52 protein-coding genes (2 of these 52 cut by a window edge) are annotated in these 57671 nt (G+C 33.6%); 22 read left to right on the forward strand and 30 right to left on the reverse strand.

Features of this window, described 5'->3' with window-relative positions:
- On the reverse strand, window positions 1-574 hold the 5' portion of the coding sequence (locus JI750_RS10475) for an OstA-like protein (protein WP_439649349.1). It extends 1106 nt beyond the left edge of the window; the window shows 574 of its 1680 coding nt (coding positions 1-574); its start codon is at window positions 572-574; its stop codon lies off the left edge, out of view.
- Between the two features lie 284 nt (window positions 575-858).
- Here JI750_RS10475 and JI750_RS10480 point away from each other — a divergent pair, with 284 nt between their 5' ends.
- Window positions 859-2730, forward strand: a complete 1872-nt coding sequence (locus JI750_RS10480; RefSeq protein WP_202001214.1) for an alpha-amylase family protein — start codon at window positions 859-861, stop codon at window positions 2728-2730.
- 59 nt (window positions 2731-2789) lie between these two features.
- Here the strand turns inward: JI750_RS10480 and JI750_RS10485 are convergent, their stop codons facing one another.
- From JI750_RS10485 to rsfS, 8 genes are all read right to left on the reverse strand, one after another.
- On the reverse strand, window positions 2790-3848 hold the full coding sequence (locus JI750_RS10485) for a glycoside hydrolase family 130 protein (protein WP_202001217.1): 1059 nt from the start codon (window positions 3846-3848) through the stop codon (window positions 2790-2792).
- 65 nt (window positions 3849-3913) lie between these two features.
- The gene (locus JI750_RS10490) at window positions 3914-4693 is read right to left on the reverse strand and encodes a superoxide dismutase (RefSeq protein WP_202001219.1); all 780 of its coding nucleotides are present in this window, start codon (window positions 4691-4693) and stop codon (window positions 3914-3916) included.
- A gap of 7 nt (window positions 4694-4700) precedes the next feature.
- The gene (locus JI750_RS10495) at window positions 4701-4970 is read right to left on the reverse strand and encodes an acyl-CoA-binding protein (protein WP_202001220.1); all 270 of its coding nucleotides are present in this window, start codon (window positions 4968-4970) and stop codon (window positions 4701-4703) included.
- The gene (locus JI750_RS10500) at window positions 4971-5624 is read right to left on the reverse strand and encodes a phosphatidylserine decarboxylase family protein (RefSeq protein WP_198857211.1); all 654 of its coding nucleotides are present in this window, start codon (window positions 5622-5624) and stop codon (window positions 4971-4973) included.
- Window positions 5614-6504: a phosphatidate cytidylyltransferase gene (locus JI750_RS10505; RefSeq protein ID WP_202001222.1), complete on the reverse strand. Its 891-nt coding sequence runs from the start codon at window positions 6502-6504 to the stop codon at window positions 5614-5616. The genes JI750_RS10500 and JI750_RS10505 overlap by 11 nt, the downstream gene beginning before the upstream one ends.
- Window position 6505: 1 nt before the next feature.
- Window positions 6506-7111: a lactate utilization protein B/C gene (locus JI750_RS10510; RefSeq protein ID WP_202001224.1), complete on the reverse strand. Its 606-nt coding sequence runs from the start codon at window positions 7109-7111 to the stop codon at window positions 6506-6508.
- A gap of 116 nt (window positions 7112-7227) precedes the next feature.
- The gene (gene ftsH, locus JI750_RS10515) at window positions 7228-9153 is read right to left on the reverse strand and encodes an ATP-dependent zinc metalloprotease FtsH (protein WP_202001226.1); all 1926 of its coding nucleotides are present in this window, start codon (window positions 9151-9153) and stop codon (window positions 7228-7230) included.
- A 15-nt stretch (window positions 9154-9168) separates the two neighbouring features.
- A complete protein-coding gene (gene rsfS / locus JI750_RS10520) occupies window positions 9169-9540 on the reverse strand; it encodes a ribosome silencing factor (RefSeq protein ID WP_111366534.1) in 372 nt (123 codons plus the stop codon).
- A 92-nt stretch (window positions 9541-9632) separates the two neighbouring features.
- Here rsfS and JI750_RS10525 point away from each other — a divergent pair, with 92 nt between their 5' ends.
- Window positions 9633-10361, forward strand: coding sequence for a biotin--[acetyl-CoA-carboxylase] ligase (locus JI750_RS10525; protein WP_202001228.1), 729 nt, complete (start codon window positions 9633-9635; stop codon window positions 10359-10361).
- Window positions 10362-10593: 232 nt separating this feature from the next.
- On the opposite strand, the gene JI750_RS10530 is transcribed toward JI750_RS10525, so the two are convergent.
- Window positions 10594-10986, reverse strand: coding sequence for an SRPBCC family protein (locus tag JI750_RS10530; RefSeq protein ID WP_202001231.1), 393 nt, complete (start codon window positions 10984-10986; stop codon window positions 10594-10596).
- Between the two features lie 194 nt (window positions 10987-11180).
- Entirely contained in the window at window positions 11181-11828 is a 648-nt protein-coding gene (pyrE, locus tag JI750_RS10535; RefSeq protein ID WP_202001234.1) for an orotate phosphoribosyltransferase, read from the reverse strand.
- A gap of 7 nt (window positions 11829-11835) precedes the next feature.
- Between pyrE and JI750_RS10540 the strand changes: the two genes are divergently transcribed.
- Complete coding sequence (locus JI750_RS10540; RefSeq protein WP_202001237.1) at window positions 11836-12498, forward strand: NUDIX hydrolase; 663 nt, start codon at window positions 11836-11838, stop codon at window positions 12496-12498.
- 239 nt (window positions 12499-12737) lie between these two features.
- On the opposite strand, the gene JI750_RS10545 is transcribed toward JI750_RS10540, so the two are convergent.
- Both JI750_RS10545 and JI750_RS10550 read right to left on the reverse strand, forming a co-directional pair.
- Window positions 12738-12968, reverse strand: coding sequence for a DUF4287 domain-containing protein (locus tag JI750_RS10545; RefSeq protein WP_202001240.1), 231 nt, complete (start codon window positions 12966-12968; stop codon window positions 12738-12740).
- A 1111-nt stretch (window positions 12969-14079) separates the two neighbouring features.
- Window positions 14080-15807, reverse strand: a complete 1728-nt coding sequence (locus tag JI750_RS10550; RefSeq protein ID WP_202001242.1) for a M14 family metallopeptidase — start codon at window positions 15805-15807, stop codon at window positions 14080-14082.
- Between the two features lie 225 nt (window positions 15808-16032).
- On the opposite strand from JI750_RS10550, the gene JI750_RS10555 reads away from it, so the two are divergent.
- Window positions 16033-17394, forward strand: a complete 1362-nt coding sequence (locus JI750_RS10555; RefSeq protein WP_202001244.1) for a DEAD/DEAH box helicase — start codon at window positions 16033-16035, stop codon at window positions 17392-17394.
- Between the two features lie 221 nt (window positions 17395-17615).
- Window positions 17616-18059: a hypothetical protein gene (locus JI750_RS10560; RefSeq protein ID WP_202001246.1), complete on the forward strand. Its 444-nt coding sequence runs from the start codon at window positions 17616-17618 to the stop codon at window positions 18057-18059.
- Window positions 18060-18259: 200 nt separating this feature from the next.
- Here the strand turns inward: JI750_RS10560 and JI750_RS10565 are convergent, their stop codons facing one another.
- The 5 genes from JI750_RS10565 to JI750_RS10585 form a co-directional block, all read right to left on the reverse strand.
- Entirely contained in the window at window positions 18260-18838 is a 579-nt protein-coding gene (locus JI750_RS10565) for a PhnA domain-containing protein (protein ID WP_202001247.1), read from the reverse strand.
- A gap of 64 nt (window positions 18839-18902) precedes the next feature.
- A complete protein-coding gene (gene coaD, locus JI750_RS10570) occupies window positions 18903-19361 on the reverse strand; it encodes a pantetheine-phosphate adenylyltransferase (protein WP_202001250.1) in 459 nt (152 codons plus the stop codon).
- Between the two features lie 145 nt (window positions 19362-19506).
- The gene (locus JI750_RS10575; protein ID WP_202001252.1) at window positions 19507-20151 is read right to left on the reverse strand and encodes a hypothetical protein; all 645 of its coding nucleotides are present in this window, start codon (window positions 20149-20151) and stop codon (window positions 19507-19509) included.
- A 184-nt stretch (window positions 20152-20335) separates the two neighbouring features.
- Window positions 20336-21028 carry a DUF421 domain-containing protein gene (locus JI750_RS10580; RefSeq protein WP_202001255.1) on the reverse strand — a complete coding sequence of 231 codons (693 nt, stop codon included), beginning with the start codon at window positions 21026-21028 and terminating at the stop codon, window positions 20336-20338.
- A gap of 193 nt (window positions 21029-21221) precedes the next feature.
- Window positions 21222-22193, reverse strand: coding sequence for a D-alanine--D-alanine ligase (locus JI750_RS10585; RefSeq protein ID WP_202001258.1), 972 nt, complete (start codon window positions 22191-22193; stop codon window positions 21222-21224).
- Between the two features lie 319 nt (window positions 22194-22512).
- On the opposite strand from JI750_RS10585, the gene JI750_RS10590 reads away from it, so the two are divergent.
- Both JI750_RS10590 and JI750_RS10595 read left to right on the forward strand, forming a co-directional pair.
- Complete coding sequence (locus tag JI750_RS10590; protein WP_111377081.1) at window positions 22513-23133, forward strand: PASTA domain-containing protein; 621 nt, start codon at window positions 22513-22515, stop codon at window positions 23131-23133.
- The gene (locus JI750_RS10595; protein ID WP_202001261.1) at window positions 23123-24166 is read left to right on the forward strand and encodes an RluA family pseudouridine synthase; all 1044 of its coding nucleotides are present in this window, start codon (window positions 23123-23125) and stop codon (window positions 24164-24166) included. Before JI750_RS10590 ends, JI750_RS10595 begins: the two co-directional genes overlap by 11 nt.
- A 74-nt stretch (window positions 24167-24240) precedes the next feature.
- Here the strand turns inward: JI750_RS10595 and JI750_RS10600 are convergent, their stop codons facing one another.
- From JI750_RS10600 to JI750_RS10630, 7 genes are all read right to left on the reverse strand, one after another.
- Window positions 24241-24552, reverse strand: coding sequence for a hypothetical protein (locus tag JI750_RS10600; RefSeq protein ID WP_202001264.1), 312 nt, complete (start codon window positions 24550-24552; stop codon window positions 24241-24243).
- A 189-nt stretch (window positions 24553-24741) separates the two neighbouring features.
- On the reverse strand, window positions 24742-25353 hold the full coding sequence (locus tag JI750_RS10605; protein ID WP_202001267.1) for a 3-keto-alpha-glucoside-1,2-lyase-like domain-containing protein: 612 nt from the start codon (window positions 25351-25353) through the stop codon (window positions 24742-24744).
- Window positions 25354-26595, reverse strand: coding sequence for an ATP-binding cassette domain-containing protein (locus tag JI750_RS10610; RefSeq protein WP_202001281.1), 1242 nt, complete (start codon window positions 26593-26595; stop codon window positions 25354-25356). It lies immediately after the preceding gene.
- 16 nt (window positions 26596-26611) lie between these two features.
- Entirely contained in the window at window positions 26612-27457 is an 846-nt protein-coding gene (locus JI750_RS10615; RefSeq protein ID WP_202001284.1) for a sulfurtransferase, read from the reverse strand.
- A 3-nt stretch (window positions 27458-27460) separates the two neighbouring features.
- Window positions 27461-28318 (reverse strand): ThuA domain-containing protein, encoded by an 858-nt coding sequence (locus tag JI750_RS10620; protein WP_202001287.1) that lies wholly within the window; start codon window positions 28316-28318, stop codon window positions 27461-27463.
- A gap of 13 nt (window positions 28319-28331) precedes the next feature.
- Window positions 28332-28721: a DUF1398 domain-containing protein gene (locus JI750_RS10625; RefSeq protein ID WP_198856165.1), complete on the reverse strand. Its 390-nt coding sequence runs from the start codon at window positions 28719-28721 to the stop codon at window positions 28332-28334.
- 213 nt (window positions 28722-28934) lie between these two features.
- Window positions 28935-29924, reverse strand: a complete 990-nt coding sequence (locus tag JI750_RS10630) for an alpha/beta fold hydrolase (protein ID WP_202001290.1) — start codon at window positions 29922-29924, stop codon at window positions 28935-28937.
- A 280-nt stretch (window positions 29925-30204) separates the two neighbouring features.
- Here JI750_RS10630 and JI750_RS10635 point away from each other — a divergent pair, with 280 nt between their 5' ends.
- Window positions 30205-30897 (forward strand): hypothetical protein, encoded by a 693-nt coding sequence (locus JI750_RS10635; protein WP_119789992.1) that lies wholly within the window; start codon window positions 30205-30207, stop codon window positions 30895-30897.
- Window positions 30898-30991: 94 nt separating this feature from the next.
- On the opposite strand, the gene JI750_RS10640 is transcribed toward JI750_RS10635, so the two are convergent.
- From JI750_RS10640 to JI750_RS10660, 5 genes are all read right to left on the reverse strand, one after another.
- Window positions 30992-31429 carry an acyl-CoA thioesterase gene (locus tag JI750_RS10640; protein WP_111366488.1) on the reverse strand — a complete coding sequence of 146 codons (438 nt, stop codon included), beginning with the start codon at window positions 31427-31429 and terminating at the stop codon, window positions 30992-30994.
- A gap of 118 nt (window positions 31430-31547) precedes the next feature.
- Window positions 31548-32021: a DUF1203 domain-containing protein gene (locus JI750_RS10645; protein ID WP_202001293.1), complete on the reverse strand. Its 474-nt coding sequence runs from the start codon at window positions 32019-32021 to the stop codon at window positions 31548-31550.
- 78 nt (window positions 32022-32099) lie between these two features.
- Entirely contained in the window at window positions 32100-32561 is a 462-nt protein-coding gene (locus JI750_RS10650) for an SRPBCC family protein (RefSeq protein WP_202001295.1), read from the reverse strand.
- A 49-nt stretch (window positions 32562-32610) separates the two neighbouring features.
- Window positions 32611-33639, reverse strand: a complete 1029-nt coding sequence (locus tag JI750_RS10655) for a saccharopine dehydrogenase NADP-binding domain-containing protein (protein ID WP_202001296.1) — start codon at window positions 33637-33639, stop codon at window positions 32611-32613.
- Window positions 33640-33756: 117 nt separating this feature from the next.
- Window positions 33757-35040: a Na+/H+ antiporter gene (locus JI750_RS10660; protein ID WP_202001298.1), complete on the reverse strand. Its 1284-nt coding sequence runs from the start codon at window positions 35038-35040 to the stop codon at window positions 33757-33759.
- A 364-nt stretch (window positions 35041-35404) separates the two neighbouring features.
- On the opposite strand from JI750_RS10660, the gene dnaK reads away from it, so the two are divergent.
- The 14 genes from dnaK to JI750_RS10730 form a co-directional block, all read left to right on the forward strand.
- Window positions 35405-37288, forward strand: coding sequence for a molecular chaperone DnaK (dnaK, locus tag JI750_RS10665; RefSeq protein WP_111377066.1), 1884 nt, complete (start codon window positions 35405-35407; stop codon window positions 37286-37288).
- Between the two features lie 82 nt (window positions 37289-37370).
- On the forward strand, window positions 37371-38558 hold the full coding sequence (locus tag JI750_RS10670) for an AAA family ATPase (protein ID WP_202001300.1): 1188 nt from the start codon (window positions 37371-37373) through the stop codon (window positions 38556-38558).
- The gene (locus tag JI750_RS10675) at window positions 38548-38988 is read left to right on the forward strand and encodes a hypothetical protein (protein WP_202001302.1); all 441 of its coding nucleotides are present in this window, start codon (window positions 38548-38550) and stop codon (window positions 38986-38988) included. The genes JI750_RS10670 and JI750_RS10675 overlap by 11 nt, the downstream gene beginning before the upstream one ends.
- Window positions 38989-39129: 141 nt before the next feature.
- Window positions 39130-40203 carry a magnesium/cobalt transporter CorA gene (gene corA, locus JI750_RS10680; protein ID WP_202001304.1) on the forward strand — a complete coding sequence of 358 codons (1074 nt, stop codon included), beginning with the start codon at window positions 39130-39132 and terminating at the stop codon, window positions 40201-40203.
- A 65-nt stretch (window positions 40204-40268) separates the two neighbouring features.
- The gene (gene pta / locus JI750_RS10685) at window positions 40269-42362 is read left to right on the forward strand and encodes a phosphate acetyltransferase (protein ID WP_202001307.1); all 2094 of its coding nucleotides are present in this window, start codon (window positions 40269-40271) and stop codon (window positions 42360-42362) included.
- A 203-nt stretch (window positions 42363-42565) separates the two neighbouring features.
- Window positions 42566-43750, forward strand: a complete 1185-nt coding sequence (locus JI750_RS10690) for an acetate/propionate family kinase (RefSeq protein ID WP_202001310.1) — start codon at window positions 42566-42568, stop codon at window positions 43748-43750.
- A gap of 102 nt (window positions 43751-43852) precedes the next feature.
- Window positions 43853-46597 carry a helix-turn-helix and ligand-binding sensor domain-containing protein gene (locus JI750_RS10695; protein WP_202001313.1) on the forward strand — a complete coding sequence of 915 codons (2745 nt, stop codon included), beginning with the start codon at window positions 43853-43855 and terminating at the stop codon, window positions 46595-46597.
- Between the two features lie 244 nt (window positions 46598-46841).
- Window positions 46842-49850: a SusC/RagA family TonB-linked outer membrane protein gene (locus tag JI750_RS10700; RefSeq protein WP_202001316.1), complete on the forward strand. Its 3009-nt coding sequence runs from the start codon at window positions 46842-46844 to the stop codon at window positions 49848-49850.
- A 4-nt stretch (window positions 49851-49854) separates the two neighbouring features.
- Window positions 49855-51318: a RagB/SusD family nutrient uptake outer membrane protein gene (locus tag JI750_RS10705; protein WP_202001319.1), complete on the forward strand. Its 1464-nt coding sequence runs from the start codon at window positions 49855-49857 to the stop codon at window positions 51316-51318.
- A 74-nt stretch (window positions 51319-51392) separates the two neighbouring features.
- The gene (locus tag JI750_RS10710; protein ID WP_202001321.1) at window positions 51393-52766 is read left to right on the forward strand and encodes a glucoamylase family protein; all 1374 of its coding nucleotides are present in this window, start codon (window positions 51393-51395) and stop codon (window positions 52764-52766) included.
- A 6-nt stretch (window positions 52767-52772) separates the two neighbouring features.
- Entirely contained in the window at window positions 52773-53486 is a 714-nt protein-coding gene (locus tag JI750_RS10715; protein WP_202001324.1) for a carboxylesterase family protein, read from the forward strand.
- 10 nt (window positions 53487-53496) lie between these two features.
- Window positions 53497-55797: a beta-glucosidase BglX gene (gene bglX, locus JI750_RS10720; RefSeq protein WP_202001326.1), complete on the forward strand. Its 2301-nt coding sequence runs from the start codon at window positions 53497-53499 to the stop codon at window positions 55795-55797.
- A gap of 91 nt (window positions 55798-55888) precedes the next feature.
- Window positions 55889-56662 carry a glycerophosphodiester phosphodiesterase family protein gene (locus JI750_RS10725; RefSeq protein ID WP_202001329.1) on the forward strand — a complete coding sequence of 258 codons (774 nt, stop codon included), beginning with the start codon at window positions 55889-55891 and terminating at the stop codon, window positions 56660-56662.
- A 31-nt stretch (window positions 56663-56693) separates the two neighbouring features.
- Window positions 56694-57671 carry the 5' portion of a discoidin domain-containing protein gene (locus JI750_RS10730; RefSeq protein ID WP_202001331.1) on the forward strand. It continues 942 nt past the right edge of the window, so 978 of the gene's 1920 nt are visible here — the first part of the coding sequence; its start codon is at window positions 56694-56696; its stop codon lies beyond the right edge, outside the window.

A 57671-nucleotide genomic window follows, 5' to 3' on the forward strand; every position in this document is an offset into this window, starting at 1 on the left:
AATCCAAATGGTTCGATTTAATCACATATTTCGGATTCGTAATCGTAACTTCAGTCAAGAACTGAAATTTCTTTTCTTTTACATAATACCTTCCAGATTTACTCACCAAAGTATTGTCTTTGTTTACGATCGTACCTTTTGTATTATAAAATGCTTCTTGAACATTTCTGTCAAAATTAATAGTATCAGTTTGCAAAGTGGCGTCAGGAGAAGTTAAAACCGCATTTCCTGTAGCAAAAGCTTTCTTTTCATTTCCGCTATACTCCGCATATTTACTATTCAAGAATAAAGTATCTCCTTGCACTAATTGAACATTTCCGAATGCTTTTAAATAATTTTCTTTTTGAAAAAAGTAAGCTTTGTTGCAAGTTAGCACAACGCCATCATGATTTACTTTTACATTTCCAGTAAGTAAAAGCGCATCAGGTACATTAACTTGATCCACATCAGAAAAGTCGGCATTCTCGATGACAATTGTTTTCGGAGATTGAGCAGTTTTTTTTGCTTGCGCGAAAGTGAATTGAACGCTTAAAAAAGACAGACAAGTAAATATGAAAAAGAGTGATTTCTTCAACTGATTAAATTTTTGTCAAATTTATAAAAAAGGATAGAACCTGTGGCGGTTATTAGCATTAATTTATAATTAGTCATTAACAGTCCAAAGTTCAATTTAGGCATTATTTAATTTTTCAACAAAATAACAAACTCTCACGTTGTAGTAGTTGTCTTTTGAGCTGAAAACGGTGTAAATTAGATAAATCGTTTTCGAAGTTTTAAAAAATGAGCTATTTTTAGAAAATTGTTTCCATTCTTTTTAGAAATGGAACGAAAAAAACAAGATAAGAATAGCCTAAAAACATGATAAGTAAAAAAATAATTGCAGTCGGAATTACATTAACTGTACTTTTTTCAGCCTGTAAAACAAAAGATTTAAAAATGAATACTGCAAACGAAAATGCTACAACAGATAAAAAAGTTGTAGTCTATCAAGTATTTACACGCCTATTTGGAAATAAAAATACAACCAACAAACCATGGGGAACTATTGAGGAGAACGGTGTTGGAAAGTTCAATGATTTTACGGATAAAGCCCTTCATGAAATAAAAGATTTAGGGATTACTTACATTTGGTATACGGGAGTTCCGCATCATGCTTTAGTGCGTGATTATACAGCGTACGGAATTTCAAATGATGATCCAGAAGTGGTAAAAGGTCGCGCAGGTTCTCCTTATGCCGTGAAAGATTATTATAATGTAAATCCAGATTTGGCTGTAAATCCTGCAAAGCGATTAGAAGAATTTGAAGCTCTAATAAAACGTACTCATAATGCTGGTTTGAAAGTGATTATTGATATTGTCCCGAATCATATTGCCAGAAAATACGAAGGAAAATCGAATCCTGCTGGCATAAAAGATTTTGGTGCAGATGATGATGTAACGGTTGAATACAAGCGAGATAATAATTTCTATTACATTCCTCAACAGCATTTTGAGATTCCCGATGGAGATATTCCTTTAAACGGAGAAAAAAATCCAATGATTGATGGTTTTTTTGATGAAAATCCGGCAAAATGGACAGGTAACGGTTCTCGTAAAATTAAGCCAGATCAAAACGACTGGTATGAAACGGTAAAAGTAAATTACGGAGTGCGTCCAGACGGGAGTAAAGATTTTCCTGAACTTCCTGTTGGTTTTGACCAGAAATCCTATAAGGAGCATTTTGCTTTTTGGCAAGACAAAGATGTTCCTGATTCTTGGAAAAAGTTTAGAGACATCGCGTTATACTGGACAGCAAAAGGTGTTGATGGATTTCGTTACGATATGGCCGAAATGGTTCCGTATGAATTCTGGAGTTATATGAACTCTTCGATTAAAATGAAAAATCCAAATGCGTTTTTGTTGGCTGAAGTTTACAATCCGAATGAATATCGAAATTATATTCGCTTAGGAAAAATGGATTATCTGTATGATAAAGTAGAAACGTACGATAAGCTGAAAGATGTTATTCGAGGAAAATCTTCACCGGATGAATTAACAAAAATCCAAAACGGAATGGCAGATATTCAACATCATATGCTTCATTTTCTAGATAATCATGACGAACAACGTTTAGCAAGTCCAGAATTTGCAGGAACTCCAGAAAGAGGAAAGCCTTTAATGGTGGTTTCAGCAACAATTAGTACTTCGCCAACAATGATTTATTTTGGACAAGAAGTAGGAGAGGCAGGGAACGAAGATGCAGGTTTTGGAAAACGATCAAGAACCTCGATTTTTGATTATATCGGAGTTCCAAATCATCAGCGTTGGATGAATGGCGGTAAATTTGATGGAGGACAGCTTTCTGAATCTGAAAAACAGCTTCGTGATTTTTACAAACGATTATTGAATTTTACAATCAATAGTAGCGCCTTGATGGGAAGTTTTGAAGAAATTCAAACTGTAAATCGCCAAAATAATGAAAATTATGATGCTTTGCTATATTCTTACGCACGTTGGTCTGAAAACCAAAAACTAATTGTAGTGGCTAATTTCTCTTCTGAAAAAGGAAGTGAATTTGATTTAAAAGTGCCGTCGTCTCTTATGTCAAAATGGAATTTAAAAGACGGGGAATATCGTTTGAAAGATCAGTTGTATCAAGATAAAACGTTTGTATTGAAAGTGCAAAATGGGCAAGGAGAAGTTAAGATCTCAATTGAACCATCAGAATCTTTAATTTTGGAATTGAAATAATAAAAACCGAAATTATCAAATAAACTTGTTTAGGGAATGCTAAGCAAGTTTTTTTGTTTTTAGACCTTTTTCAGCAAAGAGAAAATCTCTTTTATAGAAAATGTTGCTCCGCAGACAAACTCGTCTGAAGCGCCATAATAGATCGTCAGTTTATCACCATCAGGGGCGAGGATATGTCCGTTTGTAAAAACGACATTTCCAAAGAATCCGCTTAATTCATAGTTTGTTTTTGGAAACATAATTGGAGTTTCAGTTCTTGAAATCACTTTTGTAGGATCTTCTAAATCCAATAGAAAAGCACCCAAGCAATACTGGTGAAATTCGTTGGCCCCATGGTAAATTTCGAGCCAACCCAGTTCTGTTTTTATAGGAGCAGCGCCAGCGCCAACCCTTTTACTGTCCCAGCTTTCTTTTCTGGTTTTGATAATGCATTTATGATTTCCCCAATGAATTCCGTCAGGAGAAGAGGCAATCCAAATGTAATTCCCTCCAATATCTACACTACTCGGACGATGTAAGGCATAAAATAATCCATTTATCTTTTCTTCAAAAATAGCACAGTCTTTATTGTGAGGCGGAAATATCATTCCGTGTTTTTGAAAAGTCTTCCAATCGGTTGTAGTTCGTAAGCCAACGCCTACGCCACTAGGAGAAACAGATGTAAAAGTCAGATAATATTTGCCTTCAATTAAAGAAACACGACAATCTTCAATTCCGAAAGTTTCAAGTATTCCTTCACCAACCAAATGCGGATAGTTTTCGGGCTCATAAAACCGTTTTCCATCTTCACTACACAATAAACGAATATGTGATAAAGTGGTTAAATAATCAATGCCTTGATAATTAATTACACGAGCATCTGTTGCAATGAGCTCGGGATGATTTTTTAGAATTTCAATAATTTGGATTGTTCCAGCTTCTGTTAGAATTGGAAACGAAATGCTATTTTCAATTTGTTTTGGTCTTTCGGCAACACGTACAGCCAGCCAGATTTTATTTTGAAATTGAAACACGCCAGGATTTAGGAGACAGGTAATTTCTAATCCATCTCTGCTTGGCGGTAAATCAGCTGGAGATAATAAAGGATTTTCTGTAAAACGATTGGCAATATCTTTCATGATCTTCGTTTAAGTACCTAAAAGGTATAAAAAAAAGCTGATACTTAATTGTATCAGCTTCTTTTCTATACTTTTTTAACCTTTTTGAGTGCTTCAACGTAATATTCGTTTACTTTCTCCCAGTTGATATGATTATAAAAGGCATCAATATAACTGCCTTTTCGGTTTTGATAATCTAAATAATAAGCATGTTCCCAAAGATCAATTCCCATAATTGGAGTGCCCGGAATCAAAGCGTTTTTCATCAATGGATTATCCTGATTGTCTGTTGTAGTAATTTGTAATTTACCATATCGATCCACAACCAGCCAAACCCATCCAGAACCAAACTGCTTTTCTGACTGCGCTTTAAATTGATTCGTCAAATTATTGAAAGAACCAAATTCTTTATTAATAGAACCTGCAAGCGTATCTTTTGGCGTCTGTTCTTTTGGAGTTAGAATATTAAAATACAAAGTGTGGTTGTAATATCCACCCGCATTCTGGCGAAGTTTTAAATTAGTAAGAGGCATTTTTTTTAAAATGTCTTCAATAGGCATATTTTCAAACTCAGTCGAAACAATTTCTTTATTAAAAGCATTTGTGTATGACAGATAATGCTTAGAATAGTGTGTTTCTAAAGTCAAAGTTCTAATGTCGGGAGCAAGACCGTCATAATTAAATGGCAGTTTTGTCATTTCAAAAGAACCAGGATCGGCTTTAACATCATTTGGCGAACCAATAGTAATTTTCTCTTCTTTTGTTGGAAGAGGAACCTCAACTACTTCAACCAGCTTGTCTTCTTTACAGGAAAATAATAGTAAAAATGAAGTTAAAGTGCTGAAAAGAACAACGTTTTTCTTCATAATGTTTTTATTTTGATGTTAATGAATTGATAATCTCGATATAATTTTCCTTAGCTTCGTCAATTGACATGTGGCTTATCTGCATCCAAGCGTTGGTTTTGAAAGCATCTCTTAAATCAAAATTTACAGATTGATTGTAAACTGCTGTTCCAAAAGTAGCCTGTTTGTAAAAAGCATAGAGTCTTAACTGCACGTCCTGCGGCAGTGAAGCCTGAGTCATAGTCATTGCAACTTCTACGGCTTTAGCAAAGCGAATATCTAAATCTTTATCGGCCATTTATGCTTTTGTAGCAATAATTGTTTTTCCGCCAATTGCTTTTTGATTTAACTCAACATTGATCGGTGTACCTAAAGGTAAAAATAAATCTACTCTTGATCCAAATTTAATAAATCCAGCGTCAGTTCCTTGAACAACTTGCATTCCTTCTTTAGCGTAGTTTACAATTCTACGTGCCAAAGCTCCTGCAATTTGTCTGTATAGAATAGCGCCAAAAGTTTCATTTTCAATCACTACGGTAGTTCTTTCGTTTTCTTCACTTGCTTTTGGATGCCAAGCAACAAGGAATTTTCCAGGGTGGTATTTGCTAAATTTAATAATCCCATCCATTGCGTAACGTGTTACGTGCACATTGATTGGCGACATAAAGATAGAAACCTGTAAACGTTTGTCTTTAAAATATTCTCCTTCATAAACTTCTTCGATAACCACTACTTTTCCATCAACTGGAGCTAGGATGTGATCGCTGTTTCTAACTGCAATTCTCTTCGGGTTTCTGAAGAATTGTAAAATAATGATCAAAATTACAAGCGCTGCAATTTGAACAAGCATTCTAAGCCAATTGATATCAATAAATCTTTCGGCAATTAAAAGTACAGCTACAGTAAATACAGTACCTAATAAAATGGACGGGCCTCCCTCTTTATGAAACATAGTATAAAATTTGATAAAATAAAAATATAATTGGTGCTACAAATATAACACTATCTAATCGATCTAGAATACCTCCATGACCAGGCATTATGGAACCACTGTCTTTTACGCCTGCAATTCGCTTAAATTTGGATTCTATTAAGTCTCCAATAGTTCCAAAAATGCTCACGATTAATGCGATAATGGTCCAGATTAAAATCGATTTACTGCTAAATTCAGGTTTGGGTTGAATGTAGAGTTTAGAAATCAAAAAGCCGGCAAAGGCAGCAAAAACAACGCCGCCAAGAAAACCTTCTATTGTTTTTTTAGGAGAAACGCGTTCAAATAACTTATGTTTTCCCATTGACTTTCCAACTAAATAAGCAAAAGTGTCATTGGTCCAGATTAAAACAAATAATCCCAAAATAATCTTAGGATTATAGTCATTTGTTCCAAAAGAGATTTTTACAATAAATACAAAAGGAAGTGTAATATATCCAAGTAAATATAAATATTTTGAAGAAGTACTTATTTTTTGAATAGAATCATAAAATAAGAATATGATACATTTTATCGAAACGACAATAGTTACAGCTAGAAGAATTAAATCTAGTTGTTTGATATTGGTTTCTAAGCTAATGTTAGCGTTAAAGTTTTCGTTTAAAAATTGAGTTGTTTGCTTGTTGTAATGACTTACAAGAATAATTACAGAATAAACTAAAGTCCCGAAGAGAATAGAAAATACTTTGTTTAAGTTTACGATATTAGAAAACTCATAGATTGTGATAATCAGGAAAACGCCAAAAAGACTAATGAAGCTTTCTGTAGAAAACAATATCGAAGTTAGTAATAAAGCGATATAAACAGCACCAGAAATGGCCCTCTTCAGTGTTTCGTTCATCTTAAAGGTCTTCTAAAAGCAGTAAATAAAGGTTTTTTGCAACACTTCCGTATTGTGTAAAATCTTCGTCTTTCGCTTTTTCGAAATATTTTATTGTAGTGATATTAGTAGGATAGTCTCTTTCGTACTTGCGTTTTATAGCGCTTAATCCGTCGCTTTTCATTGGAAGAATTTGGCTTGTGGTTGCTATAATAACAATGTTAGCAGGTAATTCGTTTGGTTTATTTTGTCTGATTTGTTTTGATGAAAATAAAATAGAACCTTCATCGGCTATAAGGTTTTCACAGCTTGCCAATAAGAATCTAGGTTTTGTTGGTGCAATATAAAACAATTTGTTTTCTTCTAATAAGCTAAAAAGAGCAGGTTCATAGCATAAAACTTCATTTTCGAACCAGTCGTTTTCTTCTAAAATGTTTTCAAATTGTTCGGTAACTTCTTCCATGTTTTCGCAGTACAAGAACTTACCTCCATTTTTTTTGAAGTTGAAAATAAATTGCTCATCTAAAGATAAATGACTGTTCTGCGCAGAAGTACCAGCATATTCGCTTTCGTTCTCCTCGTCAGAAGCGGCTTCACTAGAGCCAAATATTTTTTTGAAAAAATTCATTTTTTATATGAAATGCTTTACATGTTAATTGAAAACGTTCAAAGATAAAAAAATCTTAATTCAAAAGGGACTTTTGAATTAAGATTTTAAAAATTTATTACGTTTTTCGTAATTATTTATGAAACTACTTCTTCTAAATTTTTGTCAAAAGTACGTTTTCCGAAGATGTTTTCTAAGTCATCTTTAAAGATTACTTCTTTTTCAATCAGAATATCAGCAAGTTGATTTAGTTTGTCTTTGTTTTCTTCTAGTATCTGAATCGCTCTTTGGTACTGACCTTCGATTAAATCTGAAATTTCTTTGTCAATAATTTTTGCTGTTTCATCAGAATACGGTTTAGAGAAGTTGTATTCGCTTTGTCCAGTTGAATCGTAATACGTAACGTTTCCGATTTTATCGTTCAATCCGTAGATGGTTACCATTGCACGAGCTTGACGAGTTACTTTTTCTAAATCGCTTAAAGCTCCAGTTGAAATTCTGTCGAAAGTTACTTTTTCAGCAGCTCTACCTCCCATAGTAGCACACATTTCGTCTAACATTTGATCTGTTCTTACGATTTGTCTTTCTTCTGGTAAATACCAAGCAGCACCTAAGCTTTGTCCACGAGGAACAATTGTTACTTTAATAAGTGGTGCAGCATGCTCTAACATCCAGCTTACAGTAGCGTGACCAGCTTCGTGAATTGCAATTGCTCTTTTTTCGTCTGGAGTGATAATTTTGTTTTTCTTTTCAAGACCACCAATAATTCTATCAACAGCGTCAAGGAAATCTTGTCTGTCAACAGCAGCTTTGTTATTACGAGCAGCGATAAGAGCAGCTTCGTTACAAACATTAGCAATATCAGCACCAGAGAAACCTGGGGTTTGTTTTGCTAAGAAATCTAAATCAAGACCTTCAACTTTTTTGATAGGAGCTAAGTGTACTTTAAAGATTTCAGCTCTTTCGCGGATGTCTGGTAAGTCAACAAAGATTTGTCTGTCAAAACGTCCTGCACGCATTAAAGCTTTGTCAAGAACGTCAGCTCTGTTTGTTGCTGCCAAAACGATTACGTTAGAGTTTGTACCAAAACCATCCATTTCTGTTAGTAATTGGTTCAAAGTGTTTTCTCTTTCGTCGTTTCCGCCAGACATATTGCTTTTTCCTCTTGCTCTACCAACAGCATCGATCTCGTCGATGAAAATAATAGCAGGAGATTTTTCTTTTGCTTGTTTAAATAAGTCACGTACACGTGATGCACCAACTCCTACGAACATTTCTACGAAATCTGAACCTGATAGAGAGAAGAAAGGTACTTGCGCTTCACCAGCAACAGCTTTTGCCAATAAAGTTTTACCAGTTCCCGGAGGTCCTACCAATAAAGCTCCTTTTGGAATTTTACCTCCAAGATTTGTATATTTTTCTGGGTTTTTAAGGAATTCAACGATTTCCTGAATTTCTTCTTTAGCACCTTCTAAACCTGCAACATCTTTAAACGTAGTTTTAATGTCTGTTTTTTCATCAAACAATTTAGCTTTAGATTTTCCGATATTGAAAATCTGTCCGCCTCCGCCGGCGCCTCCGCCAGACATTTTACGCATAATGAAAATCCATACACCAACAATAATGATGATAGGAAGTAAGCTGATTAAAATATCGCTCCAGTTGTTTGCTTCTTTAAAGTCGTAATCAACTAGTTTTTTTTCAGCTTTTGCTTTGTCAAGTTTTTCTTGAAAAGATTTTAAATCACCAAATTTTGTAGTGTAGTGAGGACCTTTGTTAGGTCTGTCAAACACATCTTTAGATACCTTTTTATTAGCTGGATCTTTTAATCCGGCATCAGAAAGGTAAATTTCAGCATCTTTATTATTAAAAATGATAACATTTTTAATTTCTCCTTTAGCCAACATATTATCAATGTCGGATGATTTTAGTTGAGCAGGTTCGCTCAAGCTAGATCCTCCTGTGGCAAAACTTATGAATAAAAAAACTAAAAGTATTGCGGTGTATATTAACCAAGGACTTATTTTAAATTTATTCGGATTTGGATTATTATCTTTAGCCATTTAATGAAAGTTTCTTTAGTATTTGTTCTCGATTGAAGTTATTTTGGCATCGCCCCAAAGGCTTTCGATGTTGTAATATTCGCGAATATGTTTCTGGAAAACGTGTACTACAATATGTACATAGTCCATTAAAACCCATTCTGCGTTATCGGTTCCTTCTACGTGCCAAGGTTTATCTTTTAAGTCTTTTGATACAATTTTTTGAATTGAGTTTACGATGGCGTTAACTTGGGTGTTTGAGCTACCGTTGCAAATAACAAAATAGTCGCATACAGCTGTATCTATATCTCTTAAGTCAAGAATGTCGATATCATTTCCTTTTACTTCCTCAATCCCTTTGATTATGTTCGCCAGTAGAACATCATTATTAATAGTCTTTTTCGCCATGAATTATTTTATATGAATTTGTAAAGTTACCAAATTTTGTGATTATTTTTGAACCTTAACAAAATATTAAATTAAGATATTTAAATTATTTAATGAAACTAATCAAACTCGATGCCATAGATTCTACAAATGACTTTCTGAAGGCTTTGGCAAGTCAGGATGAACTGGAGAATTTTACAACGGTAACAGCTGAAAATCAGACAAAAGGCAAGGGGCAAGTAGGTGGAGTATGGAAGACTGAAGCGGGTAAGAACTTAACTATGAGTGTCTTGGTGAAAGATTTTCTCTTTAGTAATGACGAAGTTTTTAATTTGAGCGTCTTAGTTTCGCTATCTGTTGCAGAGGTTTTAAAAACATTAAATATTCCTGATATTTGTATTAAATGGCCAAACGACATTCTGTCATACAATAAGAAATTGGTTGGCATATTAATCGAAAACACCTTAAAAAGCGATGGCAGAATCGTGTCAGTTGCCGGAATCGGAATCAATGTAAATCAGACTGATTTTAACGAATTGCCAACAGCTTCTTCTATGGCAGTTATTGCAGGTAAGTCTTTTGATAAAGAAGAACTGGCTATTTTAATTGTCGAAAAACTAAAAGAGAAAATTCAATCTTGGAATACCTCAGCACAGATTTTTTGGGATGATTATTTTAATTTTTTATTTAAAAAAGGAATTCCGACAGCATTTAGAGACAATTACAACAAAGATTTCATGGGAATCATTCAAGGCGTTTCTCCATTGGGAAAATTGCAAGTTTTGCTAGAAGATGATTCTGTTGCAGAGTTTGAGATTAAAGAAGTGAAAATGCTTTACTAAGTTGCTAAGGTTCTCAGATGCTGAGATTCTAAGTTTTTTATTTTAATCTCGCAAAGTCGCTAAGACGCTAAGTTATTAATGTTTTAATCTTTAAAAAAAATCTGCTTAAATCATTTTCAATCTGTGTAAAAAAAAACTTTGCGTCTCTGCAACTTTGCGAGAGTATAAAAAAAAATGTCCAACAATAGTCGGACATTTTCATTTATAATTCACAATTAATAATTCATCATTATTAAAGCTTGTGCATATTGTTTGCTAAAGTTTCAATAAACTTACCAATTGGACCTTTAACCATCATCGCCATCATAGCGTTGAATTCGCCTTCAAAAAATAATTGAACCGCACTTTCTGAATCAGAAACAGTGTCAATGTTTGAAGTTAGTGTAAACGGAAGTTTATCACTTGCAGCACCCAAAACGATTTTATTTGGAGCTACTTTATCTTTCATTTTTAATTTGATTTCCGGCATCCCTTTCAATCCAAAAATAAAAGCGTCTTCACCAGTCACTTCAAATTTAGCGATATTGTCTGGCATTAATTTTTCGAAATTCTTTACGTCAGTCAGTTGATCAAATAAATCCTGAGCTGATTTCTGAACAGTAACTTTTGGACTTTCTAAGTTCATATTGTTTTTTGTTTTTTTGTTTTTGTTTTTTTACTGCAAAGGACGCAAGGTTTTTTTTATGATGCTTGACTTTATTTAAGTTCGCAAAGCTGAAACGTTAAATAAAATTTCAATTTTTTAAATCCAAATTCCAAAAATCTTGATCATACAGAAAAGAAATCTAAAATCTAAAATCTGCAATCAGAAATCTAAAATTAGCTTTCTTGTCCCCAAGTCGATGGGCTTACGCTCCATTCTTGTAGAGTAGATTGTTGATCTTCTGTGATATATTGTTTTTGAACTGCTAAATCTAATAGATTTTCGTAGTTGCTTAAGGTGAATAAATCAACATTAGCTTCTTTAAAGTTTTCTTCGGCAACACCAAAACCATAAGTGAAGATAGCTGCCATACCTTTAATATTAGCACCTTCGCTTCTTAAAGCTTCCACAGCCATCAAACTGCTTTTTCCAGTACTAATTAAATCTTCTACAACCACAACATTTTGTCCTCTTTGTAAAAAACCTTCCACTTGGTTTTGTCTTCCGTGTTTTTTAGGTTCTGGACGCACGTAAACGAACGGAAGCCCTAAACTTTCGGCAACCAAAATTCCAACTCCAATGGCTCCAGTAGCAACACCAGCAATCACATCAGGTTTTCCAAATTGTTTTTCAATGTTTTTAGCAAACTCATCACGAACATAGTTTCTGATGCTCGGAAATGAAAGAATTAACCTATTATCACAGTAAATAGGAGATTTCCAACCAGAAGCCCATGTAAAAGGATTTTCGGGATTCAATTTAATTGCATTTATTTGCAAAAGCAATTCGGCTGTTTTTTCGGCAGTATCTTTATTAAAAATCATAGTACAAATGTATAAAGTTTTTGTAAACGACAAACCACTTTTTTTGACAAATGAAATCTCGCGCGAAACAGATTTCCAATTGTTCTTGTTGGAGAGTATTGATATCGAACAGCTTATTATAAAAATTTTTCAAAATAAAATTCAAAAAGCGATTCTATATCATCCCGACGAAAGTGAGATGATGAAAACCCTAAAAGCCAAAATTCCGGTAAATAAAGCAGGCGGAGGCTTTGTCTACAACAAAAAAGGCGAAGTCTTGTTTATCTTTAGAAACGGAAAATGGGACCTGCCAAAAGGCGGAATCGAGAAAGGGGAAGACATCGAGGCGACGGCTATGCGTGAGGTAGAAGAGGAGACAGGAGTAAACCAGCTTCGTATTACGAATAAACTTCAAAAAACCTATCATATCTTCAAACGCAACGGAAAATACAAACTCAAAATCACGCATTGGTTCGAAATGCAGTCTGATTTTGAAGGAACACCACACGGACAAATCGAAGAAGGAATCGAAAAAGTAGCGTGGTTAAACCCAGAACAAATCAAAGAAGCACTTAAAAACTCTTACGAAAACATTAAATTATTGTTTGAAGAAGAAAATACAACAATAGAAAACATCGGTGCGCCAATTGCTTATCGCTCAGGTCCAGATTCCAAAATAAAAGATATTTAAAGTCTCTAAATTGGAATTTGACATTTAAAATTTTGAGTTTGGAATTTGGAATTTGGAAAAATTGAAATTTTAGTTATTTGGTCGTGCCACCAATAAAAAAAAAGACCCAATCAACTTTGCGTTCATTGGGTCTTTTTTTTATTGCTGTCGGGCTATCCGCGCTACTTCGGTAGCTTGCTTCTATCCCTCACGCGGGCACTCGTCTTTAAAAGTTCATTTTGTTTTTAGTGAGAACTTTTTTACTCGCTATCCTCATTTTTAATGCCTTTTAGCAATGCATAAATAGCCATTGCATGTCCTTGACCTAAAGCAAAATCAGATTTTAGCCAGTTTACAATATCTCCAGCTTTTACTTCGGGTTTTAATTCTCCGTTTGCAGTAAAACCTTTTTGTTCAGCTAAAGTTCTAAACTCAGCAGGACCATTTCCTGTTTTTTCTTTGATTGTTTTTAGGTATCCCTGAAATGACATAAAAATATAAGTTAGAAGTTTAGTAAAACGAAAATACAAATTAAAAGTAGGATTAATATTCGGTTTTTTAATTTGTTTAGTTCACTTAAATAAACCAACCCTATTAATCATAGAGTTATTTAATATAGTTTATTTGACTTTTTTATAAATTTTGTACAGCAAGTAAAATATTGCTATCGCAAAAAGCAAACAAAAAAATTGCCAAGCCATCAACGTATAATCGTAATCTTTTATGCTTACATCCATATATCTAAAGGTTTCTGTTTTTATAATTATAAAGTAAATAATAAAATTTTGAATTTCACTACGTAACCCTTGTTATTTTTATAGGTTTTTTCTTTATTTTTGATTTGTTAATGTATTTTGCCACGGAAAAATAAACTAAACATGTCAATAAATTTAAAAGTTGCAAGATTCATTGCAATGTTTCCTTTTCTTTTAATCTTCGGACTTCAAGAGAATGGGGTTCCAACTATTGCTTTACTACTGATTTATTTCTACCAATTTTTGCACGACCTTTTTACTAGCGTGAGGTTTGGAATATTTTGGGAAGGGTTATCAATTATTCCTGTATTTTTTCTACTTATTTTGTTTTTAATAAGTAGGAATTATAAAGTTCTCTTGGGTTGTTTTGTAGTGTTATTGGTTTATCAGGTTTACGTTACAGGACTTGTGAATAATTACCAGAACATACACAGTGCTTTTTTACTCCCTTTAACTGTGTTTGTAATATCATCAATTTACGTCATAGCAATAGTGAAAAAACAAAAACCGGATATCAAAGTTTCTTAACTTGTCAGCTTTTTAAGACAAAGAATTTGGTTAGTTTATAATGTTTAATGCTTTTTTTAATAATTTAATAATAACAGAAAATGAAGAATAAATTTTTATTGTTCTTAATAATTGGTATTGCACTTTTTGTTTTTTTTTATTTCTCTGATTACTATTTTAACTTAAATATTGGTGATACATATTATGTCATAAATTATTTTTACCCAATACTAATTGTTTTGATAGTTGGAAGTGCCATTTATTTTTACAAAAGAACCAAAGAAAAGTTAGGATAATTATTTTTATTAAAAATAACTTAGCGACTTTGTGTTAAAAAAATCTACATAACACGATAAACAGGATACTGCATATGCGCCTTTTCATAATAAACAGAATGTTTGTAAATCCAATCTAATTGTGCTTGGGTGTTTTTAGCAAACTCGCGGTCGTTTTGTTTTTTAGCTTCTAATTCTGCTTTTAGAGCGGGGTTTTCTTTTAAAAGCTGTCCGGCAGTATCTTCAAAAATATATTCTGAGTAATGTTCTTTTTGCTGTAAAATTGGGTCAAAGAAATTCCAGTTAAAGAATGAATCAACACCTTCTGGTTCGAAGGCTTCTAGAAGATATTTTACGCCTTTTTGGTTGGTTGGCACTATATAATCTCCTTTGGCGAAAGCCATTTTAACCATTTTAGAAGTTACGGTTGTGTTTCGGTGTATGTAATGTCCTTCATAAGCTGATGGAGCGGTTTTAAAATCGGCAATTCTGTAGCTTTCGACTTCTATAATCGTATCGTTTTTAATTGTTTTAAACGAGATATTATTGTTTTTCAAAAGATCAATAATATTCCAATATCCTCTCGGAACAATATAAGCCGTCGGAATCACAACTTCTTTAACCGATTTAAATTCTTTAATGTACGGAACGTCTTTTTTATAAGGTTTGCTTCGGTCATAATACAAACGATTTCCTGTTGTCGCTTCGCTTTTTTTGTAGCCAGCTTCATAACCTAAAAACGAAAAAGTAGTTGCTTTTGTGCTGTCCAATTCCCATTTTAAAGTGTATGACTTTTTAGGCTGATATTGTTCTAGATTCTTTACCCTTAAATCTTTTATCTTTTGATAATTTGAGTCGGTAAAATTCATCGTCGATTTCATGTATTCGTAGGTCATTTTTACACGTTCGGCATATTTTTTAAGCATGTGCGTTTCTACTACAAAACCAATCGTATTAAACAGGGAAGTGTAACCCGTTGTATATCTCGGACTATCTACAAATTGCCCGAAACCTTTGTCTGGAGTATCTTTAAATGAATCGACATAAGGCGTAGTTTCGATTTTCTTTTTCTGAAGATCTTTTACCAAAGCTGGCATCATTTCGTTATTCATAAAATCGCCCAAAACTGTTCCCAGTTTGTTGTGCTGTGTCATGATGTATGTTAGTTTGTATTGATAATCAGAACCGTTGCTTACGTGATTATCGATAAAAACATCGGCGTTTATTTTCTGAAAAATCTCAACAAAACTTTTGGTATTTCTGGTATCAGATTTCATTAAATCACGATTCAAATCGTAGTTTCTGGCATTTCCTCTAAAACCATAAATTTCTGGTCCGTCTTGGTTGGCGCGCGTTGTAGAATTTCTATTTAAAGCGCCGCCAATATTATAAACGGGAATGGTAACCAAAACGGTGTTTTTTGGCGCTTTCATTTTTCCTGTTGCCAAATCTCTGTAAAATTGCATTGTCGCGTCGATTCCATCAGGTTCCCCCGCGTGGATTCCGTTATTTACAAACAAAACGGCTTTGGTTTTCTGGATTTTATCGAAATCAAATTCCTTGTCAGGATTAAAAGTAATCATGTGCAGAGGCTCGCCAGAATCTGTCAATCCCATTTCTTTCATTTGAATCGTTGGGAAGTCAGCAGCCAGCATCTTCCAATAAGCGATAGTTTCTTGATAGGAAGCAGATTGGTTCCCGTTTCCTTTCTCAAAAAACGTATCGTATTTTTTATTGCTTTGCGCAGAAATAATTATGGTGAAAAGTGAAAAGAGAAATGTAAAAAGTTTCATGGTTTTGGTTTTTTGATGGTCAAATATAATAGTTTTATTTGTTTCAGGTTTCAAGTTTCAGGTTTCATGTACTTTGTGTTTTTTTAACCGCAAAGCACGCAAAGTTTTTTGTCTCTGAGGTTTTATAAAAACGCAAAGTTCGCAAAGCTTTGTACATAAACTTTGTGAACTTTGCGTAAACCTTTGCGTGCTTTGCGGTTAAAAAACTTTCCCTACTTTTGCAGCATGAAAAAACACCATTCCAACGATATACTTTCGAATTTAGGGATTCAGAGCCTCAACGAAATGCAGGAAACTGCTCATGACGTTATTCTGAACGATAACAACGTTTTATTGCTTTCTCCAACAGGATCTGGAAAAACATTAGCGTTTTTGCTTCCAATTTTAGAATTATTGCAACCAGAAATCTTATCGGTTCAATGTCTGATTTTGGTTCCATCACGCGAATTAGGACTTCAGATCGAACAGGTTTGGAAGAAAATGGGAACGCAGTACAAAGTAAATATTTGTTATGGCGGACATTCGGTTGAAACGGAAATGAAAAACTTAAGCAATCCGCCAGCAGTTTTAATTGGAACGCCTGGAAGAATTGCCGATCATATTGACAGAGAATCTTTTAGAACCGATAAAATTCAGACTTTAATTTTGGATGAATTTGATAAATCGCTTCAATTAGGTTTTCATGAACAAATGTCTTTTATCATTGGAAGGTTATCGAGAGTAAACAAACGCGTTTTGGTTTCAGCAACTTCAGATATCGAAATTCCAAAATACACAAGAGTTGTAAATCCTACGGTTTTAGATTTTATTCCAGAGGAAGAAGAAAAGACGAATCTTTCTATGAAAATGGTGATTTCGCCAGCAAAAGATAAGCTGCAGAGTTTATTCAATTTGATTTGCTCGCTGAAATCAGAATCGGCTATTATTTTTTGTAACCATCGTGATGCTGCAGAACGCATCAGTGATACTTTAAACGAAAAAGGAATCTATTCGGTGTATTATCATGGCGGAATGGATCAGGAAGAACGTGAGCGTGCTTTAATTCAGTTCAGAAATGGAAGTGTAACGTATCTAGTAACAACCGATTTGGCTGCGAGAGGTTTGGATATACCTGAAATGAAACACGTTATTCATTACCATCTTCCGTTAAAAGAAGATGAGTTTACGCATCGTAACGGGCGTACAGCTCGTATGCAGGCAACAGGAACAGCTTACATTATCATTCACGAAAGTGAAAAACAGTTAGATTACATCGATTACGAAATGGAGGTTTTTGATGTGGAAGGAAAAGTTTCGCTTCCAAGTCCGCCTAAATTTCAGACTATTTACATCAGTGGAGGAAAGAAAACAAAACTGAACAAATTTGATATCGTTGGATTCTTTTCTCAAAAAGGGAAACTAGAAAAAGACGATTTGGGTTTAATTGAAGTGAAAGATTTTGTTTCGTTTGCGGCAGTTAAATACAATAAAGTAAAAGACCTTCTGAAAAACATTAAAGATGAAAAAATGAAAGGCAAGAAGTTTAAAATCGAAGTTGCCCGAAATGTCATTAAGAAAGAAGAAGAGGAGAAGAGAGGGAAGTATTGATTTTAGATAATCTAAGAGGAAAGATGCGAGAAGCAAGATGTAGATATGAAGATTGGAATTTGGAATTTTAATTTTTTGTATTTATTTTATTGTATTTCAATAGTTTAGGATTGCGTGGTTAAGTTTTACAATTTTATGTTAAAAAAATAACGAATTGATAGGTGTTTTTTCAATATTTCTATGTTTTTTTGTGTTCGTAAAATTGTAACCCCAAATACTATATGAAAAAGATTATTACTCTTGCCGCATTGTTTTTTACTTTTGTTTCGTTTGCACAGGTTAAGGTTCTAGAAACAGTTCCTGTAGAAAAATTAGGAAAAGTAAATAACAACTACATTCAGAAAATTGGTGACGAATACACTGTGTATTACACTATCGTTCAAAGTGATGACGATTCGACTTTGAGAAAATTTTCATTCAAGAACATCGATAATGCTTATAACTCTTTATACAACATTATCATGGGCGGATTTACAGCTTCTCCATTGTACGATATCAAATTAGAGTTACCTAACAACTACATTTGGTTGCACTACACAGGAAATGTGGTTCCAGACAAAGCTACAGTACAATTTATGGTTTCTGGTAAAGAAAGAGACGCAGCAACAAACAATGTTTCTGAGCCATTCGTAAAAGACCAAATCAATAAATTATTCCAAAAATAATTCTTTTGAGGTTCAAAGCCTCAAAGAGACAAAGTTTTTTTTAAGACTTATCTCTTATTCACATAAACAAAAAAAGCTGTTCTAATCGAACAGCTTTTTTTGTTTTAGATTCAAAGGCTCAGTGTTGCAAAAGGACAAAGATTTTATTTTAGTTTGGAAACTTTGCACCTTTGTCCCTTTGTTCCTCTGAACCTCAAAAATTATATTTTCTTCACATACTGTGTAATAATCACAATCTGCTGTCCGTCTACTTTTCCTTCAATGTATTCTGCATTTTCGTGATCTAAACGAATGTTTCTAACCGCAGTTCCTTGTTTGGCAACCATGCTCGATCCTTTTACTTTAAGATCTTTGATTAAAACAACCGAATCTCCGTGTTGTAGTACTACGCCGTTACTGTCGCGGTGAACTAATTTATTTTCGTCATCTTCTCCTTCTCCTGTTGCTTTTGCCCATTCTAGAGTATCATCGTCTAGGTACATCATATCGAGCAATTCCTGTGGCCATCCTGCAGCGCGCATACGGCTTAACATTCTCCAAGCCACAACTTGTACAGGAATATTTTCGTTCCACATACTGTCGTTAAGACATCTCCAGTGGTTTAAATCGACATTGTCTGGATTTTCAATTTGGTCAATACAGGTGTTACAGGCAAATACAGCTTCATCAATTCCGCCTTTTTTCGTTGGCAGAACCTGATAAACTTTTAAATTCTCTTCATTACCGCAAAGTTCGCATTTTGACCCGCTTCGTTTGCTTAATTCTCTCTCGATACTCATTGTTTGGTGTTTATTTTAAAAATGCGAAATTACTTATAATTTGCTTCGCAGGCAAGTTTGTCTTTTATTCTTTTACCCTAACAGCTTTTGGAACCAATTGTTCATATTCGCCTCCATGACGCAATACATCGCGTACAATGCTCGAACTGATAAATGAGGTACTTGCAGCTGTAAGCAAGAAAACCGTTTCTATTTTAGAAAGTTTTCTATTTGTATGTGCAATCGCTTTTTCAAACTCGAAATCGGCAGGATTGCGAAGGCCTCTTAAAATGAAATTAGCTTTTTCTTTTTTTGCTAAATCTATTGTTAATCCTTCATAAGTAATAACAGAAACTTTTGGTTCGTCTTTGAAGGTTTCTTCTATAAAACGTTTCCTTTCTTCTAATGAAAACATGTATTTTTTTTCGGCATTAACACCAATTGCAATAACAATTTCATCAAATAAAGGAATTCCTCTTTTGATAATATCTTCGTGACCTAGTGTAATAGGATCAAATGATCCTGGGAATATGGCTTTACGCATTTTTTTTCTTTTTAAAGGTTTAAAGCTGCAAAGGCGCAAAGGCACAAAGGCTTTTTTTGAGGTTCTAAGATTTTGAGTTGCTAAGCTACTAAGATTTTTTCTTTTTTACGTTTAAAGATACGGAGGTACAAAGTTTTTTTAGTTTTTAAAGTGGTATTTTATAATTTTGATCTTGATTTTCAAGTTGTCTTGATCTTCTGATTTTTATTATTTCATCATTTTTGTAAAGCTCTAAAAGACCTTTTCTAGAATAATTTACTTTGCGATCAGAATAGTTTTCAGCTTTATCGAGATCATCAGCTTCGTATGGTAAATAAGCATCATAATCGTTGTGCGTTGTATAAACACTGTCTTTTGTAATTTTATCTATTTTCAGAGTAGAATAATAGCCATTCGAAAATTTTAAATTGTAGACATCGCCCTTTAATGGAGTATTTATTAATAAACTGGTTTCGTCTTTTTCCTGCCAATAATTATTTAAGCTGTATATTAAATACAGAGCAATTATAATACTTCCTGAAAACATCCAAACTGAACTTTGCAGCTTTTCATTTCGAAGCTTTTCTTGGATATCTTCTGATAGCTGTTCATAATCAAAATAATGATCACATTGATCGCAATGAATGTTTACGGTTTTTCCAACGGGAAATAAAGGAATTAAGGTTATGTAAACATATTTTCTAAAAATACTAAAATGCAACGTGTCAAAGCTCTCACAATTCGGACATTTTTTGCCTGACAGTAAACCATTTTTTACATTTGAATCGTTTGTTCCAATTAAGAAAAGCACTTTTTTAGGTTCTAAGGTTCTGAGTCGCTAAACTACTAAGATTTTTTCTTTTTTTTGTTCAAAGGCTCAAAGATACAGAGGTACAAAGTTTTTATTAGGTTCTAAGTTGCTAAGATTTTTTCTTTTTAAACTTAAAATAAGCCAAGTTTTGGAATTTGGAATTTAAATTTTGGAATTTAAAAATTTATGTAATTCTCTTGGTATTAATAGATTCTACCCACTCATCTTTTTTGCAGACTTGACATACAGCGGTTCCGCTTTTTTGTTCTTGGGTATGACCGCAAAAAGTACAGGAATAAATGCCATCTTTTGGAATGAATTTACTTTTAGCATAAAATAAAGAAGGAAGAATAGGAAGGCCGTATCCGACTTTTTGATCTTCATAGAAATACACACTAATTTCACCACTCGTTTCAATGTAGGCATGTTTTACTTGTCCTAAATGTTCAATAGATCGTATTCGTAATTCAGCGAAAAATTCGTCCTGTGCTAAACTTTCTTTTTTAAAAGTCGAAACAGAAAACTTGCCGTCGTTGATTAAACATTCGGTTTTGCCTTCAATGAATTCTTCAAATTTTTTACTTTTCCCTGTCAGCCAAGTTACTGATCGGTATAAAATAATAATTACTGTAAAAACTATTAAAGCGGGAATAATGCCGACATCTTCATAAAACATTGGGTCGCCTGCAGCAGAACCTAAGGCAATAATAATCACTGTTTCGAAAATAGACAATTGTTTAACACCGCGTTTTCCTGCTAATTTAAGTGTCAGCAATAGAATAATAAACATAATGGTTGAACGAAAAATAACTTCGAAAATAAAGCTTTCTGGCAGGTTGTTAAAAAGTAGTCTTTCCCATTCAAATATTTCTTTCATTTTTTAAGCAGCTAAGGTTTTGAAATACTAAGATACTGCCTTTTGGTGTTTGGAATGTATCTTAATTTCCATGTTTAACCGTAATTTTTTATGTAAATTTTGATAAATAATGCATCAATCTTTTGAATAGAAAACATAAAAAAAGGTGCTGAAATTATAGAATTTCAACACCTTCGTATCTTTGAGATATTTATTAAGCCAAAGCCAGCTCAATTGCATTTGTAAATAAATCTTCCAGAGAAATTCCGGCTGCTTTTGCTTGTTGCGGAATTAAACTTTCTGTTGTTAAACCTGGAATAGTGTTCATTTCAAGCATGTGCGGTTCGCCGTTTACAATAATGAATTCGCTTCTTGAGAAACCTCTCATTTTTAAAACTTCGTAAGCGCGTTTTGCAGTTTCTGATACTTTTTTAGTCAATTCGTCAGAGATTCTCGCTGGTGTGATTTCTTGCGATTTTCCTTCGTATTTGGCTTCGTAATCAAAGAAATCATTGTCTGATACAATTTCTGTAATCGGTAAAACGATAATTTCGCCTTTGTAATTGATAACTCCCACAGAAACTTCAGTTCCGTCAAGGAAGCTTTCAATGATGATTTCGTTGTCTTCTTTATACGCCACTTCAATTGCAATTGGCAATTCAGCTTCAGTTTTTACTTTTGAGATTCCGAAACTAGAACCCGCTTTGTTTGGTTTTACGAAACATGGCAATCCTACTTTCTTAACGATTTCTCCAGTATTGATTTCGTCACCTTTGTTCAAATAGTAAGAAATGGCTGTTTTGATTCCGTATGGTTTTAAAACAGACAATAAATCTCTTTTGTTGAATGTAAGTGCTGATTGGTAATAATCGCAAGAAGATTGAGGCATTCCGATCAATTCGAAATACGCTTGCATTAATCCATCTTCTCCTGGAGTTCCGTGGATGGCATTGAAAACACAGTCAAAAGTAATTTTCTGACCGTTTACTGTAACTGAAAAATCATTTCTATCGATTGGGAATTCGGCGTCGTTTTCGTCTACATACACCCATTTTTCTTTGAAAATGTGAATACGGAATCCGTTGAATTTTGTTTTGTCAAGATATTGATACACGACATTTCCGCTAATTAAAGATATTTTGTATTCGCTGGAATAGCCGCCCATGATGATGGCAATGTTTTTCATGTTTTTGTTTCAGGTTTTAATTTGTTTCAAGTTTCAGGTTTTGCGGTAAATCGTTCAAATCTGTTTTGAAACTTTATTGAATATATGATTTTTTAATAAATAACGTTCTTATGAAATAGAGTGTCCTAGCCCTGATAGAAGCGGCATCCTTTTGTGCCGGGGTTCGGCGCAAAAGATACAGCGGATAGCAGGAAACAGCTCCTTATATTTGAAATCAGGAATTTTAAAATTCCAAATTCCAAAGTTCTTTGTTTTAAACAAAATTATCATTTTTTTTGAAACGAAATACTTTATCTTTGTCGCTATTAAAAATAAATTTATGAGTTTACGTCAGTATTTAACAAGCCGAGTTTTTTTCTTGCAATTGCTTGCTGCCGCAGCTATTATTGCGGTTATTGGTTATTTATTTATGCATTGGTTAACTTTTACGACTGATCACGGACACGAAATTGCGGTGCCGAATTTGTCTAAATTGACTGAGGAGCAAGTGGAAAACAAATTGGACGAATTGGATTTGGATTATGTTCTATTGGATAGTGTTGATTACAGAAGTGAATACCCAAAATATAGCGTTGTTGAGCAAGATCCTTTGCCTGGAACAATGGTAAAAGTGGGTAGAAAAATTTATATCAAGATTAATGCTTCTGGTTTTTCTTCTGTGAAAATTCCAGATTTAATCGAGAAAACATATCGTGAAGCGGTTCCAACGTTGAAAGCGCTAGGTCTTGAGCCAGGAACGATTACGTATATTCCGAACCTTGGAAAAGATATGGTTTTGGAAATGCGTTTAAAAGGAAGAAACTTAAAAGTAGGAGATAGAGTGCTTAAAGCTTCTAAAATTGATTTGGTTTTAGGAGACGGAAAAGCAAGTTATGTAGATGAAAGTCAGGCAACAGATAGTACTGCGGTGCCTGCAGAAACCCCAAGTGATGAACAATAATATTGAAGAAAATTTAGATCTGGAAGACGAATTATTTGAGCACTACAGATTTGAAGTCCCAAAAGGTCAAGCGTTTTTACGTATTGACAAATATTTAATGTATTTGATTCCGAATGCCACACGAAATAAAATTCAGAATGCGGCAACTAATGGAAACATTTTTGTGAATGATATTCCAGTAAAATCAAATTACAAAGTAAAACCTTTTGATGTGATAACGGTTATGTTGTCGCATCCTCCGTTTGAAAATAGAGTAGATCCAGAAGATATTCCGTTGGATATTGTTTATGAAGATGATGCGTTATTGCTTATCAATAAACCGCCGGGATTGGTTGTACACCCAGGTCACGGGAATTATACTGGAACTTTGGTGAACGCTTTGGCATTTCATTTTGAAAATCTGCCAATGAACAGCAGCGAGCGCCCAGGTTTGGTTCACCGAATTGATAAAGATACTTCTGGTCTTTTGGTTGTGGCTAAAACTGAAGCGGCTATGACACATTTAGCAAAGCAATTTGAAGCTAAAACTACCGAACGTGAGTATATTGCTCTAGTTTGGGGAAATGTTGTGGCAGATAGCGGTACAATTGAAGGAAACTTAGCGAGACATTTGAAAGACAGAATGCAAATGGCAGTTTTTGATGATCCAGAAATTGGAAAACCTGCTATTACGCATTATAAAGTTTTGGAGCGTTTTGGTTATGTAACTCTTATTTCTTGTAGACTAGAAACAGGAAGAACACACCAAATTCGTGCGCACATGAAACATATCGGTCATCCTTTGTTTAATGATGAGCGTTATGGGGGTCACTTGATTTTGAAAGGAACTACTTTTACGAAATATAAACAGTTTATTGAGAATTGTTTTAAAGCTTTACCACGTCAGGCACTACATGCTAAAACGCTTGGATTTGTTCACCCAAATACGGGAGAATTAATGCGTTTTGATACAGAATTGCCTCAGGATTTTCAGGATTGTATTGAGAAATGGCGTAATTATGTGAAGTCGCATAATGTTGAGGACGAAGTGTAATTAGATAATTAGGGAATTTGTCAATTAGATAATTTTCTTTAAAATAAAAAAAAAGCTCCTTTTGGGAGCTTTTTTTATGATTCTATTTTGACATTTCGATCAAGAAATATTGAGATTTTTTCTGCTATTTCATGTGCATCTTTTTCTAATAATTGTTTTTTTATGATGTAGTCATTTGATGAAATAGGAAAGACATCTAAGTACAACTTCCAACCTAAGCTATATTTCTCGTTGAGATAAACTACATTTATAGATTGTAATTTATATAATTTGCAATGAAATTTATTATTAATGTACAAATCTTCATTTCTAATGCTAAGTACATGTAATTTGTTTTTATACCATTCGAAATAATTATTGAATAAAATAAATAAACTTACAAGCATTAATATAATTATTGCAATAAATGTGTCAGCCAGTACTTCGGGTTTTAATAAAGAGAAAATGAATACGAACGTTGAAATGAAAATTATCGAAGGAACAATTAATGATTTTTTATTGAAATAAAAAGAAATAGTCATTTCGTTATCACCATTTTGCAAGATCTCATATTTTTCCATCCGTTATGTCTGTTTCTAGAAAGATTTTATTTTTAAATCGGTTATTTTGACTTCTCCGTTGGTTATAAAACCTAATTTTCCTTTTTGGTTTAGATTGCTTTTTTCAAGAGAACATTCTAAAGTTGTTTTGTCGTCAACAGAAAATGATAATTGGTTGTTTTTGACTTTAATTTTCACTGAATACCATTTGTTGTTTTCTAATTTAATTGGTTTCCTAAACAAAGTTTTTCCGCCTCGTTTGCCATACGAATCATCTTTTTTATCATAAACTCCGTCGCCAATTACTATGTTCTGGTCAATTTGATATAAGTATGTTCTAATGTATTTTCCTTTATCTAAATTGAGCATGATTTCGAATAAAGATGCATTTGTCATGTTGACTTTAAAATCGATTTCATAATTCTCTGGAAGCTGTTTTTTTGAAACCAAAACTCCCCATGGTGAAAGAGAACCATTTCCCGTAAGAGTATCATTTTTTAGAAGCCATTCTTTAGAATTAATCGCCCAATCTGATTTTAGCTCTTTTGAATTGTTTAAAGTATATTGTTTTTTTACTGTTGATATGGTACTGGAACACGAAATCAAGATAAGTTGTAAAAGGAGAAATATTGCAAATTTTGTTTTCATTTAATTTAATTCTGAGTGATATTTTATTTTTCCGATTGAACCTGTTTCAGAAGGCAAAAGTTCGAAAACAGAAGTAGGAGCAAGGCCTTGTTCGATTCGGTGCGAAACATAAATAATACTCACATTTGTTTCTTGTTTGATGGTATTAATTAATTGAATCACTAGATCTACATTTTCGTCGTCTAAGCCTTCAACGGGTTCATCTAGAATTAATAATGGCGGATGTTTTAAAACGGCACGGACGATTAATGCAACACGCTGCTGTCCGATAGAAAGATCTATGAAACGCTTTTTTCTTAGATGTGTCATTTCTATTACTTCAAGCCATTGTGTTACGATATTTTTCTGATGCGTTGTTGGTTCTGTATATAATCCGATTTGGTCAAAGAATCCTGAGAGAATCATTTGTTCCAGTGTGTGCCCTTTTTGAAACAAATCCATCATAGAAGTGGCGTAAATCCCGATTTGTTTTTTGATTTCCCAAACACTTTCTCCAGTTCCTTTTTTTCTGCCAAACAAAAATAAATTCTGTCCAAAACCTTTCGGATTATCTCCTGTAATCAAAGATAAAATGGTACTTTTTCCGGAACCATTTGGACCGACTAATTGCCAGAATTCGCCTTGTTTTACTGTCCAAGAAATCATGTTTAAGATTTTTCTTTCTTCGTAGCTTATCGAAACATCTTCCAGTTTTATTAATACATTATCTTGAAAAGAATGAGTTTCTGTTGCTTTCGGAATTGTAGCAGTATTTAATGTTTTAAAATGATTTTCGGTTTTTATGAATGGATGCAATTCATACGAATTGTCTTTTATTAAAGCTTTATTCGGAACAAAATCTAATATGTCAACTGTACGATTCAATAATTGGATAATTGCAATAGAATCGGTTAATTTCTTTAAAGATTCAGCTAAAACTACTCGAGAAGCCTGATCTAAATGATCAAAAGGATTATCGAAAATGATAAAGTCTGGCTTTTGGTCAATGCAATAACGTAAAAATTCTTTTTTGCGTTCTCCAGAAGAAAAAGTTCGTAATTGCCTATTTGAAGTTGTAGAAGCTTCAACGCTGTCGTATTGGAATTCTTTTTCGATGAATTTCTCGATAGCGATATCAGAAAAAAGAATTCCTTTCTGGTTATTAAAAACGGCTAAATCTCCTTTTGCTTCGCCTGTAAGTAAAGCATCTATAAAAGCTTTTTTATTTACTTGATTAGACAAAAGTATATCCCAGTGTTGCATTGTTTTATTTTAAGTATTATTTATTTTCTTTTAAAGCCATCTCGCGATCGTTTCTCGACCATTCGCTCCAAGATCCGACATATAATTTTGGAATTGGAATTCCGGCGTAATCCATGGCTAATAGGGTATGACATGCTGTAACTCCAGAGCCACAATGAACGATTGTATTTTCTGATGTTTTATCTCCAATTACAGCTTTGTATTTTTCAGCCAATTCATTAGCTGACTTAAACAATCCTTCTTCGTTTAAATTTTCTGTTAAAGGAACATTTACAGCTCCAGGAATATGCCCTGCAATTAAATCTAGTGGTTCTACCAAACCATCAAATCTGTTTTTATCACGAACATCGATTACAATGTTTTGATCGTTTTTTCGGGCTTTTTCGACCTCTTCAATATCGGCTAAAGGCAATTTCCATTCCTGAGATGGATATGTTGTTTTTTCAAAAGTTTCAATTCTAGAATTGGTTGGAAAACCAGCTTGAATTGCTGCTTGATAACCACCATTTAAAACTTGAATTTTTTCATGTTCAACAGCACGCATCATCCACCAGAAGCGTGCGGCGAAATTAGAAGCATTTTTATCATCGTAAACCACAACATGATCTGATCGTGAAATTCCTAATGAAGAAAGTACTTTAGAAAAATCTTCTGGAGATGGCAAAGGATGTCTTCCACCATTTGCAGGATTTTCTGGAATTGCAGCCAAATCACGATTTAAATCGACAAAACGAGCGCCTTTTAAATGTTCGTTTTGATAAGTTTCGAAAGTGTTTGCACCAGCTCTAGCGTCAACTAAAATGATTTTAGAATTAGCAATTAATTCTTGAGCCGTAATTATAGGAGAAAGAGTAGTTGACATTTTTTATTTTTTCTTTGAATTGCCAAGCCAAAGCAAGGCATTTAAAATTAATTGGCTTTGTGTTTTGTTTTCAAATGTGTACGATAAGGTTTTGTTTGTTCCGCCTTCATAATCAATATCGTTGTGTCCCATATTTACGTATAGCATTTTGTATTTTTTATTGGTCCAAACAACTGGATAATAACCGCTGTGCCAGATTTCATGTGCTTTTGGACCAGTTCCTAAAGGAAAACTAGATTCGTCTATTGCTAATAAAATTTCGATATCAGGATTTTTAGTCAAATCATTCGACCATCTATACCATTCGTTTGGAGCCGAAGAGAAGGTTTTAGGCAGATTTTTAGTTACAGGATGCTGATTTTCTACTCTTAAAACTGCCGAAGTCGGTTTCCAAGTATTGCTTCCATATTCGCCAGAACCTAAAAAAGTATTATGATACCAGTTCCAATCTTGATTATAGCTCGAATTGTTTAAAGCAAATGCTGAAAAATGAAATCCAATGAAGCCACCGCCATTTTCCATGTATTTTTGAAAAGCATCACGCTGTTCTTTCTTTTCAGGACGTGTGTCTAGAAATAAAACAACTTGATATTTGGACAAAAATTTGGCGTTCAAATTGTCCCAATTGCTGGTTGAATCATATTGAAAATGATTTTCAGCAGCCAATTTTGGAAAGTACTTATTGGCTTCATGTACAAAACTGATATGCGCCTGATCATTTTTTGCTGTATAAAAAGCAATCACTTTAAATTTTGGGTTTTCTTTTTTGTTTTGCGAAAAGCCAAAAAATGAAATAATGAAAAGAATCAATAAAAGGCTTTTTTTGAAATTGATTTGGTGGTTTTGGTTAGAAATAGTCATTTATGTTTAGGAATTAAACTGGTATTTTCTCGATTAAAATTTCGTTTTCAGATTTGTCAAAATAAGTGCAAGTCATCTCCACAATATCAACACGCCATTTCGCAATTCCAGCTTGTGCACAATGATTGCAGAAAGTCATATAATCGGTTTCGCCATGCTGATGCTTTACCAGATTTTCGATAAAAAGTTCTTTATTAGGAAAATCTGCCACTTTAATTTCAGCGTATTTTTCTTCGGCAGCTGCGGTATAATTATTTAAGCCGTAGTAAACTGTGCTTCCGTCATGTACATAAGTATCATATCCTTTTACGCCTAATATGATTAGATCCTGAATATAATTTGGAAAATCTTCACCTGATTTTACTTTTGAATGCGCTTCTTTTATTTGTTGTATTGTAAACATATTTTTAATTTTAGATTGTTGATTTTAGATTTTAGATTTCGCCACAAATTACACGAATTTGCACTAATTATTTTTTTATTTTGCCACAGATTAAAAAGATTTACACAGATTAAATCTTTTTAATCCTTTAATCTGTGGCAAAAAAATAATTTGCGAAAATTTGTGTACTTGCTTCGCCTAAGCTCTGTCGCTCGGGTCGTGGCAAAAAAAATATTATTTCAAAAATACGATTAATGATTTTATAAACGAATCAAAAGATTCGATATGTGGCAAATGTCCGGTATTTGGAATCTCCACCAACTTTGCATTCGGAATTTCTTTTTGAGTTTTTTTACCCAATTCGGCGTAATTTCCCATTGTTTTTCTCACTTCTTCAGAAACCAATGGTTTTCCCAAAGCAGTTTTATCTCTCGTTCCGATAATTAATAATGTTGGGCATTTAATGTTTTTAAATTCGTATAGAACAGGCTGTGTAAAAATCATATCATACAAAAGAGCCGAATTCCATGCCACAAGATCATAATCTGGAGCGGTGGTCCAGCCTGCGCCAAGTTCAGCCCATTTTTGATAATCGGCATTCCATTTTCCGTCATAATAATTTGCCATTTGGTATTGCTTGATGCCTTCATAATTCTGCTTTAATTCCGATTCGTACCACCAGTCAACAGGTTTGTATGGCACAACTAATTTCCAGTCTTCTAAACCAATCGGATTTTCTAAAACTAATTTTTCTATGGTTTCTGGATACATCAAGGCAAAGCGCGTTGCCAGCATTCCACCCATCGAATGTCCTAAAATTGTGGTTTTGCTTATTCCTAAATGATCTAAAAGTTTTTTGGTATTTTCTGCTAGTTGCTGAAAAGTATATTGAAAATTGTCTGGTTTTGTCGATTTTCCGAAACCAATCTGATCGGGAACAATCACTCGATAACCTTCTTTTGTTAGAGCTTTTATAGTAGTTTCCCAATAAGCGCCATTAAAATTCTTTCCGTGCAGTAAAACAATATTTTTCTGATTGTAGTTTTCTGGAACAATATCCATATAACTCATTTTTAAATACTGTCGCTGGCTGCTCAGTTCTATAAAATGAACAGGAAACGGATATTCGTAATTGGATAAATTAATGTCCAGCGCTTTTATATTTCCCTGTTGAGCAAAACTTAAGCAAGGAATCAGCATGAATAATAGTTTAAGGATTTTCATTTTAGAAGTAATTGTTTAAAGAGTTATAAAGTTAAACCGAAGCATTTTTAAAACAAAGCCTAAAATCTTAAAGTTATCAGAAAAAGAGCGTTTGAAATGATTTTGCTGTTTTTGATGCTATTAATCGATGATTTATTGAAATTTTATCGATTAAATGGATATGATTATGAAAATAATGTATTTTAACGAATAATGAGGCACTTCAAAGAACTTCTTTTATTAACAGGAAAATAGTATGTAATTTAGTATCAGAATGTTGTAAGCCTTAAATGATAGTATTATGAAAAAGACAATACTTTTGCTCCTGCTCACAGTCCCCACATTTGCCCAAGAACTCAATACTTTTGATTTTGCAGTTATAAACTCAACCTTAATTTCTGCAAATATAGACCTCGATAAAGGCCGGAGCGTTGTTGCGGCAAATCAAGATCAGTATTCGGCTTATTTTCAGTACGCTCTTACGATGTGTGAAGACGATATTATTTTTGGTGCTGGAATTGATAAGTCTGAAATTGATCGTACTTATGTTGGTTATATCGGAAAGATTTGCGATAAATTTAGAGCTACAATTGGCATTGGATATGTAGATTCTAGAAGCGGTTACGAGGGAACTTTTACTGGTTTTAGCATCTCATGGCATTTTTCTGAAAACACCTATATCGGCGGAAACTTAGAAAATTTACACTCGTCTATAATTGATTATGATACCGACGAAAGTTTTGATTATTATAAAAAATTAGTTCCCAAAGTTTTTGGAAGTTATGAAATTATCCCTCATGTGATTGCTTTTGGGCAATTGAGTTCGAGAGTAAATGACATTGCTTTAAAGTATCAGGTTCGCCGATTTTCAGCTGGAGGATTCTATTCCGGACATTCCGTAGGAGGGATTTTCGGAACTGTCAATGTCGGACGATTTGCGTTTTCTTGCAGCACCACTTTTGAAAGAGTAAACTTTGGATTAAAGTTTGAATAACGAAATTAAAAATAAAGTTTGTTGAGAAAAAAATCCCAAAGACAATATCAGTAGTTGTTTTTGGGATTTTTTATAAGGTTAAGACATCGTTGTTTTATAACCCAACAAAATCATCGCTTTTTGGGAAAATACTCAAAGCCTGAATTGCAATTTCTGGAGTAGGAGAAGCCAATTTTCTAAGTTTGGTATCCATCCATGCGCCATCAACCGTAATTGTTGCGCAAAGCGTATCATCTTCTCTTCTAAATTCGTGAATGATTGACCAGCGTGAAGCATCGGCTTTCATTTTTGAGGTTTTAGTATGAATGAATATTTTGTCTGAAAGTTTTAATTCTTTTCTGAAAACGCATTCTTCTCTAAATAAAACAGGTCCAAAACCTTGTGTCTGCATTACTTTTAGAGTTAATCCAAGTTCTTCAAGGATTTCGATACGATGCTGCGCACCAAAATCGTAATAAGCACTGTGACGAACGTGAAAGTTTGGGTCAAGATCTGACCAGCGGAAAGATATTTCTTTTACAAATGAAGCCATTTTTAATATTGATTTTATTGGAAAACCGAAATTACAAATAAAAAATAAACGAATATCATAAAATTACTATGCGCGCATATTTTTTTCTTCAATTAGATGTGAAAAGAAACTTTTTCAATTACGCTCTTTCTACTAAACAGTTATAACAACCAGGTCTTGCATTGTGAATATGGATGTAGTCTATTTTTTCGTTTTCGAAAGTTTTGATAATGCTTTCTTTCAGATAATTTCCTTCTACAACAGCTGCTTCTTTCATTATCCCGTTTTCATCATAACTACGTAGCGAAAGCAATCTATGATTAAACATATGCGGAATTTGGTTCGTTTCGAAAATAGGCGTAGTGACTTTCTTTCGTATAAAAATTGGCCCGCTTGCTTGATAAGGTGAGGTTGTTTGATGATGGTTGTACGGTAAAAGAATAATTTCTTCACCAATTTGAGCATCTTCTAAGCTTATTCTGCAGGGAAAACCTGGGAATTTATCGACAGTCATTTTAATGGCGCCAATTTTTTCTAGTTCTAAATCTGTTAATTCGAAGTAGCCTGAAAATTCTGTATGATTTAAAGACTTGATTTTAAAATTTGCTTCCATAATTTTTTTTAAACAAAAATCATATTTGTTAGGAAGCAAAAAAATCCAAATCTTGCTATGTTTCTTTGTACACTATATTTATAATGCCATTTTCGTTAGTTCAACTTCAAGCTTATCAAAGTTTTCTTCGTTTTTATCGACTACATACTGTTTTAGTTTTTGACATTCTTCAACAGTTTCAAAAAGCATTTTGAAAACTACTTTGGTCTGATTTTCAGTAATATTTTCAAAAGTCGTTAAGATTTGAAAAAGTGGTTTAGAATGACGTTTCCAAGCAATAAGATTTGGTCTGTCTATTTTGATGAATTCGACGTCATTTTCAAAATTTCCTCTTTCAGGACCGTGCATGGTAAATTTCCATCTTCCGCCTTCGCGAAAATCAAATTCATGAAACGTATTGGTAAAACCTTTTGGTCCCCACCAATTTTTTAAATGTTCAGGATCGCTCCAGGCTTTAAAAACAAGTTCTTGGGGGAAATTCAGAATTCGTGTAGTCACAATTTCTGAATCTGGCGTTGTGGAAAGAATTTCTGAAGTCATTTTGTACGATTTTATTATTTGTAACGTATTAGTATGCTTAAGATATAATTTAAATGCTTACGGATTCTGTAACTGATGAAATTGTAATATCATCGGCATTCAAAGATTCTAAAAAATCCGAAGCATCAAATACTTCACCCATTGTGGTTACACCAGTTTTATTTATTCGTCCTGATAGTATTCTGTTGATTGCTTCGACAACCAGTGGGGCTGTAACGGCATAAATATCCTGACCTTTAGCAGTAATGCTTCTTGTTGTATTTTGATTGGAAGCAGTTACTTCTATAGCAAATTGCTGAGACGATCTGTTTTTATCGTCGACTGGTTTTGGTTCAGGCGTGTTTTCATTTCTAAGCTCTTCGAGAGAATTTTGACTAAGATAAGTGGTAATGTTTTTTACATTTAAATGACGAGAAATAGTGATGATTTCTGAAAGAGGCAGGGCTATAATTTCCTTAACTCCTATAGGACTTTTGAAATCCCATTTTATCGCTGGTTTTGCTTCAAATTCTTGCAAAAGTTTATCTTTAAAAATGAGTCTTTTGTAATGGTTTCGTTCGCCTGTCAATCGGGTTCCTTTTGTAGGATGCCAAGAGTCAAGTCCGATATAGATATTTATTTCTTCAGTTTCGTTCCAGTCATTAGTTATGGCTGTGCTTAACAAATCGCCAAGTCCGCCGTAAAATGCGGCAGCAGGAATAATAAGGATTTGATCTTTTCTTGCCTGTTCAGAAAATTGTTCAAATATATCTAGTACCGGTTTTTGTTCGGCAGTTAAATCAATATAATGGCTTCTTAAGCGCAAAGCCGATTTTATAATAGGTTCAGCCGTGTCTAGATAAGGTCCAGCGCAGTTTACAATGATTTTTGCATTAGAAAAGGCATTATCAAGTGAAGTAGCGTCATGTATATCAGCTGTTTTTATTGCCGCATTTGGATATTGTTTTTGCAGTATTTTTAGTTTTTCTTCATCTCTTCCGGAAAGTATAATATTTTTATATCCTTGCCTGTAAAGTTCGGAAACGATAAATTTTCCAGTATGGCCATACGCGCCATAAATTGCAATATTTTCTTTCATGTTGTTTTTTGGTTTTTTTGGAAATAGTTTTTTAAAGTATTTGTTTATAGTGGTTTATAAAACGATGAAGATAATGAAAATAAAGAAAGGATAAAGTTGAATTTGTTTTTTTACGTTTTATGAATTAGAATCGATTTTGTTTTGCTCTGCTTTTTCGTTTATTTTTTTAACGATCCAAGGAAGAGTTAATCCTTGTCCGATCAAAGTTAGGAGAACGACAGCAACAGAAATAAAGATTATGGCATTTCGAAGCGGAAAAGGAGAACCGTCTTCTAAGTTTTTTGGTAATCCGATTGCAATTGCCAAAGATACAATACCACGCATTCCAGACCAGCTAATAATTAAGCTGTTTCCAAAGTCGAGAAGAGCATGTTCGCTTACTCTTCTTTTTCCATTTTTAGTTTTCTGAAATGCCTTCTGTAAATTGATTTTCTGTAAATAAACCCTTGCCATTCGAACTAATAACGCCACAATTGTAATAATTGCAGCATAGCCAATGTATGGAAGAATCATTTTGCTATCAATGTCTTCCAAAATATAACGGAAGTTGAGTCCAATTAAAATGAAGATTAATCCGTTTAGAAGAAATATGATTACATCCCACAAACCTTTTGATTGATTTTTAAGACTCTCAGGAAATATTTTTTTGCTAAATCGCGAAATTGCCAATCCGAGAATAACGACTGCAATTACGCCTGAAACATGCAGATGCTCGGCTACAAGGTAGGTTACAAAAGGCATTAAAAGCATAAAACTGATGGTCACTTCTGGTTTTTTTTGTACTCGTTTTAAGATGAATGCCAGAATTTTCGACATAACAAATCCAACCAAAAATCCGCCACCAAGTAATAAAATAAATTCTAACGCTGCTTTCCAGATTATAAAAGCGGCTCCCATTACCGCAGCTACTGCAAAACGATAAGCAACCAGCGCCGAAGCATCGTTAATTAAACTTTCTCCTTCTAAAATGGTAATGGTTTTATGCGATATTTTAAGTCCTTTTGTAATGTTTATTGCAGCAACGGCATCTGTAGCCGAAAGTATTGCACCCAAAACAAACGCCAAAGGCCATGTCATTTCTGGAATTAAGTAGTAAGCCACGACTGCAATTGCAATAGTGGTAAGGAAAACAAGCCAAATTGCCAAAGTGGTTATAGTATGGATATTAGTTTTAAAATCTCTTGACGAAATATTGAAAGAAGCATCGTATAACAAAGGAGGAAGAAATAGCAGAAAAATAATTTCGGGATTGATTTCAATTTCTGCCATTGTTGGAATAAAGCCAATTTCAACTCCAACTATAACCAAAAGAATAGGATAAGGGATTTTTAATTTATCTGCAAAAGCTGATAGCCCTATTACGATGGCAAGTATGAAAATGATAATGCTGTAATTTTCCATTCTTCTAATTTTGAGAAAATGCTAATGTAATTAATTTCAATTTAATGAAAGTATTCTGATTTTATAAAAATAACATCTTATGAAAACAGATGCCCTAGCCCCGATAGGAGCGGTATCCTTTTATGGTGGGGTTCACCATAAAAGATATAGCGGATAGCGGGAATAAGCTTCTTAAAGCCTTCATAATGACATGAAAAAATAGGTCATGCCACGATTGTCAGGTTTGAAAAATGTCATGTTGTCAGATTGTTTTTAGGGCACTGACGCAAAACTGACAATTTTATTTGGTTTTTTATCTTGGCACAAAGATTGACTTATGCCACCTGAGTTATTAAAATAAAATCAAAAATTAAATATATAAAAAATGGGTAAAATAATCGGAATTGACTTAGGTACGACGAACTCTTGTGTTTCTGTAATGGAAGGTAACGAAGCAGTTGTTATCCCTAACGCAGAAGGAAAAAGAACTACACCATCTATCATCGCTTTTGTTGAAGGTGGAGAAATTAAAGTAGGTGATCCTGCAAAAAGACAAGCAGTAACTAACCCTACAAAAACGATTGCTTCTATTAAACGTTTTATGGGACACACTTTTGCTGAAACTCAAGAAGAAGCAAAAAGAGTTCCTTACAGTGTTGTAAAAGGTGACAACAATACTCCACGTGTGGATATTGACGGTCGTTTATACACTGCTCAAGAATTGTCGGCAATGACACTTCAAAAAATGAAAAAAACTGCTGAAGACTATTTAGGTCAAACAGTAACTGAGGCAGTTATTACAGTTCCTGCTTACTTTAACGATGCGCAACGTCAAGCTACAAAAGAAGCTGGTGAAATCGCTGGTCTTAAAGTTATGCGTATCATCAACGAGCCAACTGCTGCTGCACTTGCTTACGGATTAGATAAAAAAGGAAACGATCAAAAAATTGCTGTTTACGATTTAGGTGGAGGTACTTTTGATATCTCTGTTCTTGAATTAGGAGACGGTGTATTTGAAGTATTATCTACAAATGGTGATACTCACTTAGGTGGTGATGATTTTGACCAGGTTATTATTGACTGGTTAGCTGACGAATTCAAATCTGAAGAAGGAATTGATTTACGTTTAGATCCAATGTCATTACAGCGTTTAAAAGAAGCTGCTGAGAAAGCTAAGATTGAATTATCATCTTCTGCTGAAACAGAAATCAACTTACCATACGTAACTGCTACTGCTTCTGGACCAAAACACTTAGTGAAAAAATTATCTAGAGCTAAATTTGAGCAATTATCTGATTCTTTAGTAAAACGTTCTATGGAGCCAGTTGCTAAAGCATTAAAAGATGCAGGTTTATCTACATCTGATATCGACGAAGTAATCCTTGTAGGAGGTTCTACTCGTATGCCAAGAATCGCTGACGAAGTTGAAAAATTCTTCGGTAAAAAAGCTTCTAAAGGTGTTAACCCTGATGAGGTTGTTGCTATTGGAGCTGCTATTCAAGGTGGAGTTTTATCTGGAGATGTAAAAGATGTATTGTTACTTGACGTAACTCCTCTTTCTTTAGGTATCGAAACTATGGGTGGTGTATTGACTAAATTAATCGAGTCTAACACAACTATCCCAACTAAAAAATCTCAAGTATTCTCTACTGCTGCTGATTCTCAACCATCTGTTGAAATCCACGTATTACAAGGAGAAAGAGCTATGGCTGCTGATAACAAAACTATCGGTCGTTTCCACTTAGATGGTATTCCACCAGCACCAAGAGGAGTTCCTCAAATCGAAGTAACTTTCGATATCGATGCTAATGGTATCATCAAAGTTTCTGCAACTGATAAAGGAACTGGAAAATCTCACGATATCCGTATCGAAGCTTCTTCTGGATTAACAGCTGAAGAAATCGAAAAAATGAAAAAAGATGCTGAAGCTAACGCTGATGCTGACAGAATTGCAAAAGAAAGAGCTGAGAAATTGAACGAAGCTGACAGTACTATTTTCCAAACTGAATCTCAATTGAAAGAGTTAGGAGATAAATTGACAGACGATCAAAAAACAGCTATCGAATACGCTTTAACTGAATTGAGAATGGCTCACCAATCTCAAGATCTTGACGCAATCCAAAAAGGATTAGACAATGTAAATGCAGCTTGGAAAACAGCTACAGAAGCAATGTACGCTCAAGGAGGTGAAGGACAACAAGCTGCTCCACAACAAGAGCAGTCTTCTGGAGATAACGTTGAAGACGTTGAATTCGAAGAAGTAAAATAATTTACTTTTCAATTGAATATAAAACCGAGTCAGAAATGGCTCGGTTTTTTGTTATATTTACATTGTAATTACAAGATGAAAAATGGAAAAATTGATTGTTAAAAATTTCGGACCAATAAAAGAAGCTGAAATAGATTTGACTAAATATGTGGTGTTTATTGGGGATACTTCTACAGGGAAAAGTGTTTTGGCAAAGTTGATTTCTATATTTAGAGATAATGATCTAACTTTTGGAATTGATAGGCTTGAAGAATTACGTAAACTATTTATTCATTATAATATTGATTTTAGTTTTAAAAGATCTTCTTTTGAATATATAAATAATAATTTAAGAATTACAGTTTTTAATAGAGATTTAAAAGTATATGAAGATAATAAATTATTAGTACTTGATGATAATCTTGAAAGTGCAAGAAAAAATTCGCTGATTGATGTTAATAATAGGATAAATAAAATTTTAAAAAATGATAATAAGCAATACGCATCTAAAGAGATAGATGAATTAAATGAAATTTTAAGAAAATTCATTGATTTTAATAGAAGTTTGCCGCATTCATTGCCTATTTATATTCCAGCTGAAAGAATTTTGGTTTCAATGTTAAGTTCTTCAATATCTGGTCTTTGGGCGAATAATGTCGCTTTGCCTACATGTTTTAAGGATTTTTCCGCGAGATATGAAGTTGCAAAAAAAGAAGTGAAACAATTGTACTTTGAGTCATTTAATATTAGTTTTAATGGAAATAATGAGGATGACTATATAAAAATTGGAGATGATGAATATGTTTTATCTAAAACTTCAAGCGGAATACAGTCATTACTTCCATTATTAATAGTGTTTGAGTCTGAAACTAATCAGAGTAATAGTAATCTTATTAAGACATTTTTAATTGAAGAACCGGAAATGAATTTATTTCCAATAAAGCAAAAGAAATTGATTGATCACTTAATTGAAAAAATAAGTAGCACTGATCATAATTTAGTGATTACAACACATAGTCCTTATATATTAACTGCATTAGATACTTTAATCTTGGCAAGTAATACTTTTATAGAGCATTCAGAATTAGAAAAAGAAATTGATGAAATTATATCTCAAAGAAAATGGTTAAATTATGATGAAATCTCTGTTTACGAAGTGCGAAATGACGGAAAAGTATATTCAATAAAAAATGAAGAATTCCGTAGTATAGATACAAATGCAATTGATGGAGTTTCGGATATTATTTCTGAAGAGTTTGATAAATTAACAGAATTACGATATGCACAATAATTTTGATGAATTAATTAAAGCAAATCAAGGTTGTTGTACGAAAAGTAAAGTTGCTTCTGAAAATGGAAAAAGATTTGAGATTGTTTCTAACGAAGATTTTACAAGAATTAGAATAGATGATTGTTTAATTACTTCGCAACAAGTCCAAAAATGTGATTTTGGTTTTGTTAGGCATTCAAATAATGATTTTTATTTTGTAGAACTTAAAGGGAAAGATGTTAAGATTGCTTTAGATCAAATAATTAATACAATAAGCATTTTTGAATCGACAATAATTAGAATTCCAAAAGATAAAAGATTTGGATTTATTGTTAGTTCAAGAAATCCTTTATCAAGTACAGAAACTAATAATTTAAAACAAGCTTTTGCTAAAAGATATGGAAGACTTTTAGAAATTAAAAGTGTACAATGTAAATACATTCCAAAATAAACCGAGAATTTATAGCTCGGTTTTTTTATGCTTATAATTTAAAAGAGACAGTACATCTAAATCTAGGTTTTACACAAACTGATAATTGTCATTTCCTGTTCGAATTCTTTTTCGTAATATTACTATTGTAAATTTTCATGAATGAGAAAGATCAAATATAAGAAAGGGCGCAAGCTGCAACATATTACTTTAGAGTACACTGGCACTCATAGAGAACACGAAACAGAGATGCAGCTTTTTGTATATAATGATGCAGATGTTGTTGAATACGATAAGTTTACCGTCTTGGCTCTAAATTCTTGTTTTGATTACACAAAAAACAATTGGCTTAATATTCATGGACTTCATGATATTAATCTCATTAAAACGATCGGAGCACATTTTAAACTAGATGATTTTCTACTTGCCGATATTTTAAATACCACCAAAAGAACAAAATTAGAAGATCAGCAAGAAATTCTGTTCTTCAATATAAAATCACTTCTTCCTTCTGAATATTCAGATAATATCAGTGTAGAACAATTGAGTTTCATTCTGAAGGACGGAATTTTAATTTCCTTTCAAGAAAAGCGTAGCGACTTCTTTACCCACATTCGAGAGCGTTTACGTACGCATGCTGGAATTGTTAGGACCAAAAAGGTAGATTATCTCCTGTATTTACTTTTAGACGCTGTAATGGAGAATTTCTATATTACGCTAGAAGATGAAGAAGATAAAATTGAAGATTTAATCAATTTAACTAAAAAAGAGGCTAAACCAGTTATTTTAGAAAAAATTGAAAATCATCGGGATAATTTAAATTTCTTAAAACGTTCTATAGTACCGCTTCGAGATTCGCTTTATTATTTGAAAACGAAAAAAGACGACGACGATGATAATGGATTAATCCAAAAAGAAACTTTCAATTTCTTTATTAGATTGCACCAGAAAAGTTTAGAACTTTTAGATCAGATAGAATCAGATATGAGTGCTTTAGAAAGCGCTTCCAATTTTTATTTTTCGGAACAAAGCCGAAAAATGAATGAAATCATGAAAACGCTGACGATCATTTCAGCCATATTTATTCCACTTACTTTTATAGTTGGAGTGTATGGAATGAACTTTGAAAACATGCCAGAACTCAAAATGCAAAATGGCTATTTTGTAGTCATGGGTTTAATGTTTTTGCTGGTAATAGCCCTAATCATTTATTTCAAGAAACGACGCTGGTTTTAGCCTTGGTTTATATTTGAAAGACTTGATTTTTGTAAACTTGGTATTTAGAATAAAAATAAATAATTATGAGTAAAGCAATATATATAGCCACTAGTGACCATAATAGCGGTAAATCAATTATCACGCTCGGGCTAATGAGTATCTTAATTGGAAAGACAGCTAAAGTAGGGTATTTTAGACCTATAATTGAAGATTTTGTCGATGGTGAGGTAGATAATCATATTGAGACTGTTTTATCGTATTTCAACCTCGATATTGCGTTTGAAGATGCTTACGCAATTACTAAAAGCAGATTAATCAAGAAAAAGAACAAAGGAAAAATAGGAGAGGTTCTAGATTTAATTATTGAAAAATATAAAAAGCTTGAAGAACGCTTTGATTTCGTTTTGGTTGAGGGGACAAGTTTTACTGGCGAAGGAACTTCTATCGAATTAGATTTAAATGTTTTAATAGCCAAAAATCTTGGAATTCCAACCATAATTGTCGGTTCTGGAGTTGGCAAAACATTGGAAGAGCTTTTAGATAGTTTGTATCTGGTTTACGATTCTTTCAAACTAAAAGAAGTCGAGGTTTTATCTGTTTTTGCTAATAAAGTGCAGCCTGAAAACATTGAGCTGGTTACTAATAGTTTGCAGAAAACGCTTCCCTCAAATGTTTTGATTAATACAATTCCACTTATTTCTAGCTTGAATAATCCAACAATGCAGGAAATTGTAAACGTACTGAATGCTAAAGTTTTATTTGGAGAAAATTATCTTAATAATGAAATTGGACATTATAGCGTTGGAGCAATGCAACTTCATAATTATTTGGTGCATTTGCATGATAATGCTTTAGTTATTACTCCTGGGGATCGTTCTGATATTATTTTAGGAGCATTACAAGCAAATGAATCAGCCAATTATCCAACCATTTCAGGAATTATCCTGACGGGTAATATCGTTCCAGAAGAAAGTATTTTAAAGCTGATTGAAGGACTTTCTGCCATTGTGCCGATTATTGCCGTAGATGGAGGAACTTACCATATTACAAACAAAATAGGCTCTATAAAATCGGAGATTTACGCCAACAATACACACAAAATCGAAACCTCAATAACTACATTTGAGAAATACGTTGAAATTGAAGCTTTATCGCAAAGAGTAATTACTTTCCAACCTGAAGGTATGACGCCAAAAATGTTTCAATACAACATGGTTAAGCGAGCCAAACAGCACAGAAAACATATTGTACTGCCAGAAGGAAACGACGACCGAATTATTACAGCAGCGTCTAGATTACTGGATATGGATGTGGTAGATATTTCAATCATTGGAGATAAAAAACAAATAGAAAGTAAAGTTACAGAGCTTGGACTTACATTTGATTTTTCTAAAGTAAATATCATCAATCCAATAGAATCTGAAATGTATGAAGATTATGCAAATACGTACTATGAGCTTAGAAAAGCCAAAAACGTAAGTATTACAATGGCAAGAGATTTAATGGAAGATGTTTCGTATTTCGGAACCATGATGGTGTACAAAGGTCATGCGGATGGAATGGTTTCTGGTGCGGCGCATACAACGCAGCATACCATTTTACCAGCATTGCAATTCATTAAAACAAAACCAAACTCGTCTGTGGTTTCTTCGGTATTTTTTATGTGTTTAGAAGATAGAGTTTCTGTTTTTGGAGATTGTGCCATTAATCCAAATCCAACAGCAGAACAATTGGCAGAAATTGCAATTTCTTCTGCAGAATCAAGTTTAGCTTTCGGAATTGAACCAAAAATTGCGATGCTTTCTTATTCTTCTGGCTCATCTGGAAAAGGTGATGAAGTAGACAAAGTAAGAGCGGCTACAGCAATCGTAAAAGAAAAAAGGCCAGACTTAAAAATCGAAGGACCAATTCAATACGATGCTGCGGTAGATTTAACTGTAGGAAAAAGCAAAATGCCAGATTCAGAAGTTGCAGGGCAAGCAAGCGTATTAATTTTCCCTGATTTAAATACAGGAAATAATACATATAAAGCCGTTCAAAGAGAAACTGGAGCTTTGGCAATCGGACCAATGTTACAAGGCTTAAATAAACCCGTAAATGACTTAAGTCGCGGTTGTACTGTAGATGACATCATCAATACAGTTGTCATTACAGCGATTCAGGCACAAGGAATGTAAATTCAATTAAAATTAAAAAATAGAACGCGGATGAGACAGATTCGCTATCGCGAAAACACAGATTTGCACAGATTTTACTTTGATAGAGTTTAAAATCCGTTTTAATCCGCGTTTTTACGAAGTAAATCTGCGGCATCCGCGTACTAATCTCAACAATAAAATAAACTTAGTGACTTAGTGCCTTCGTGGCAAAAACATAAAAAATGAAAATACTAATTATAAATTCAGGAAGTTCTTCAATTAAATATCAATTAATGGTAATGCCAGAAAACGAAGTAATCTGTTCTGGAATGATTGATCGAATTGGTTTAGAAACTTCAAATATCACTTTTAAAACGGCTGTTGCTTCACGCGAGGAAACGCTTCCAATTGCAAATCATAAAGTAGGTTTACAGAAAGTAGCCAATATGCTTTTAGACGCTGAAAAAGGAGTGATTAAATCGACTTCAGAAATTTCTGCTGTTGGACATCGTGTAGTGCATGGCGGAAGCGATTTTAGTGCTACAGTAAAAATTGATGAAAAAGTGAAAGAAAAAATCAAGCAGCTTTTCGAACTGGCACCTTTACACAATCCCGCTAATTTAGAGGGGATTAATGTGGCAGAGGAGATTTTCAGTTCAGCTGAACAAATAGCTGTTTTTGATACTGCATTTCATCAGACTATGCCAGAAGTAGCGTATAAATATGCTATTCCAAATTATCTTTTGACAGAAAACAAAGTACGTGTTTACGGTTTTCATGGAACGAGCCACAAATATGTTTCTGAAAAGGCTATTAATTATTTAAAAGATAATTCTAAAATAATTACCATTCACTTAGGAAATGGTTGTAGTATGGCCGCTGTGAAAAACGGAAAATGTATTGATACTTCAATGGGATTTTCTCCTTCAAATGGTTTAATTATGGGAACACGTGCCGGTGATATTGACCAGTCTGTTGTTTTTTATATGATTAAAAACCTAGGATATACTCCAGACGAAGTGAATGCCGTTTTATTGAAACAAAGCGGTATGCTTGGACTTACGGGTTACAGCGATTTGCGCGATATTGAAGCAGAAGCCGAAAAAGGCAATAAAGATTGTCAGTTAGCATTGCAAATGAATGCTTATAGAATTAGAAAAACTATTGGAGCGTATGCAGCAGCTTTAAACGGATTGGATGCAATTGTTTTTACGGCAGGAATTGGAGAAAACTCATCGTATATGCGTAATTTGATTTGTACGGATATGGATTATTTCGGAATTGAAATTGACACAGGAAAAAATGAACTGCGTTCTAAAGAATTAAGAGAAATCAATTCAGAGAAGTCTAAAGTAAAAGTTTTAGTAGTTCCGACTGATGAAGAATACGAAATTGCAAATCAGGTTTTTCAATTGCTTGAAAATTAGAAAGTTTTATTTTCTACTTACTTATAGGCTCCTTTATGGAGCCTTTTTTATGCTTTCAGTTTAAGTTTTTTGTCAGTATCTTTGAATCTAAAAAATAATATCTTGAAATCGATAATTTTTAAATCCGTTTTCTTCTTTTTCATCGCTTTACAACTTCAAGCACAAGAATTACTTCCTTTTGTCGAAAATTACAGCAAATCAGATTATCAGGGAGATAATCAAATTTGGAATGTTGTACAAGGAAATGATAATGCAATGTATTTTGCAAATAATCATTATTTGCTTCGTTACGACGGAGTAAAATGGGAAAAATATACACTTCCGAATAAAACTATTATTCGATCAATTTTGATTGAAGGAGATAAAATATACTCAGGTTCCTATAAAGAATTTGGTTATTGGTACAGGAAAGATGGTACAATGCATTATGTTTCTATTACCAAAAATCTTAGATTATTTGATGAAAAGGATAATGAAGAAATCTGGAAAATTTTCAGATTTAACGGTTCTCTTTATTTTCAGTCTTTCAATGATGTTTTTATATATAGCGGAAAAACAATCAAGAAAATTAAGTTTCCGTTCCTTATTTCGTATTGTTTTGGAGTAGATAAAGATTTATATGTAGCTTCGGTTAAGGATGGAATTTATAAAATGAACGGCAAATATATCTCCAATCCAAAAGGATGGAACGTTTTAAAAAATACTGTTGTCCATGCCGTAGAAAAATTTCAAAACACAACCTATATTTTTACGCAGAAAAAAGGTGTTTTCATTGTCGAAAAAAATGGACTGAAAGCCTGGGATCATCCTATAAATGAAACTTTAAAATCGGCAACCATCAATGTGGCAAAATTTGTCAAAAATGATAAATTGGTTATTGGTACAGGAAACCGCGGAATTTTCATTTTAGATTTAAAAAATAATTCTTTTAAAAATATCGAACGCGATAATGTTTTAATGAACAATTCAGTTTTGAGTATAGGATTGGATAAAGAAAATGATCTTTGGGTTGGTTTAGATAACGGAATTGCACATGTTGAGGTTAATTCTCCTATTTCTTTCTTTTATGATAATTCTGGGCTATTAGGATCTGTGTATGCTGTGGCAGCAATTAACAAAGGTTATTTAATCGCATCCAATCATGGAATTTTTGAATACAGTGCTGGAAAATTTAATATGATGCCCAATACGCAAGGGCAGGGTTGGAATATTTCTCTAATTGACGGAAAATATATCATTGGTCATAATGACGGTACTTTTTCATACGAAAATAATACTCTAACGAAAATTAATGGTGTCAGCGGTGGTTGGAATATGTCAAAAAGTAGTATCAATAATACTTATTTTCAATCTACTTATAGCGGTATTCTGGTTTATGACGATCCTTCAAATATGTCTCATTATAAGATTATCAAAGATCTGGCAAAACCCATAAAGTATGTTGCTCAAAACAAAAAAAATGAAATTTGGGCAGCTGACAATTATCGTGGCCTATATCGTGTTTTGCTAGACGATAATTACAATACGCTGAAAGTGGAAAATGTCACACAGCAAAGCAAAATACAAAATGATTTTGGAATAAAGATTTTTGAATTTAGAAAGGAAATCCTATTTCTAATTAATAACTCTTGGTACACTTACAATTCTATATCTAATAAATTGGAGGAAAATGAATTGTTTAATACAAACTTTAGAAATGTGACAGATGTCGTTTCGATTGATGAAGATCATTTTATGGTTTTGCAAAACGGAATCTTATATCATATTTATGCCCAAGGAAACAAATTTGTTTGGAATATTATTCAGGAGAAATATTATAAAGGAAAATTGATTAATGAGAATCTAAGGATTTTCAAAAAAGATAATTATTACTTATTTAATCTAGATGACGGATTTGTTTCGCTTAAACTCGAATATGAAAATAAACAAAATTCAGAAGTGAAAATTGAAGCATTTAGTGATGATGCTTTAATTCCGAGCGATGAAAAAATTAAATTCAATACAGAATTAAAGATTAACGTTATTTCTGGAATTTACGGAGCTAGCAAACCAAATTTATTTTATAAGCTCGACAAAGAAAAAGAGTTTATTCCAATTTCAGATGGATTAATTGTTTTGAACAATTTGAGTAGTGGTAACCATTCTGTAGAAATTTTTAAACATGATGGAGCAACTTATGAAACAGTTTCATCATATAAATTTAAAGTAGCCGAACCTTGGTATTTTTCATTTTGGATGATTTTACTTTATCTTCTTGTAATAGGAGCAGTTTTATTTTTCTATTATAAATGGAATAAGCTTCGTTATATGCAAAAATTAAAATTGCAGGCTGAAGAATTAAAGCATCAACGGGAAATTCTTGAAATGGAATTGAAAAAAGAAAACGAACTTAATATTCAAGAATACGAAAAACATATTTTAGAATTAGAACTGCAAGCAAAATCTTCAGAAGTTGCAGGGAAATCCCTGTCAATTGCCAAGCAAACGGAAATGATTGATAAAATTCAAGGCATTTTAGAAACTGAAAAAGATTTTAGTAAGCTTAAAAACGAAATTAGAAAAGCGATTAAAATTAATGAAGTGAATAAACACGAATGGGAGACTTTTGAGACCAATTTGAATCAAATTCACAACGAGTTTATTATTAATCTTTCTAAAAAATATCCACAATTAACTCCAAAGGATATTAAACTATGTGTTTATCTTAAAATGAATCTTTCTTCTAAAGAAATTGCTCCTATGATGAATATCTCTTTTAGAGGTGTAGAACTGCATAGATACCGCCTTAGAAAGAAGCTGAACCTAACTCAAGACGAAAACCTGTCTAAGTTTTTATTAACTCTGTAAGATTTGATTTTATTTTTTATAGAATTTATATTTTTCTATATCATTTTTTATATAATTACGATACATCATTACTACATCATAATGTTATGTTAAACGATTTTTGTTAACATTTACCACGTTGATAATCATTGTTATAAGATAAAATTTTAACACAATGATGTAGCTATGTTGTAGTGGTGTTTGATGTACTACAACGTTGTAATTGCTTAATTTGGCTCTACTAACTTAAACGATTACGTACTGTATGAAAAATTTTATTTTTAGCTTTTTAGCGCTCTTGCTGCTGCCTACATTTATGTTAGGACAGACACAAGCAATTAAAGGAAAAGTAGTAGACAGTAATGGAATGGGAATTCCAGGAGCAATTATCGCTTCAGCTGATGCTAGAGCTACTGCAGATGCAGATTTCGACGGAAACTTTACAATCAATGCAAAACCTGGAGACATTTTAAAAGTGTCTATGTTAGGCTTTGATTCAGTTTCTGTACCGGCTACTGCCGCGACGATGACAATTACCTTAAAAGAGGCAGGCGATACTGCCTTAAAAGAAGTAGTTGTAATTGGATACGGTACAAGAAAGAAAATTGATAATACTTCGGCGGTTAGCTCAATTAAGTCCGAAGAGATTACCAAGATGAAAGTAATGAATGCTTCTCAGGCAATTCAAGGAAAAGCTGCTGGGGTTCAGGTGTCTACTTCAGATGCGCCGGGAAGTACGCCTTCAGTTGTTATTAGAGGGGCTGGTACAGCATTAGGAGGAAGAAATCCTTTATATGTTGTAGATGGTATGCCGACTGATAATATCAACAACATCAATACTAATGATATTACGTCTTACGAAGTATTAAAAGACGCTTCTTCATTAGCTATTTATGGTACTAGAGGTGCAAATGGTGTAATTATGATTACAACCAAAGCAGGTAAAGGAAAAATTACTGTAGATGTAGAAAGTTTTGCAGGGGTTAGAAGCCCTTTAAAAACTGTAAAAATGGCAAATGCTGATGAGTATGTTCGTTACAGTAATGCCGCTTATAGCAACGATTTTCCACAAGGTAGATTCTCTGCTAATCAACCGTATAATACAGATTGGTTAGACGCAATTACAAGAACAGGATCTTATACTCAGAACAATATTTCTGTTTCAGGCTCTTCAGAAAATGTAAAATACTTTTTCAGTCTTGGAAATTATGAAGAAAAAGGAATCTTAAATGGTTCTGATTATGGACGTACAACATTCAGAAATAATAATGAGTTTAAACTTTCTGAAAAAGTTAAGTTAAGCCAAAACTTTAGTGTAAGTAATATTAAAAATACGCCAATGCCTTTGAGCGCATTTACAAATGCTTACCGACAATCACCATTAGTTCCTGTTCGTTATGCTGACGGTAAATATGGAGTGCCATTTATTTCTAACGGAGTAGTATCTGAAACTGGTACATCTTTTAATAATGTTGGAAACCCAGTAGCTCAATTAGATTATACAAATGAGCAACAGCAATCTGTAACTTTACAGGGAGGATTAAAATTAGATTGGGATATTCTTAAATCTTTGAAATTTACTTCACAATTCAATGGAGAATTTTATACTTACAAACAGTATAATTATGTAGATAACTTAGCGCTTTGGCTATCTGCAGACCCTACTCGTGTAGCAGAAAAATATCCTTCAGATTTAAATAAAAATACTTTAACAAGAAACAGAGACCAATATTTCAACTGGAACTTGTCTAACTATTTAACGTATAATAAAGTTTTTGCTGAAATTCATGATGTAGAAGTTACAGCTGGTATTGAGGCGAATGTTCAAGGTACAAGAGAAAAGTTAACAATTGATAGAAAGAATGTAAATGCAAATTCAAACTATTGGTCTTTAAAAGATGTTAACGTTGCAGGTACTGTTACAGGTTTAAAAGACGAAGCTTTAAATGAAAGAAGATTGGCATCTTATTTTGCTCGTTTTCAATATAAATTAATGGACAAGTATTTGGTTACAGGTACTGTAAGACGTGATGGTTCATCTCAATTTGCTGAAGACAAACGTTGGGGAACATTCCCATCAGTTGGTTTAGGATGGATTCTTTCAAAAGAAAGTTTTTTAAGCAATGTAGAGCCAATTAACTTATTAAAAATTAGAGGTTCTTGGGGTAGATTAGGAAATCAAAATGTTCCTCTTAATACTCAATTATTAACTTCTGGATTGGATTATTCTGGTTTAGGTTCAGGTACTACGATTAACTCTCAAGTAGACCCTAATTTATCTTGGGAAATTGTTGAAGAGCTTTCAGGAGGTTTTGATTTTGAAGTATTGAACAGCAGATTAAAAGGATCATTTGATGTGTATGATAAAAATACAACAAATACAATTTTAAATGTTAAGCCTTATTCAACTTCTGGAATTACACTAGCTACGCCTGCACATGTTGGAGAAGTATCTAACAAAGGATATGAAATTGCATTACGTTGGGATGATAAAATCAACGATAATTTAAGCTACTGGGTAGGAGGGAATTTTTCTCATAATAAAAATGAACTTACAAGTCTTAAAAATGTTCAGTTAAATCCAATTATTGGAGGAAGTTTAGGAAATGGTCAAAATACTAAAATTCTTGACAATACTTCAGTAGGTCAGCCATTAGGTAGTTTTTATATGTATGAGTACGCAGGAGTTGATCCAACAAACGGTCAAATGCTATACTACAAAGCAGATGGTTCTAAAGTTGCTCAATCAGGGTTAGACGAACTTAAAGATAAAAAATACGTTGGGTCTCTTTTACCGACTTCTAATTATGGAGTTACTTTAGGATTAAACTATAAAAACATTGATTTCTCTGTTGACGGTTACGGAACAGGAGGGGCAAAAGTATACAATGGAAAAAAAGCGCAAAGATTTGGAGGGGAAAATGTAGAAGCTTCTATGGCAAATGGTTTTTGGACACCTACAAATACTACGTCTTCAATTCCAGCACCATCTAATTTAACTCCTTATGCTTCAACGTACTACTTGGAGTCTGCAGATTTCTTTAGAATCAATAACATTACTTTAGGATATAAACTTCCAATAAGAGAAAACAACTTTATCAGCTATTGCAGATTATATGTAAATGCAATTAACCCATTTATAACACAAAAATTCTCTGGATTTTCACCAGATGTTGTGTCTGATGGTAAGTTAGTTGAAGGTACTCAAGGTGTTGAGTTAGATGCTTACCCATCATTGAGATCATTTGTTATTGGTGCAAATTTAAAATTTTAATATCATGAAAAGAATATATATATCAATGTTTGTACTTTCTGGATTATTATTGTCTGGATGTTCAAATGACTTTTTGGATGTAGAACCAACAGAAGCTATTCCAGCTGATCCAAATTTGGTAAATAGCGATGAGGGAGCTAAAGGTTTTGTAACTGCAATTTACAATCAATTTCTAGGATGGGAAATGTCGTCTTTTGGATGGAATGCAGTTTCAAGTATTATTAGTGATGATGCTGACAAAGGATCTGATCCAGGAGATGCAGGAGGAGATAAAGATATTGTTGATGCTTTAACTTATAATGCTTCAACTCCATCATTTCAGTCAACTTGGAATGCAAATTATGCGGGAATTAACAGATGTAATCAGGCATTGGCAATGTTCCCTAAATTAGATCAGGCAACACCAAGTTTAAAAGCAAGATTAGTTGGAGAAACAAAATTCATGAGAGCATTCATGTATTTTACTTTAGTTAAAGGATATGGAGGAGTTCCTATTATAGATCATTTAGCTACGGTTCCAATCTCTGAGGAAGATAGAAAAATGCAATTGACTCGTAAGTCAGTAGCTGAAGTTTATGCTTTTATTGAACAAGATTTAAATGACGCTATCGAAGCTTTGCCTTTAAAATCAGAATACACAGGAGCTGATGTTGTTAGGGCTTCAAAAGGGGCAGCATATGCTTTATTGGCAAAAGTAAACCTATATCAAAAAAACTGGCAAAAAGTAATTGATAATTGCGATAAAGTAACTGGTTACTCTTTAGTTTCTGATTATTCTTTGCAATATAAAAAAGAAGGAGAATTTGGACCAGAATCTATTTTCGAAATTAATGGAGTAGGTTCTACTTCTAGTCCTGGATTTGGAATTGGAAACTATACTGTTTCTCAAGCACCTCGTGGAGCTGGAGGATGGGGTTGGGGATTCAACACACCAACTGAAGGTTTAGCAAATGCATATGAGGCAGGAGATGTTAGAAAAGACGCTACAATTATTTTCAGAGGTTCAGTTTTATATGATGGTAGAGAAGTACCATCAACTGTAGCAAATCCAAGATATAATTATAAAGCATATTCATCATCTTTCTATAACCAAGAATTTACAGATACAAATCTTAGATATTTAAGATATGCTGAGGTTATATTAATGAAAGCTGAAGCATTAAACGAATTAGGAGAAACTGCTGCAGCAATTCCTTTAGTAAACCAAATTCGTCATAGAGCGGGTTTAGGAGATACTCCTTTTACTTCTCAAACTGATATTAGAAAAGCAATTTATAAAGAGAGAAGATTAGAATTTGCTTTTGAACATGATAGATGGTTTGATATTGTTAGAACAGGACAGGCTGAAGCGGCTATGGCAGCAGATGGTAAAACTTTTATCGTTGGAAAACATGAGTTATGGCCAATACCAACTTCATTCTTAAGAGAAGCAAACGGGCTTTCTGAGCAGAATCCTGGCGGATATTAATCAAAATCTTAAAAATCACTTCCTTCAGATTTCCTGAAGGGAGTGATTATTTATTAAAATCTTAAATTTTTATAATGGTTAGAATTTCAGTTTTATTTTTAGCTTTTGCTTTTTTTGGTTGTGGAAAAACAGATAAGTCAAAAGAAAATGTACAGGAAAATACTTCTGGCGTTACTGGATTAACAGATGATCAGCTTTTGGATGCTGTTCAAAAACAAACATTTAAATATTTCTGGGATTATGCAGAACCAAATTCTGGATTAGCCAGAGAGCGTTATCATCCTGACGGAGTCTATCCTGAAAACGACTCGAATATCGTAACAACTGGAGGTTCTGGTTTTGGATTAATGGCGCTTGTTTCAGGCATGTCACAAGGATATATTACTAAAGATCAAGGAGTAGAAAGACTTAACAAAATTGCAAATTTTTTAGGTAAAGCAGATCGTTTTCACGGAGCATGGTCACATTGGATTGACGGAAATACAGGAAAAGTAAAGCCTTTTGGAACCAAGGATAATGGTGGTGATTTAGTTGAAACCTCATTTTTGGTTGCAGGAATGATTACCGTTCGTGAATATCTTAAAGATGGTTCTGAAAAAGAAAAAGCAGTAGCTCAAAAATACGATGCACTTTGGAAAGGGGTTGACTGGCAGTGGTACACAAATCAAAAAAATGTCTTATACTGGCACTGGTCTCCGAGTTATGCTTGGCAAATGAATTTTCCACTACAAGGATATAACGAATGCCTTATTACTTACGTAATGGCAGCGTCTTCGCCAACTCATACTATCGATGCAAAAGCATATCACGAAGGATGGGCGAGAAGCGGTGGCATAGTTTCTTCAAAAACAAAATATAATATCCCACTTATTTTAAAGCACAATGGTGCAGAAGAATTTGGCGGTCCGTTATTCTGGGCTCATTATTCTTATGTAGGTTTAGATCCAAATCAATTAAGCGATAAATACGCTAATTACTGGGATTTAAATGTCAATCAGACTAAAATCAATTATGAATATTGTGTTCAAAATCCAAATAAAAATGCAGGTTATGGTCCTGAATATTGGGGTTTAACAGCTTCTTATTCTAGAAACCCTGACGGTTCTATCGGATACAATGCACACATGCCAAGCAACGATCAAGGTGTTATTTCTCCAACAGCAGCAATCAGCTCAATTGTTTACACGCCAAAAGAATCGATGGCCGTAATCAGAAATTTATACGAAAATCATAAAGACGAAACTTGGGGAGATGCTGGTTTTTATGATGCTTTGAGTTTAGGAAATAAATGGGTTGCAAAACGTTATTTAGCAATTGATCAAGGCCCTGAAGTTGTAATGATTGAAAATTACAGAACAGGCCTATTATGGAAATTGTTTATGAACGCGCCAGAAGTAAAACAAGGTTTAACAAAACTTGGATTTAAATCTGGAAAATACGGAATTTAAGTCTCTATGAAAAATACATTAGCATTTATATTTATGTTGTTTTCTGTAGTTGTTTTTGGGCAGAGTGAAACAACTGGGAAAATCAATACGGTTATAATGTCTAAATACGAACTAGGTTATGTTTTGCATCGTCCAGCGAATGTTAAGGAGAAAAAGCCATTAATTGTTTTTATTTCGGGTGATGGAGAAAAAGGAACCGATTTAGAAAAGGTAAAAATTAATGGGCCTTTAAAATATTTAAAAACGAACCAATTAGATGCTTATGTTTTGGCTCCGCAATGCAAAGAAGACGAAAATTGGGATATAGAATCAATTTATCAGCTGATTGTGAAAATTCAGAAAGAAAATAAAATTGATTCAGAAAGAATATATGTTACTGGTTTAAGCTCAGGAGGTTGGGCTTCATGGAATTTGGCTTTTGCACATCCTGATCTATTTGCCGCAAACGTACCTGTCGCCGGCTTTGTAGATTTGATTCAGTTAGAAAAAGCATGTGAAATAGCCAATATTCCAACCAGAATTTTTCATGGATTACTCGATGATGTGGTAAATGTGAATTATGCGATAACGATTTACAAAGAATTGAAAAAATGTAATGCTAAAGATGTGAAGCTGACCATTTTTGATGATGCTGGACATGACAGCTGGACAAAAGTATACGATAATCAAGAAATCTATGACTGGATGTTGCAGCAAAGAAAAACGAATACAAACAAATAAATAGAATAGAATGAAAAACAAATTAGTCTTACTTTTTTTAGGATGCGCTGTTTTGGGTTATGCTCAAAAAAAGCCAGCTAAAAATACAGTGAAAATTAAACCAAAGTCTGAATTTGTGGCGGAATTAATGTCAAAAATGACTTTAGACGAGAAATTGGGTCAGTTAAACTTGCCAACATCTGGTGATATTACCACTGGGCAGGCAAACAGCTCAAATGTGGCAAAAAATATTGCTGAAGGAAAAGTGGGCGGTTTGTTCAACATTAAATCAGTTCAAAAAATTAAAGAAGTACAGAAAATTGCGGTTGAAAAAAGCCGTTTAAAAATTCCGTTGCTTTTTGGTATGGACGTTATTCACGGTTACGAAACAACATTCCCAATTCCGTTAGGATTATCTTGTACTTGGGATATGGGCTTAATTGAAAGAAGTGCCCAAATCGCGGCAAAGGAAGCAAGCGCAGACGGTATCAACTGGACATTTTCTCCAATGGTTGACATTTCTCGCGACCCAAGATGGGGAAGGGTTTCTGAAGGTTCAGGAGAAGATCCATATTTAGGAAGCCAAATTGCAAAAGCAATGGTTAATGGTTATCAGCAGCATGATCTAACTAAAAATAACTCAATCTTAGCTTGCGTTAAGCACTTCGCATTATACGGAGCTCCAGAAGGTGGACGTGATTATAACACAGTTGATATGAGCCACATCAGAATGTTTAATGATTATTTTCCTCCTTACAAAGCTGCAGTTGATGCAGGTGTAGGTTCGGTTATGGCTTCTTTCAACGAAGTTGACGGAATTCCAGCAACAGGAAATAAATGGTTAATGACAGATGTTTTAAGAAAACAATGGGGTTTCAAAGGATTTGTAGTAACAGATTTTACAGGTATTCCTGAAATGATTCCGCACGGAATGGGAGATTTACAAGATGTTTCTGCTTTAGCATTAAACGCTGGAGTTGAAATGGATATGGTTGGAGAAGGTTTCTTAGGAACTTTGAAAAAATCTTTAGACGAAGGAAAAGTAAAAATTGAAACAATCGATAATGCTGTAAAACTTATTTTAGAAGCAAAATATGATTTAGGATTATTCCAAGATCCATATAAATATTGTGACGAGAAGAGAGCAAAAACTGAAATCTTTACAACAGACAGCAGAAAAGAAGCGCGTGATATTGCAGCTCAATCGTTGGTGTTATTGAAAAATCAAAACCAATTATTGCCTCTTAAAAAATCTGGAACAATTGGTTTAATCGGCCCATTGGCAGATGCTAAAGAAAACATGCCAGGAACTTGGAGTGTAGCTACAAAAATGGAAAATGCTGTTTCATTATTGAGAGGTATCAAAGAAGTTGCTGGAGCTGGAACTAAAGTTTTATATGCAAAAGGAAGCAATTTAGATTATGATGAAACTTTTGAAACTAATGCAACAATGTTCGGTAAAACGTTACACCGTGATGCTCGTACAAAAGAAGAATTATTGGCAGAAGCTTTAAAAGTTGCTGAGCAATCAGATGTAATTGTGGCAGCTTTAGGAGAATCTGCAGAGATGAGCGGAGAATCTAGTAGCCGTACAAACTTAGAAATTCCTCAAGCGCAAAAAGATTTATTAAACGTTTTATTGAAAACAGGAAAACCAGTTGTGTTGGTTTTATTTGACGGACGTCCGTTAGTAATTACTGACGAAGAAAAAACAGTTCCAGCCATTTTAAATGCTTGGTTTGCTGGTACAGAAGCAGGTTATGCTATTGCTGATGTGTTATTTGGAGATGTAAACCCTTCAGGAAAATTGACTTCAACTTTCCCAAGAAGCGTTGGACAATTGCCAATTTACTACGCACACAAAAATACGGGAAGACCACTTTCTAACACAGAAGGTAAATTCGAAAAATTCAGATCAAATTATATTGACGAAAGAAACGAGCCTTTATTCCCATTCGGATTTGGTTTAAGCTATACCACTTTTGATTATTCAAACTTGAAAATTTCTTCTGATAAAATGAATCCATCTGGAAAATTGAAAGTAACTGTTGATGTAACGAATACTGGAAATTTTGACGGAAAAGAAACAGTTCAATTATACATTAGAGATTTAGTTGGTTCAGTAACAAGACCAGTTAGAGAATTAAAAGGTTTCCAAAAAATAACACTTAAAAAAGGTGAAAAACAAACAGTGAGTTTTGATATCACTGTTGAAGATTTAAAATTTTATAACTCTGATTTACAATTCGTAGCAGAGCCTGGACAGTTTGATATTTTCGTTGGAGAAAATTCAAATGCCGATAAGAAAGTTAGTTTTGAGTTAACTAAATAGTTGGTTTATTTGATTAGTGAAAAGCCCTTCGTTTGGAGGGCTTTTTTTCTAAGAGCAAAAGACCTTTTTGTAATTTTTTAACTACGATTATATGAATACTTTTAAAATATTTAGTGCAATTTGCCTTATTACTTTTTCGTCTAGCTATGCGCAAAAAAATGCAATTGTAGCGCATCGCGGAGCTTGGAAAAAGAACAATCTGCCAGAAAATTCGATTGCATCATTAAGGCATGCAATCGATTTAAAATTGCCAGGAACAGAGTTTGATGTTTGGAGAACAGCAGACGATTCTCTTGTAATCAATCATGATGCTCATTACAATAAACTGCTTATTGAGGAAACGAATTATGCAGATTTAATAAAGTTTAAACTTTCTAACGGAGAAAAACTTCCAACCCTTCATGAATACATTTCAGAAGGAATGCGAAACAACAAACACACACTTTTAGTTTGCGAAATCAAACCTTCAGAAATAAGCAAAGAAAGAGGACAAAAAACGGGTGTAGCAGCAGTCGAAACCATTAAAAAATTAAAAGCCGATAAAAATACCTGCTACATCAGTTTTGATTATGATATTCTAAAGAAAATTAGGGAAATAGATTCTAAAACTTCTCTACAGTATTTAGAAGGAAACAAATCACCAAAAGAAGTAAAGGCAGATAAAATTAATGGTGTTGACTATCATTATTCTGTTTTTCAAAAGCATCCGGAATGGATTCAAGAAGCTAAAGACAATAAAGTGATCTTAAATGCTTGGACTGTTAATGACGCAAAAGATATGGATTGGATTATAGCTCATAAATTCAATTACATCACAACAAACGAACCCGAACTTTTAAAGGAAAGAAAAGAGATTAAAAAATAGTCTTTAAAACTTAACTTAAGAAAATCTAAACATGAAAAAATTATATAAAAAATTAACGCCTATTGTATTGTTTTCGATACTTTTCGGAAGCAGTCTTTTGGCGCAAAATTCTGGCAAGACAGAATGGTTTGACCCTAGTAGACCAGCTACAACCTATTGTAATCCAATAAATATTGGTTACAATTTTACAACACACAATCATAACGGAATTCCAGAATCACGCCGTTCAAGTGCCGATCCTGTAATTATTACCTACAAAGGCGAGTATTATTTATTCGCTACCAATCAAGCAGGTTTCTTTTGGAGTAAAGACATGTCAGATTGGAATTTTGTTTACGGAAGTTTTCAAAGACAGCCAGGCGATGATGACCAGTGTGCTCCTGCGGCTTGGGTTGTAAATGACACTTTATTTTATGTAGGTTCAACTTGGAAAAGAGATCATCCGATTTGGAAAACAGCTGATCCAAAATCGGGAAGATGGACACGTCATATAGATAAAGCAATGCTTCCGACTTGGGATCCAGCAATATTTCAAGACGATGACAAAAAAGTCTATATGTATTACGGTTCAAGTGGAAAATTACCGCTTGTAGGTGTTGAAGTTGACTATAAAACTTGGCTTCCAAAAGGAAATCAGTCGGACTATGCAACTTTGTACAAAGCAACTGAAGTCGAAGATATTCAAAAACCTTATGGACAAATTAAAGAAGTTGCTATTTTAGATCCTTCAGCTCACGGATGGGAGCGTTTTGGACCAAATAACGATATGGAACCAGCGCCATGGGGTAACTTCATTGAAGGAGCTTGGATGACGAAACATAACGGAAAATATTATATGCAGTATGGTGCGCCAGCAACTGAGTTTAAAGGTTACGCAAATGGTGTTCATGTTGGAGATAATCCGTTAGGGCCATTTACGTATCAGAAACATAATCCGATGTCATATAAACCAGGCGGATTTGTAATTGGAGCTGGACACGGAAATACTTTCGCAGATAATTACGGAAAT

Origin of the sequence: Flavobacterium tagetis, assembly GCF_016735615.1 — a bacterium.
GTDB classification, from domain to species: domain Bacteria; phylum Bacteroidota; class Bacteroidia; order Flavobacteriales; family Flavobacteriaceae; genus Flavobacterium; species Flavobacterium tagetis.

What these genes read in the sequence shown, in the direction of transcription:
- JI750_RS10645 (WP_202001293.1), bottom strand. Translation starts at nt 32,021, where the DNA reads ATGGAAGCAAATTTTAAAATCAAGTCTTTAAATCATACAGAATTTTCA.
- JI750_RS10555 (WP_202001244.1), top strand. Translation starts at nt 16,033, where the DNA reads ATGAAAAAACACCATTCCAACGATATACTTTCGAATTTAGGGATTCAG.
- JI750_RS10660 (WP_202001298.1), bottom strand. Translation starts at nt 35,040, where the DNA reads ATGGAAAATTACAGCATTATCATTTTCATACTTGCCATCGTAATAGGG.
- JI750_RS10615 (WP_202001284.1), bottom strand. Translation starts at nt 27,457, where the DNA reads ATGTCAACTACTCTTTCTCCTATAATTACGGCTCAAGAATTAATTGCT.
- JI750_RS10655 (WP_202001296.1), bottom strand. Translation starts at nt 33,639, where the DNA reads ATGAAAGAAAATATTGCAATTTATGGCGCGTATGGCCATACTGGAAAA.
- JI750_RS10710 (WP_202001321.1), top strand. Translation starts at nt 51,393, where the DNA reads ATGGTTAGAATTTCAGTTTTATTTTTAGCTTTTGCTTTTTTTGGTTGT.
- JI750_RS10580 (WP_202001255.1), bottom strand. Translation starts at nt 21,028, where the DNA reads ATGAAAGAAATATTTGAATGGGAAAGACTACTTTTTAACAACCTGCCA.
- bglX (WP_202001326.1), top strand. Translation starts at nt 53,497, where the DNA reads ATGAAAAACAAATTAGTCTTACTTTTTTTAGGATGCGCTGTTTTGGGT.
- JI750_RS10630 (WP_202001290.1), bottom strand. Translation starts at nt 29,924, where the DNA reads ATGAAAATCCTTAAACTATTATTCATGCTGATTCCTTGCTTAAGTTTT.
- JI750_RS10545 (WP_202001240.1), bottom strand. Translation starts at nt 12,968, where the DNA reads ATGTCATTTCAGGGATACCTAAAAACAATCAAAGAAAAAACAGGAAAT.
- JI750_RS10595 (WP_202001261.1), top strand. Translation starts at nt 23,123, where the DNA reads ATGAACAATAATATTGAAGAAAATTTAGATCTGGAAGACGAATTATTT.
- JI750_RS10550 (WP_202001242.1), bottom strand. Translation starts at nt 15,807, where the DNA reads ATGAAACTTTTTACATTTCTCTTTTCACTTTTCACCATAATTATTTCT.
- rsfS (WP_111366534.1), bottom strand. Translation starts at nt 9,540, where the DNA reads ATGGCGAAAAAGACTATTAATAATGATGTTCTACTGGCGAACATAATC.
- JI750_RS10505 (WP_202001222.1), bottom strand. Translation starts at nt 6,504, where the DNA reads ATGAACGAAACACTGAAGAGGGCCATTTCTGGTGCTGTTTATATCGCT.
- coaD (WP_202001250.1), bottom strand. Translation starts at nt 19,361, where the DNA reads ATGCGTAAAGCCATATTCCCAGGATCATTTGATCCTATTACACTAGGT.
- JI750_RS10560 (WP_202001246.1), top strand. Translation starts at nt 17,616, where the DNA reads ATGAAAAAGATTATTACTCTTGCCGCATTGTTTTTTACTTTTGTTTCG.
- JI750_RS10490 (WP_202001219.1), bottom strand. Translation starts at nt 4,693, where the DNA reads ATGAAGAAAAACGTTGTTCTTTTCAGCACTTTAACTTCATTTTTACTA.
- corA (WP_202001304.1), top strand. Translation starts at nt 39,130, where the DNA reads ATGAGAAAGATCAAATATAAGAAAGGGCGCAAGCTGCAACATATTACT.
- JI750_RS10590 (WP_111377081.1), top strand. Translation starts at nt 22,513, where the DNA reads ATGAGTTTACGTCAGTATTTAACAAGCCGAGTTTTTTTCTTGCAATTG.
- JI750_RS10690 (WP_202001310.1), top strand. Translation starts at nt 42,566, where the DNA reads ATGAAAATACTAATTATAAATTCAGGAAGTTCTTCAATTAAATATCAA.
- ftsH (WP_202001226.1), bottom strand. Translation starts at nt 9,153, where the DNA reads ATGGCTAAAGATAATAATCCAAATCCGAATAAATTTAAAATAAGTCCT.
- JI750_RS10635 (WP_119789992.1), top strand. Translation starts at nt 30,205, where the DNA reads ATGAAAAAGACAATACTTTTGCTCCTGCTCACAGTCCCCACATTTGCC.
- JI750_RS10605 (WP_202001267.1), bottom strand. Translation starts at nt 25,353, where the DNA reads ATGAAAACAAAATTTGCAATATTTCTCCTTTTACAACTTATCTTGATT.
- pta (WP_202001307.1), top strand. Translation starts at nt 40,269, where the DNA reads ATGAGTAAAGCAATATATATAGCCACTAGTGACCATAATAGCGGTAAA.
- JI750_RS10675 (WP_202001302.1), top strand. Translation starts at nt 38,548, where the DNA reads ATGCACAATAATTTTGATGAATTAATTAAAGCAAATCAAGGTTGTTGT.
- JI750_RS10600 (WP_202001264.1), bottom strand. Translation starts at nt 24,552, where the DNA reads ATGCTTGTAAGTTTATTTATTTTATTCAATAATTATTTCGAATGGTAT.
- JI750_RS10650 (WP_202001295.1), bottom strand. Translation starts at nt 32,561, where the DNA reads ATGACTTCAGAAATTCTTTCCACAACGCCAGATTCAGAAATTGTGACT.
- JI750_RS10565 (WP_202001247.1), bottom strand. Translation starts at nt 18,838, where the DNA reads ATGAGTATCGAGAGAGAATTAAGCAAACGAAGCGGGTCAAAATGCGAA.
- JI750_RS10705 (WP_202001319.1), top strand. Translation starts at nt 49,855, where the DNA reads ATGAAAAGAATATATATATCAATGTTTGTACTTTCTGGATTATTATTG.
- JI750_RS10530 (WP_202001231.1), bottom strand. Translation starts at nt 10,986, where the DNA reads ATGAACTTAGAAAGTCCAAAAGTTACTGTTCAGAAATCAGCTCAGGAT.
- JI750_RS10715 (WP_202001324.1), top strand. Translation starts at nt 52,773, where the DNA reads ATGAAAAATACATTAGCATTTATATTTATGTTGTTTTCTGTAGTTGTT.
- JI750_RS10500 (WP_198857211.1), bottom strand. Translation starts at nt 5,624, where the DNA reads ATGTTTCATAAAGAGGGAGGCCCGTCCATTTTATTAGGTACTGTATTT.
- JI750_RS10540 (WP_202001237.1), top strand. Translation starts at nt 11,836, where the DNA reads ATGTATAAAGTTTTTGTAAACGACAAACCACTTTTTTTGACAAATGAA.
- JI750_RS10480 (WP_202001214.1), top strand. Translation starts at nt 859, where the DNA reads ATGATAAGTAAAAAAATAATTGCAGTCGGAATTACATTAACTGTACTT.
- JI750_RS10610 (WP_202001281.1), bottom strand. Translation starts at nt 26,595, where the DNA reads ATGCAACACTGGGATATACTTTTGTCTAATCAAGTAAATAAAAAAGCT.
- JI750_RS10725 (WP_202001329.1), top strand. Translation starts at nt 55,889, where the DNA reads ATGAATACTTTTAAAATATTTAGTGCAATTTGCCTTATTACTTTTTCG.
- JI750_RS10495 (WP_202001220.1), bottom strand. Translation starts at nt 4,970, where the DNA reads ATGGCCGATAAAGATTTAGATATTCGCTTTGCTAAAGCCGTAGAAGTT.
- JI750_RS10620 (WP_202001287.1), bottom strand. Translation starts at nt 28,318, where the DNA reads ATGACTATTTCTAACCAAAACCACCAAATCAATTTCAAAAAAAGCCTT.
- JI750_RS10485 (WP_202001217.1), bottom strand. Translation starts at nt 3,848, where the DNA reads ATGAAAGATATTGCCAATCGTTTTACAGAAAATCCTTTATTATCTCCA.
- JI750_RS10625 (WP_198856165.1), bottom strand. Translation starts at nt 28,721, where the DNA reads ATGTTTACAATACAACAAATAAAAGAAGCGCATTCAAAAGTAAAATCA.
- JI750_RS10510 (WP_202001224.1), bottom strand. Translation starts at nt 7,111, where the DNA reads ATGAATTTTTTCAAAAAAATATTTGGCTCTAGTGAAGCCGCTTCTGAC.
- pyrE (WP_202001234.1), bottom strand. Translation starts at nt 11,828, where the DNA reads ATGATTTTTAATAAAGATACTGCCGAAAAAACAGCCGAATTGCTTTTG.
- JI750_RS10525 (WP_202001228.1), top strand. Translation starts at nt 9,633, where the DNA reads ATGAAACTAATCAAACTCGATGCCATAGATTCTACAAATGACTTTCTG.
- JI750_RS10670 (WP_202001300.1), top strand. Translation starts at nt 37,371, where the DNA reads ATGGAAAAATTGATTGTTAAAAATTTCGGACCAATAAAAGAAGCTGAA.
- JI750_RS10585 (WP_202001258.1), bottom strand. Translation starts at nt 22,193, where the DNA reads ATGAAAAACATTGCCATCATCATGGGCGGCTATTCCAGCGAATACAAA.
- JI750_RS10640 (WP_111366488.1), bottom strand. Translation starts at nt 31,429, where the DNA reads ATGGCTTCATTTGTAAAAGAAATATCTTTCCGCTGGTCAGATCTTGAC.
- dnaK (WP_111377066.1), top strand. Translation starts at nt 35,405, where the DNA reads ATGGGTAAAATAATCGGAATTGACTTAGGTACGACGAACTCTTGTGTT.
- JI750_RS10700 (WP_202001316.1), top strand. Translation starts at nt 46,842, where the DNA reads ATGAAAAATTTTATTTTTAGCTTTTTAGCGCTCTTGCTGCTGCCTACA.